Below are 57671 nucleotides of genomic sequence, written 5' to 3' on the forward strand. Positions count from 1 at the left end.
ACCCCCGGAATGCCTGGGCGCAGGCAGCACATGCCACGCACCACCAGGTCGATCTTCACGCCCGACTGGCTGGCCTTGTACAGCGCCTTGATGACCTTCGCGTCGGTCAGCGAGTTGAACTTGGCGATGATATGCGCCGGCTTGCCTTCGAGGGCAAACTGGGTTTCCCGCGCGATCATGTCGAGCATGCCCTTCTTCAGGGTGAACGGCGCGTGCAGCAGCTTCTTCATGCGCAGGGTCTTGCCCATGCCGATCAACTGGCTGAACAGCTTGCCGACGTCCTCGGTGAGGGCGTCGTCGGAGGTCAGCAGGCTGTAGTCGGTATACAGGCGGGCGTTGCCGGCGTGGTAGTTACCGGTGCCCAGGTGCGCATAACGCACGATCTCGCCGTGCTCTCGGCGCAGAATCAGCATCATCTTGGCGTGGGTCTTGAAGCCGACCACGCCGTAGATCACCACCGCACCGGCCGCTTGCAGGCGGCTGGCCATCTGCAGGTTGGACTCTTCGTCGAAGCGCGCCCGCAACTCGATCACCGCAGTGACCTCCTTGCCGTTACGCGCCGCGTCCACCAGCGCATCGACGATTTCCGAGTTGGCCCCGGAACGGTACAGGGTCTGGCGCACGGCAAGCACGTGCGGGTCCTTGGCGGCCTGGCGCAGCAGGTCGATCACCGGGGTGAAGGACTCGAACGGGTGCATCAGCAGGATATCCTGCTTGCCGATCACGCTGAATATGTTGTCGGCGTTCTGCAGCAGCTTGGGGATCGCCGGGGTGAACGGCGTGTACTGCAACTCGGGGTGGCTGTCCAGGCCAGTGATGCTGAACAGGCGGGTAAGGTTGACCGGGCCGTTGACCTGGTAAAGCTCGCTTTCGCTGAGGCTGAACTGCTTGAGCAGGTAGTCCGACAGGTGTTTCGGGCAGGTGTCGGCCACCTCCAGGCGAACGGCGTCACCGTAGCGGCGCGAGAACAGCTCGCCGCGCAGCGCGCGGGCCAAGTCATCGACCTCTTCGGAGTCCAGCGCCAGGTCGGCGTTACGGGTCAGGCGGAACTGGTAGCAGCCCTTCACCTTCATGCCCTGGAACAAGTCGTCGGCGTGCGCGTGGATCATCGACGACAGGAACACATAGTTGGCGCCCGGCCCACCCACCTCTTCCGGCACCCGGATGACCCGCGGTAGCAGGCGCGGGGCCGGGATGATCGCCAGGCCCGAATCGCGGCCGAAGGCGTCGACACCCTCGAGCTCGACGATGAAGTTGAGACTCTTGTTCACCAGCAGCGGGAACGGGTGGGTCGGGTCGAGGCCGATCGGGGTGATGATCGGGGCGATTTCGTCGCGGAAGTAGCGGCGCACCCAGGTCTTGAGCTTGGGCGTCCAGTAACGCCGGCGGATGAAGCGGATATGGTGCTTTTCCAGCTCGGGCAGCAGCACGTCGTTGAGGATCGCGTACTGGCGCTCCACTTCGCTGTGCACCAGGTCGCTGATACGCGCCAGCGCCTGGTGCGGCTGCAGGCCGTCGGCACCGGCCTGTTCACGGGCAAAGTTGATCTGCTTCTTCAGGCCGGCGACGCGGATCTCGAAGAATTCGTCGAGGTTGCTGGAGAAGATCAACAGGAACTTGAGGCGTTCGAGCAGCGGGTAGTTCTCGTCCAGCGCCTGCTCCAGCACACGGATATTGAACTGCAGCTGCGAGAGTTCGCGATGAATGTACAGGCTGCTGTCGTCCAGGCCTGGGATGACGATCGCCGGGGCCGGCGCAGGGGCCGGGGCCGCAGTCTCTGCCACCGGTTCGGCAGGCAGGGGCGCTGGCGGCAGGTCTGGCGGGGTCTGCACCATCTCTTCGGGGAGTTCCTGAGCATCCTTGATCGCGACAGGGGTTAGCACTTCATTATTCATCTGGCGTTCCTGAGGACGTTAACGCCCTATCATCTATTGAGCGGCAAGATAAGCGCCCATTATGACGCCTGTGTTACACGCCAGAGCAAGCCGTGGCGCGTGGCTTCTGGCATTCTCCAAGCAGGAATTGTTCATGTCGAGACACATCTGGACACTTTCACGAACGCGCGCGAAGGGGTAGGCTTCGCGTTCATTTCGCCAGCACCTCAGAAAATGCTTCAACAATTCCTGCAGGATTTCGGCTACTTCGCCCTTTTTCTAGGCACCTTCTTCGAAGGCGAGACCATCCTGGTGCTTGCAGGATTCCTTGCGTTCCGCGGTTACATGGACATCAACCTGGTGTGTCTGGTGGCATTTTTCGGCAGTTATGCCGGCGACCAGCTGTGGTACTTCATGGGCCGCCGCCACGGGCGCAGGATCCTGGCGCGCAAGCCACGCTGGCAGGCGATGGGTGACCGGGCGCTGGACCACATCCGTCGCCACCCCGACATCTGGGTACTGAGTTTCCGCTTCGTCTATGGCTTGCGCACGGTCATGCCGGTGGCCATTGGCCTGTCCGGCTACCCGCCACGCCGCTATTTGCTGCTGAACGGTATCGGCGCGGCCATCTGGGCAGTGGCCCTGGGCGCGGCCGCGTATCACTTCGGCGCCATCCTTGAAGGCCTGCTGGGCAACGTGAAGCGCTACGAGCTATGGGTGCTCGGTGGCCTGTTGGCGCTGGGCGGCCTGTTGTGGCTGCGCCGGCGCTTCCGCACGTTGCGCGCGGAGCGCAAGGCGGCGGGCAAAGCCCAGGCCCCAGAGGCTGAGCAGGCTGTAAGCCACGAGGAACAACCAGGTCGGCGGCACGACCACCGCTAGGCCCAGTGCGCCCGCCAGGTAAAGCGCCGGCGCATTTGCCAGCAACCGTACCAACTCCAGGCGTATGGCCCATGGTCGGTTCTCCAGCAGCGCGCCAAGTACGAACAAGCCAAACGCCATCTGCGCCCAGCCAAGTACCAGGGCGGCGATTGGCACGCGCTCGGCCACCTCCATCAGATAGCTGCCTAGCGCCACGTAACCCACGAATTGCGCCGCCACATAGGCCTGCTGCGCACGGCCCAAGGCAACCTCGAACTTGCGAAACAACGCCAGGTCCTGCTTGGCCTGCGGGTAGCGTGCGGCCACATCGGCCGGGCGCCAGCCGGTGGGCATGAACCAGATGCGCAGCTTGTCCCACAGGCTGTCGGTGCGCCGGGCGTCGTGCCAGAGCTGGGCATAGAACTGCAGGTTGGCCCACAGCGGGTTCCAGCTGGCCAGCGGCGTGGTCACCCCGAACACCACCGGCTCGGCTGGGTCCTCCTCTTTGAAGGTGCCGAACAGACGATCCCAGAGAATGAACACGCCGCCGTAATTGCGATCCAAGTAAGCAGGATTTTGCGCATGGTGGACGCGATGGTTGGATGGCGTGATCAACACCCACTCAAGCCAGCCCAGCTTGGGAATGTGCCGGGTATGCACCCAGAACTGGTACAGCAGGTTGAGCGATGCCACCGTGATGAACACCAGCGGCGGCACACCGAGCAACGCCAGCGGCAGGTAGAACAGCCACGAGAAGATGAACCCACTGCTGGTCTGGCGCAGCGCCGTGGTGAGGTTGTACTCCTCGCTCTGATGATGCACCGAATGCGCAGCCCACAGCACGTTGCGCTCGTGGCCAAGACGATGCAGCCAGTAGTAGCAGAAGTCGTACAGGACAAAGGCCAGCAACCACACCCACCAGGCCTGCGGCGGCAGGCGCAGCAACGCCATGTGTTCGAACGCCAGGGCATAGGTCACCAGCCCCACCCCTTTGGTCAGCAACCCGGTACTGGTCGACAGCGCACCGGTGCTGAGGCTGTTGATCGAGTCGGCCAGGGTGAAGTTGCGCTGGCCGCGCACACGGTCGGCCAGCAGTTCGACGGCGATCAGCACGAAGAAGAACGGCACGGCCAGCAGGATCAGGTCCATGGGTACGACCTCAGACGTTATCCGCCAAGATTAGGCCGCGCTTGCAGGAATCCCTATGGCTACATCTGCCAAACTAGAGGACATTTAGCGCCTCGACACTGGAGTAGAAAGCATGACAAAAAAAGTAGCGGTGATTCTTTCCGGCTGTGGCGTTTATGACGGCGCCGAAATCCACGAAAGCGTGATCACCCTGCTGCGCCTCGACCAGCGTGGTGCGCAGGTGCAGTGCTTCGCGCCGAACATTGCGCAGATGCATGTGATCAACCACCTGACCGGCGAGGAAATGCCCGAATCGCGGAATGTGCTGGTGGAGTCGGCGCGCATTGCCCGCGGCGAGGTCAAGGACATCCGCGAGGCCAAGGCCGAAGACTTCGATGCGCTGATCGTGCCGGGCGGTTTCGGGGCGGCGAAGAACCTGTCCAACTTTGCCGTGGAAGGCGCCAACTGCACCGTTAACCCGGATGTGCTGGCCCTGGCCGAAGCCTTTGCCGACGCCTGCAAGCCGGTCGGCCTGATCTGCATCTCGCCGGCGCTGGCGGCGAAGATCTACGGGCCAGGCGTGGTCTGCACTATCGGTACCGACGCTGGCACTGCGGCGGCCGTGCAGAAGATGGGTGGCACTCATGAAGAATGCGATGTGCACGATATTGTCGAGGACACCCAGCGCAAGCTGGTGACCACCCCGGCGTACATGGAGGCCAAGTCGATCAGTGAAGCGGCTGGCGGGATCTACAAGCTGGTGGATCGGGTGCTGGAGCTGACGCACGAATAGGTTCTTGCTGGCACGCGCGGTGTAGGGGCGGCCTTGTGTCGCGATCGGGCCGCGAAGCGGCCCCGGCAATTTATGCGGCGAAGCTGAAAACCTGGGGCCGCGCTGCGGCCCGATCGCGACACAAGGCCGCTCCTACAGGGACCGCGCCTGCCCTCAGGGTTTGGACAACCGGGCGATGATCCGGTCCAGCGCATTGGCAAACGCCTGCTTCTCGCGCTCGCCATAAGGCGCCTGCCCTCCCCCCACCTGGCCCTGCTCGCGCAACTCGGTAAACAAGTTGCGCGCCGCCAGCCGGTCACCCATGTTGCGTTCGTCGAACTCGCGCCCGCGGGGGTCCAGCGCCGCCACGCCCTTTTTCACCAGGCGGTCGGCCAGCGGCACGTCACTGCAGATCACCAACTCACCAGGCACGGCGTGCTCCACCAGGTAATCGTCGGCTGCGTCCATGCCGCTGGGTACCACGATCAGGCGCACGATAGCGAACGCCGGCTTGGCCACAGCCTGGCCCGCCACCATCACTACCTCGAACTTGCGCTTGAGGGCGAACTTGACGATCAGATCCTTGGCTGCCTTGGGGCAGGCGTCGGCATCGATCCACACACGCATCGGAAAACCTCGCAATCAGCTTGAGGCCCCCATCATGCCTCAAGCGCAACGAAAGCTGCAGCAGCCACCCATGGGCGCTGGAAAAATGGCGCCAATATTTCAATTGCCGCTTATCCGACCTCGCCACTCAGGCTACACTCGCCACAGCCCCGCTGGCCTGCCCGAGTGCGCAATGAACCACCCCCACGAAATCCGCCCCGACCTGGACGAAGGCATCGACCGCAAGGTCCTGGCGACATTGCGTGCGCGCTTCCTGCGGCTCAACCAGGGCCGGCTGCAGCGGGCCCTGGAGGGCCTGTCGACGCGCCAGCAACAGGTGCTGACACTGCTGCCGCTGCTGTTTCATGTGAACCACCCGCTGCTGCCAGGCTATGTTTCCGGGAGCACTCCTGCCGGCGTATCGGGCTACGAGCCAGGCGCCGATCTTGTAGTCGAGGCACAGCGTCTTGCCCGCTCGTTCACCTACAAGGCCCGCCATGGCAACCCACCGCGGCCGATCCACGGCCTGTTCCTGATGGGCAGCCTGGGCTCACTGGCCCAAGCCGAGCAAAGCGACATGGACCTGTGGGTTTGCCACGCCCCGGGCCTGGCCGATGAGCTGCTGGACGAACTGCGCCGCAAATGCCAGCTGCTTGAGGCATGGGCGGAAAGCCTGGGTGCCGAGGCGCACTTCTTCCTGATCGACACGCAAGGTTTCGCCCAAGGCCAGCGCGAAGGCCAGCTCGGCTCCGACGATTGCGGCACCACCCAGCACTATCTGCTGCTGGACGAGTTCTACCGCACCACTATCTGGCTGGCCGGGCGCACGCCACTGTGGTGGCTGGTGCCGGTCTACCAGGAACACGATTACCACACCTATACCCAGACCCTGCTGTCCAAGCGTTTCATCCGCAGCCAGGACGCCCTCGATCTCGGCAACCTGGCGCACATCCCGCCCGGCGAGTTCGTCGGCGCCGGCTTGTGGCAGCTGTTCAAAGGCATCGACTCGCCCTACAAGTCGCTGCTCAAGCTGCTGCTGACCGAGGCCTATGCCAGCGAGCACCCCACCGTTCGCTGCCTGAGCCTGGACTACAAGCAGGCAGTGTTCGCCAACCAGCTAGACCTCGACGAGCTGGACCCCTACGTGATGGTGTACCGGCGCATCGAGCGCTACCTGCTGCAGCGTGGCGAACACGCGCGCCTGGAGCTGGTGCGGCGCAGCCTGTACCTGAAGGTGAACAAGAAACTCAGCGACCCGACCCGGGCCAATGGCTGGCAACGCCGGCTGTTGCAGCGCCTGGCCGACGAATGGGGTTGGGACGAGCGCCAGCTGGCCCTGCTGGACAGTCGCAATCAATGGAAGGTGCAGCAGGTTGCCATCGAGCGCCGTGAACTGGTGGCCGAACTGAACCATAGCTACCGATTTCTCAGCCAGTTCGCTCGCACCCAGAACGCCAGCAGCCGCGCCGACCAACGCGATCTCAATGTGCTGGGCCGGCGCCTTTACGCCGCCTTCGAGCGCCGTGCCGGCAAGGTCGAAGTCATCAACCCCGGTATCGCCCCGGACCTGGCCGAAGGCACCCTGACCCTGGTACAAGCGCCTAATCGCAAGGAGCCCGGCAGCCATCACTGGGAGCTGTACACCGGCAACCTGAGCCCCCATGAGGTGGACCATTTCAGCCCGCTCAAGCGCTGCCGCGAGCTGCTCGAGTTGCTGACCTGGGCTTATCGCAACGGGGTGATCGACAGCAGCACGCGCCTGGCGCTGCACCCGGGTGTCAGCGACCTCAGCGAATTCGAGCTGTTCAACCTGATCGGCTGCCTGCAGCAAAGCATTCCCCTGCCCTTGCCGACCGTCAGCGAGGTGCGCTTGTTGCAGCCGAGCGTTGCCGACGAGGTGCTGTTGCTGGTCAACGTCGCCATCGACCCGCTGCGCCACCACCGCGACCTGAACATCCTGATGACCACCGAGCGCACCGACTCTTTGAGCTACGCAGGCGTGCGCGAAAACCTGGTCCTGACCCTGGACCAGGTCATCCTCAACAGCTGGAACGAAGTACTGGTCCAGCGCTATGACGGCGAGCACGCACTGGTGCGCTGCCTGCGCGACTTCCTCAACAGCCCCGTGCCGCGCGGACACCGGCCGAAGGTGCGGGTGCGTTGCTTCTGCCAGAGCCGCGCCCAGGCCATAGGCCAACGCGTGGAGGAAATATTCGACACCGTACAACTGCTGCTGGACCAGGGCCTGAACCACCGCTACCTGCTGCAGGTGGCCCAGCACACCCATGTGCTGGAGCTGATGCCCGGGCATGTCGGCCTCACCACCTTGGCCGAGCATGAGGCACTGCTGAACCACCTGGGCGAAGAACGCAGCGCCTACAGCCCACTGTACCTGGATGCCAACGCCCTGCAGGACCACGACCTGCACCTGGTGCTGGAGCAAGGCCGGCCTTTCTGCATCCAGGTGTTCTACCGCCTGCAGGGTGGCTGGGCCGAGTTGTACGTGCTGGATGAATACAATGCCCTGTGGCAGCAACGCCTGCCGCTGCACGACGAAGCTCACTTGCTGTTGCCGCTGCAGCGTTTTCTGCGCTCGGTGGTGATGCGCCGTGATGCCCGGCTACCGCTGGACACCCAGCGCGCGGCTTCACTGGACATCCACTACGCGCAACTGTTGCCTTCCGGGCCAGGCAAGGCGCGCAGCATCGAGCCGCGCCAGGCGCCGGCCGAGGGTAGCGACCAGCCTTACTATGAGGTGCAGGCGATCATCCAGGCCGGGGTGGCAGGCGCGGCGCACGTGACGCTGTATTGCGACCAGCAGGAGTTTTCCGAACTGGAGCATGGTGAGCAGTTGTATGCGGTGGTGGCCCGGCAGATCATCGGGCAGCGACGTGGTGCAGGGCAGTACCGCTGTTACATCACGGACCTGGATTTGTCCGAGTTGCTGGATGACCAGCTGGGGTCGACGCAGCTGTACCTGCGCTACAAGCGGGAGCTGGAGCAGGCTTTGAACGAGGGGTTGGAGCAGGTTTTGGCGCAAGAGGCTTGAATTGCCGGGGGCGCGTTGCGCCCCTTTCGCGACACAAGGCCGCTCCTACAGGGAATGCGTAATCCTGTAGGAGCGGCCTTGTGTCGCGATGGGCCGCAAAGCGGCCCCCTAGCCCTTACAGGTCAAAATCGCCCGCCGCTTCCGGCTGGTATTCCACTTCCAGCAGCTTCAGCTTGAGGGTCTTGCCCCCCGGGGCCGGCCAGTCGATCTGTTCGCCCACCGACAACCCCAGCAAGGCGCAACCGATCGGCGCCAGGATCGAGACCTTGCCTTCCGGCCCGGCATCCTTCGGGTATACCAGGGTCAGGTGGTAGTCCTTGCCGCTGGCTTCCTCACGGCAGTGCACACGCGAGTTCATGGTCACCACGCCAGCCGGGACTTCCTCGTGACCGACCACCTGCTCGGCGCGGTCCAGCTCGCCCTGCAGGGCGAGCACACCCGGCGTACTCTCGTCGAGGCTGTCGATCAGACGCTCCAGACGTTGTACGTCCAATCGGGTGAGGATGAGGGAAGGCTTGGTGCTCATGATCCAGTCAGACTCCTTTGAACAGGCGGTTTTCATCGTGCAGATAAAGCAAAACCCCGCCCAAGGGCGGGGTTTGTGAAGGCTTTGGCGTCACCGACGCAGAACCCGACGTTACCACAGCCGGGTAAATACTCAAGCCCCTGCGATCAGTGTGCCTTAGCCTGGTCGCGCAGGGCCTGGGCCTCGCGGCAAATCTGCCGGCGCCGTTCGTCATCGGCCGAACGCCATTCACGGATATGCTCGACATGCCGGTGGCAACCTGTGCACACCCGCTGTTCGTCCAGCCGGCAAACGCTGATGCACGGCGACGGCACGGCGGGGCTGACGTTGCTGTAGAGCGGTTTGGGCGGCCGGGCCTGGGTACTGCTCATGTCAGATCTCGTCGAAGTCCAGCTTCTCGCCGGCCCGCTCCCATACGATGCGCTCGAGCATTTCGCCCAGCAGCTCCTCGCTCTTCTCGCACACCCATTTGCCGCTTTCTTCGTCGTAGTCGAAGTGGAAACCGCCGGAACGGTCGGCCAACCACAGCTGGCGCAGCGGCTCCTGGCGGCTGAAGATCAGCGTGCTGCCATTGTCGAACTTGATGGTCAGGACACCAGCGGAGTTCTCCATGTCCAGATCCAGGCCGCTCTCGTCGAACAGGTCTTCCAGGGCCTGTTGGGTCGCGTCGACCAGATCATGGAAACGCGCTTCACTCAAACTCATTGCAGGAACCTCGAAATTGGCTGCGTTACAGGCAAGCCCGGCAAGATACGGGCGCTTGCCGCCGAATGCAAAGGTTTAGCCGCTACCTTCACTGGCATGAACTCAAAGCCAGCGCAGTACCTGTGGGAGCGGGCATGCCCGCGAATCAGGTGCCGCGGTGTGTGGCACCGGCTTTGCCGGTGTTCGCGGGCACGCCCGCTCCCACAGGTACTGCGAAAGGGCCCTTGCAGGCGGTAAGAATAGCCCGCCCGGCGGGCCGGCCCTTGCATAGGCAAGCCGTCGGTCGCTCGGTATACTCGGGCGCAATACTGCATATTTCTAAGGATTTCACCCATGAAGCGCCTGATTTCCTCCCTCGCGGCGCTGGTCGCTGTTGCCTGCCTCGTTTCGGCCTGCGGCCAGAAAGGCCCGCTGTACCTGCCTGAAGATGGCAAGGACGGCAAAGCCAGCCACAAGTCGCACCAGTACCAGCCAAAAGCCAAGCCGGCCCCGACGCAGGAGCAGCAACCCGAACTGCAGTCCGAGCCCGAGCAGTCGCCAGCGCAGTAAGGAAACCAGATGAACGCTTTCAACTACCGCGACGGCGAGCTGTTCGCGGAAGGCGTGGGCCTGTCGGCCATCGCCGAACGCTACGGCACCCCTACCTACGTGTATTCGCGCGCCCACATCGAGGCCCAGTACCGTAGCTACGCCGATGCACTGCAAGGCACCGAGCACCTGGTATGTTTCGCGGTCAAGGCCAACTCCAACCTTGGCGTGCTGAACGTGCTGGCACGCCTGGGCGCAGGCTTTGACATCGTCTCTGGCGGTGAGCTGGAGCGCGTGCTGGCCGCTGGCGGCCGTGCCGACCGCGTGGTGTTCTCCGGTGTCGGCAAGACCCGCGACGACATGCGCCGTGCCCTGGAAGTCGGGGTGCACTGCTTCAACGTCGAATCCACCGACGAACTGGAGCGCCTGCAAGTGGTGGCCGCCGAGATGGGCAAGGTTGCCCCGGTCTCGCTGCGGGTCAACCCGGACGTCGACGCCGGTACCCACCCGTACATCTCCACCGGCCTGAAAGAGAACAAGTTCGGCATCGCCATCGCCGACGCCGAGGCCATCTACGTGCGGGCCGCGCAGTTGCCGAACCTGGAAGTGGTCGGTGTCGACTGCCACATCGGTTCGCAACTGACCACCGTCGAGCCTTTCCTCGATGCCCTTGACCGCCTGCTGGTGCTGGTCGACCGCCTGGCCGAGTGCGGCATCCATCTGCGCCACCTGGACCTGGGTGGCGGTGTCGGCGTGCGTTACCGCGATGAGGAGCCGCCGCTGGTGGCCGACTACATCAAGGCGATCCGCGAGCGCGTCGGCGACCGCGACCTGGCCCTGGTGTTCGAGCCGGGCCGCTACATCGTGGCCAACGCCGGCGTCCTGCTGACCCGCGTGGAATACCTCAAGCACACCGAACACAAGGACTTCGCCATCATCGATGCGGCGATGAACGACCTGATCCGCCCGGCCCTGTACCAGGCCTGGATGGGTGTCAGCGCGGTCAAGCCACGCGCAGGCGAAGGCCGTGCCTACGACCTGGTCGGCCCGATCTGCGAGACCGGCGACTTCCTCGGCAAGGACCGCGTGCTGAACCTGGCCGAAGGTGACCTGCTGGCCGTACAGTCCGCGGGCGCCTATGGTTTTGTCATGAGCTCCAACTACAACACCCGTGGCCGTTGCGCTGAAATCCTGGTCGACGGCGACCAGGCCTTCGAAGTACGCCGCCGCGAGACCATCGCCGAATTGTACGCTGGCGAAAGCCTGCTGCCGGAGTAAGCCCATGCTGCTGCGTTTTACCAAGATGCATGGGCTGGGCAACGACTTCATGGTCCTCGACCTGGTCAGCCAGCACGCGCACATCCAGCCCAAGCACGCCAAGCAATGGGGTGACCGCCACACCGGCATCGGCTTCGACCAGTTGCTGATCGTCGAGGCGCCGAACAACCCGGAAGTGGACTTCCGCTACCGCATCTTCAATGCCGACGGCTCCGAGGTCGAGCAGTGCGGCAACGGTGCGCGCTGCTTCGCCCGCTTCGTGCTGGACAAGCGCCTGACCGCGAAAAAGCGCATCCGCGTGGAAACCAAGAGCGGCATCATCGAGCTGGACGTGCAGAACGACGGCCAGATCAGTGTCGACATGGGCCCACCGCGCTTCATCCCTGCCGAAATCCCCTTCGTCGCCGACGAGCAGGCGCTGAACTACCCACTGGAAGTCGACGGCCAGGTGCATTCGATTGCCGCCGTGTCCATGGGGAACCCACATGCCGTGCTGCGTGTCGACGACGTGCGTACCGCTCCTGTGCATGAGCTGGGCCCGAAGATCGAAAACCACCCACGCTTCCCGCAGCGGGTAAATGCCGGCTTCCTCCAGGTCATCGACCGCCACCGCGCCAACCTGCGTGTGTGGGAACGTGGTGCGGGCGAAACCCAGGCCTGCGGCACCGGCGCCTGCGCCGCCGCCGTGGCGGCGATCAGCCAGGGCTGGATGGACTCCCCGGTATCCCTCGACCTGCCCGGTGGCCGCCTGCACATCGAATGGGCCGGCCCCGGCAAGCCCGTGCTGATGACTGGCCCAGCCGTACGCGTCTACGAAGGACAGGTTCGTCTCTAAGCGAGTAACCGCCATGACCGATCAGCCCCAGGTTGTACCCCAGCAGTCCGCCGAGCTCGATGCCGAAGCGGTGGTCGCCTACCTGCGCGCCCACCCCACCTTTTTCGCCGAGCACGACGAGTTGCTGATCGAACAGCGCATCCCTCACCAGCGTGGCGACAGCGTGTCGCTGGTGGAGCGCCAGCTCAAGTTGCTGCGCGACCGTAACATCGAGATGCGTCACCGTCTGTCGCAACTGATGGACGTGGCCCGCGACAACGATCGGCTTTTCGACAAGACCCGCCGGCTGATCCTCGACCTGCTCGACGCTGGCAGCCTGGAGGAAGTGGTGATGGCAGTCGAAGACAGCCTGCGCCAGGAATTCCAGGTGCCCTTCGTCAGCCTGATCCTGTTCGGCGAAAACGTCGCGCCGGTCGGGCGCTGGGTGAGCAACGCCGAAGCGCAGCAGGCCATCGGTGCCCTGCTGGGCGGCGGCAAGACGGTCAGCGGCAACCTGCGCGAGCACGAGCTGGCATTCCTGTTCGGTGAAGAACAGCGCCGGGAAGTGGGCTCCAGCGCCGTGGCTGCCCTGGAACACCAAGGCCTGCACGGGGTGCTGGCCATCGGCAGCCGCGACCCGCAACACTACAAGAGCAGCGTCGGTACCTTGTTCCTTGGCTACATTGCCGAGGTGCTTGGCCGCGTTGTGCCACGCGTTACCCAGACCCTGCGCCCGGTACGCTGATGGAACGCCAGCTGGAGGCTTATTGCGCACACCTGCGCAACGAGCGCCAGGTGTCCGAGCACACCTTGCTGGGCTACCGTCGCGACCTGGACAAGGTGGTCGCCTACTGCAAAGAACATGGCATTACCGGTTGGGAGGCGCTGCAGATCCAGCAGCTGCGCCAGCTGATCGCCCGCCAGCACCACCACGGCCAGTCCTCGCGCAGCCTGGCCCGGCTGCTGTCGGCGGTGCGTGGCCTGTACCGCTATCTCAACCGCGAAGGCCTGTGCCAGCACGACCCGGCCAGCGGCCTGAGCCCGCCCAAGGGCGAACGCCGGCTGCCCAAGGTGCTGGACACCGACCGCGCCCTGCAACTGCTGGATGGCGGTGTCGACGATGACTTCATCGCCCGTCGTGACCAGGCCATCCTCGAACTGTTCTATTCGTCGGGCCTGCGCCTGTCCGAGCTGACCAACCTCGACCTCGATCACCTCGACCTCGCAGCCGGCCTGGTGCAGGTGCTGGGCAAAGGCGGCAAGGCCCGCGTGCTGCCGGTCGGCCGCAAGGCCCGCGAGGCATTGCAGGCCTGGTACCGCCTGCGCGGCATCGGCAACCCGCGCGACCGCGCGGTTTTCATCACCCGCCAAGGCAACCGCATCAGCCCACGGGCCGTTCAGCAACGGGTGAAGGCGGCCGGTGAGCGCGAGCTGGGCCAGCACCTGCACCCGCACATGCTTCGCCATTCCTTCGCCAGCCACGTGCTGGAATCGTCCCAGGACCTGCGCGCGGTGCAGGAGATGCTCGGCCACGCCGACATCGGCACCACGCAGATCTACACCCACCTGGACTTCCAGCACCTGGCCGCGGTGTACGACAGCGCCCACCCTCGGGCCAAACGCAGCAAAGGCACAGACTCATGAGCATCAAGCTGATCACCTTCGACCTCGACGACACCCTGTGGGATACCGCGCCGGTGATTGCCAGCGCGGAAGTCGTGCTGCGCGACTGGCTCGAAGCCAACGCCCCGATCCTTGGCGGCGTACCGGTGGAGCACCTGTTCGCCATTCGCGAGCGCCTGGTACAAGCCGAACCCGGCCTGAAGCACCGTATCAGCGCCCTGCGTCGACGGGTGCTGTTTCATGCCCTGGAAGAAGTCGGCTACAGCGAAAAACATGCGCAGGAGCTGGCCAACGAAGGTTTCGAAGTATTCCTGCATGCCCGCCACCAGGTGGAGATTTTCCCGGAGGTGCAGCCGGTGCTGGAGATCCTGCGCCATCACTACACCTTGGGCGTGGTCACCAACGGCAATGCCGACGTAAGCCGGCTGGGGCTGGCGGACTATTTCCGCTTTGCCCTGTGTGCCGAAGACCTCGGCATCGGCAAGCCGGACCCGGCGCCGTTCCTCGAAGCCCTGCGCCGCGGTGACGTGGAGGCCAGCGCAGCGGTGCACATCGGTGACCACCCGGGCGATGACATTGCCGGCGCCCAGCGCGCCGGGCTGCGGGCGGTGTGGTTCAACCCCCAGGGCAAGGCGTGGGTAGGCGAACAGGCGCCTGATGCCGAGATCCAGCGCCTGTCGCAGTTACCCGACATCCTCGCGCGCTGGCGCTGACAGGCGCCGCTTCGCGGCCCATTCGCGGGCACGCCCGCTCCCACAGGTTTACTGCCCTCTCAGCTTCTGCGCGATCCCAGTGGGAGCGGGCGAGCCCGCGAAGAGGCCGGTACAGGCAACACAAAACAGACAGGCACAAAAAAGCCCGCAGCGACGGCGGGCTTTTTTTCGATCAGCCACTCAGATAGGGCGGCTGCCGTACTTGTTGTCCGGCTTCTTGGGCGGATCGGCGACCACGTTGGCCTCGACTTCCTGAACCTTGCCGCCGCGAGCAAGGAACTCTTCCATGGCCTTGGCCAGGGCGTCACGCTCCTTCTGCTTGGCTTCCATGCTCGGCATCTCGTCTACCGAGACCGCGGCCTTGGATTTGCCCTTGGCAGCGGGTGCCGGGCTGCTGTCGTCATCGCCAGCGTCTTCGGCGCCATCATCAGCTGCCGCTTCGAGGCCTTCATCGCCCTCGTCTTCGTCGCCTACTTCGAGGTCATCATTTTCCAGATCGTCGTCGCTCATGTTCTACCTCATGACTTGCGAAAAGCAGGTTAGTTATAGACCAGTGCAGCCGTAGACCGGCAGCCACCAGTGAAAATTCAACTGGCCGTGGGTTAGGCCACTGCCCTAGGGTCGGCGCTCCTGATGGGAGGCGGCACCCAGCAGACCCTGCTCCTGGCAGGACCTGACAAATCCTTTAGCCCCTGCTGGCCACACGCTATTGGCAAGCCTAGCAAAGGCTGGCGAAGCGTGTGGACTACTCGTCAAACACCCTTCGGCGCGCATTCTAGCGCGCCAGCAGAAAAAGCAAAGCACCATGAATGCTCTGCGTTTTGTAAGATTTCCGCCTACGTCGCGAACGTGTCGGATAAACCGTTTGCCGTGCGGGAAATGCTAAAAATCTGGCAAAAAAATGCCCGGCAAGCCGGGCAAGTTTTTACCGCGTCGCAGTTACAGGTTGTAGCCGCGCTCGTTGTGCTGAGCCAGGTCGAGGCCGACCGACTCTTCTTCTTCGCTTGCCCGCAGGCCCATCACCACATCAAGCACCTTGAGAATCACGTAGGTGACGATGGCGGTGTAGACCACGGTGAAGATCACGCCCTTGGCCTGGATCCAGACCTGCATGCCGATGTCGGTGACGGCACCGAAGCCGCCCAGCGCCGGAGCTGCGAACACACCGGTGAGGATGGCGCCGACGATACCGCCGATGCCGTGCACGCCGAAGGCGTCCAGCGAGTCGTCATAGCCCAGCTTGCGCTTGAGGCTGGTGGCGCAGAAGTAGCAGACCACACCCGAGACCAGGCCGATCACCAGGGCACCCATGGGGCCTACGGTACCGGCAGCCGGGGTGATGGCGACCAGGCCGGCGACCACACCCGAAGCAATGCCCAGGGCACTCGGTTTTCCGTGACCGATCCACTCGGCGAACATCCAGCCCAGGGCCGCGGCGGCGGTGGCGATCTGGGTCACCAGCATGGCCATGCCGGCGGTGCCGTTGGCAGCCGCGGCAGAGCCTGCGTTGAAGCCGAACCAGCCGACCCACAGCATGGCCGCGCCCATCAGGGTATAGCCCAGGTTGTGCGGAGCCATCGGGGTGGTCGGGTAGCCCTTGCGCTTGCCCAGCACCAGGCAGCAGACCAGGCCAGCGATACCGGCGTTGATGTGCACCACGGTGCCGCCAGCGAAGTCAAGCACGCCCCAGTCCCACATCAGTGCACCGTCACCGCTCCAGACCATGTGCGCGATCGGCGCGTAGACCAGGGTGAACCAGATGCCCATGAACACCAGCATCGCGGAGAACTTCATGCGCTCGGCGAACGCACCGACGATCAGCGCCGGGGTGATGATGGCGAAGGTCATCTGGAAGGTGATGAATACCGCTTCAGGGAACAGCGCGGCAGCCGAGGTCAGGTTCGAGGGCGTGACGCCGCTGAGGAACGCCTTGGAGAAGCCACCGACGAAGGAATTGAAGTTGAGCACGCCCTTTTCCATACCGGTGGTATCGAAGGCCATGCTGTAGCCATAGACGACCCAGAGAATGCTCATAAGGCCAGTAATTGCAAAGCACTGCATCATTACCGACAGCACGTTCTTGGAACGCACCATGCCGCCATAGAACAGGGCCAGGCCCGGAATGGTCATGAACAGCACCAGCGCCGTTGCGGTGAGCATCCAGGCGGTGTCGCCGGAATTCAGCGCTGGGGCAGCTTCCTCTGCCAGGGCAAGCCCGGGCATTACGAGGGACAATAGGGCTCCTAGCCCTGCGATCTTACGCAGAGTCATGTTGTTTTCTCCTGGGGCGTTGGGTTTGGTGAGGCTTTGTTGCTGCTTAGATCGCGTCGGTATCGGTTTCGCCGGTACGGATACGGATCGCCTGCTCCAGATTCACCACGAAAATCTTGCCGTCACCGATCTTGCCGGTGTTGGCTGCCTTGGTGATGGCTTCGATTACCCGATCAAGGTCCTTGTCATCGATGGCGACATCGATCTTCACCTTGGGCAGGAAATCGACCACATATTCAGCACCGCGATACAGCTCGGTGTGGCCCTTCTGCCGACCGAAGCCTTTGACTTCGGTGACGGTGATGCCCTGCACGCCGATTTCCGACAGCGACTCGCGCACGTCGTCCAGCTTGAACGGCTTGATGATGGCTGTGACTAGCTTCATGAAACTCTCTCCCGATTTGGTGGACTTGCCCCAGGAAAACAAACCCGTCTCAAGTCTAAGCGCAGCGGTTGGCTTTGTAACGCGTCGTCGGCATCCGGCTCCGCGTGCGCACTGCCTGGTCACAAGGAACTGCATCAGTGCATGGCTCGCACTGGTCTTTGCAGAAACCTTGCCAGTTCCGTCAAAACACGGGAAAACAGCGAGTTATGTGAATCAGTCGGGATTGGCCAGTCGCCAGCATGGAAAACATGCACAATTCCGGTGCATCCCGACCTGGCGCATTGCTCGAAAAATGTGCAGTTCCAGAGGAGCGCCGCTCCTACACGAGCCAGCGACGAGGCCGGATGTTCATGCATGCGTGTTACACTGCCGGCCATTTCCCAGTATCAGTGGACAGCCCCATGCTCGCGCCCAAAGCCCTTCTCGATGCCCTGAGCGACCAGGCATCGCGCCTGTTCAGCAGCGATACCGCCCAGCCCCGCGCCGAACTGGAAAGTCAGTTCAAGGTGCTGATGCAAGGTGCCTTCAGCAAGCTGGACCTGGTCAGCCGCGAAGAATTCGACAGCCAGATGGTCGTACTGGCGCGCACCCGCGCACGCCTTGAGGCTTTGGAAAAACAAGTGGCCGAGCTGGAAGCCCGGCTGAACCCGACCCCACAGGATGAGTGAATGCAACCCTCCAGCGCATACCCGGTACTGTTGTTTTCCTACGGCACCTTGCAGGACAAGGCCGTGCAGCTCACCAACTTCGGCCGCGAACTGAGCGGCCAGGCCGACCGCATGCTGGGCTACCGCCAGGACTGGGTCGAGATCACCGACCCGGCCGTGCTGGCAGCCAGCGGCAAGTCCCATCACCCTATCGTCGCTCCCAGCAGCCAGGCAGACGACAGCGTGGCCGGCATGGTCTTCCAGATCAGCGAAGAAGAGCTGGCAGCGGCGGATCGCTATGAAGTCGCAGACTACAAGCGCGTGGCCGTAACGCTCGCATCGGGCCTGACCGCCTGGGTTTATGTACGCGCCTGAGCCCTTCCGGCGCACAGCAGGCACGAACCCGACAGGGTGACAATGCAGGGGAAAACCCTGCCTGAAAAACCAGGACGCACACTTCTTTCGCCGGCCCGGGCCGTGCTCGCTATTCTTGCAAAGCCGCAGGAAGCGGCCCTCTTCAGCGACAACGGAGCGTCCATGTCCCTAGCCCTCGTCCACAGCCGCGCCCAGGTGGGCGTGCAGGCACCGGCGGTCAGCGTCGAAACCCACCTGGCCAACGGCTTGCCCCATCTCACGCTGGTCGGTCTGCCGGAAACCACGGTCAAAGAGAGCAAGGACCGGGTACGCAGCGCCATCGTCAACTCCGGTTTGAACTACCCGCAGCGGCGCATCACCCAGAACCTCGCCCCCGCCGACCTGCCCAAGGATGGCGGGCGCTATGACCTGGCAATTGCCCTGGGTATCCTCGCCGCCGATGGCCAGGTACCAACGGCCACCCTTGCCGAGGTCGAATGCCTGGGCGAACTGGCGCTGTCCGGCAAGTTGCGCCCGGTGCAGGGCGTGTTGCCCGCAGCACTGGCGGCACGCGAAGCAGGCCGGGCGCTGGTGGTGCCGCGGGAGAATGCCGAGGAAGCCAGCCTGGCAGGCGGGCTGGTGGTGTATGCGGTGGGGCACCTGCTGGAACTGGTCGCCCACCTGAACGGCCAGGTGCCATTGCCACCGTATGCCGCCAACGGCCTGATCCTGCAGCAACGTCCGTACCCGGACCTGAGCGAAGTGCAGGGCCAACTGGCGGCCAAGCGTGCGCTGCTGCTAGCGGCGGCCGGGGCGCACAACCTTTTGTTCACCGGGCCTCCCGGTACCGGCAAGACCTTGCTTGCCAGCCGCTTGCCGGGGCTGCTGCCACCACTGGACGAGCACGAAGCACTGGAAGTGGCGGCGATACAGTCGGTCAGCGGCCATACGCCACTGAGCAGCTGGCCGCAGCGGCCCTTCCGCCATCCGCATCACTCCGCCTCCGGCCCGGCACTGGTCGGCGGCAGCAGCCGGCCGCAACCGGGCGAAATCACCCTCGCCCACCATGGCGTGCTGTTTCTGGATGAACTACCTGAGTTCGAGCGTCGCGTGCTGGAAGTGTTGCGCGAACCGCTGGAGTCGGGCGAGATCGTGATTGCCCGGGCCCGCGACAAGGTGCGCTTCCCCGCACGTTTCCAGCTGGTGGCGGCAATGAACCCCTGCCCTTGCGGCTATCTGGGCGACCCCACTGGCCGCTGCCGCTGCAGTACCGAGCAGATCGCGCGGTATCGCAACAAGCTGTCCGGGCCGTTGCTGGACCGTATCGACCTGCACCTGACCGTGGCCCGGGAGAGCACCACGCTGAACAACCAGCCCTGCGGCGAGACCAGTGCCGATGTGGCGGCCAAGGTAGCCGAGGCACGTGAACTGCAACAGCGGCGGCAAGGGTGTGCGAATGCGTTTCTCGACCTTGAGGGGTTGCGCCGCCATTGTGGCTTGGCAGCGGCGGACCAGGCCTGGCTGGAGGGGGCATGTGAACGGCTGACCCTGTCGTTGCGCGCGGCACACCGGTTGCTGAAGGTGGCGCGGACGCTGGCGGATCTGGAAGGTAGCCAGGCAATTGGCCGGGCGCATCTGGCCGAGGCCCTGCAGTACCGGCCGGGGAGCAGTTAGATTGCCGGGGCTGCCTTGCAGCCCATCGCCGGCAAGCCAGCTCCCACCCCGACCGCATCGGCCTCAAGCCATGCGCAGTCCCTGTAGGAGCGATGAGGCCAGTACAGGCAGTGCAAGACAGTTTCTCCCAAACCGAATACATCGGCCCAAAGCCTGCGCAGTACCTGTAGGAGCGGGCAAGCCCGCGAAGGGGCCGGGGCAGGAATACCTCACTGGCTGCCCACCAAAGCATCCTCAACCACCTTCAGCAGCACCTCTTCAGAAAATGGCTTGCCCAGGCAGACCAGCGCCCCAAGCGCCATCGCCGCCCGCACCGCCCCTTCATCCCAGTGCGCCGACATGCAGATCACCGGCAACCGCCACCCCAGCCTGGCCAGCTCGCGCTGCACCACCAGCCCGCTCATTCCGGGCATCCTCAGGTCGAGCAGCACACACCCCGCTTGCCGCGCCAGTGCCGAGGCCAGGAACAGGTCCCCGGCAGCAAAAGACAAGGTCTCGAAACCTGCCGAACGTAGCAGGTTGGCCAGGCTTTTGCGCACCGAAGCATCGTCGTCGACGATGCACACCGTGCTGCTCATGCGCCGCCCAGGCCCTCAGGCTGCGCCCCGATAACGTTGTGCATGGCCACCAGTTCAAGCAGCGAGCGGGACTGCATCTTGTTCATGATGTTTTTCTTGTGCACCTTGGTCGTCACCTCGCTGGTGCCGATCTGCCTGGCGATCTGCTTGTGCGACAGGCCACCGACCACCAGCGAGAACACCTGGCGCTCGCGCTGGGTCAGGCGCTGGTACTTTTCCTCGACCTGCCGCGCATGGTGCCACTTGCGCCCTTCGGCCACGGCACGCGTGCGCACCGCCTGCAACAGTGTCAGCAGCTGGTCTTCGTCGAACGGTTTGGTCAGGAACTCCACGGCCCCGGCACGCATGGCCTGGACGGTCATCGGGATGGTGCCGAAGCCGGTCATGAACACGATCGGCCAGGGCAGCGCAAGTCGGCGCAGCGCATCTTGGACTTCCAGGCCGCTGGTATCGGGCAGGTGCATGTCCAGCAACAGGCAGGCATAGGGGGTTTCCAGGCGGGCCTCGAACAACGCCTCGGCACTGGCGAACAAATGATGCGGAATGTCCTGCGAGCGCAGCAGGCGGCCCAACGCCGTGCGCACCGACGGGTCGTCATCCACCACCAGCACCGGCACGTTCAAGTGCTCATCGAACAACTCGACAGTTTCGGCCGCGGCGCACAGCGGCGATTTGCCCGCCGCCTTGCCAGGCAACTCGAGGCTGATCTCGGCGGCCAGGCGGTAGCCCCGGCGTGGCACGGTCTGGATCAGGCCACGGTCGCCAAAGGCCTTGCGCAGCAAGGACACCTGCACCTGCAGGTTGTTGTCCTCGACTACCGTGCCGGCCCACACCTGGCTGAACAGCTCGTCCTTGTCGACCACCCGCCCCTTGGCCTTGATCAGCGTCGCCAGCACTTCGAATGCCCGCCCCCCAACAGGACAGGCTTACCGTCAACAAAGGCTTCGCGCCGCTCCAGCGACACCTGGGCATTACCTATTCGGATCATGGCTTCCTCGCGCGGGCACGGGCGTTTCCCAGCCCAGGGCAGCCTAGGCCAGGGTACGCCTTCAGACAATTATCCCGAGGGATAGGTTGGCCTGAGGACTATACAAAAGCCCGCCAGCCCCCAGGGGACGATAACGGACAACAGCGTACCCTTTCCTGCCAAGCAGCCTGCAGCCCGCATCCCTGCTGGGTCCGCTGCGTATACTCGTGCGTCAGGATGTCGCTAGCAGGGGTGCCTTATGCTCGATGAACGCCTTGCCCACAGGCCCATCGATTACGACCAGTCCGTCGACGAGGGGTGGCTGAACCGGTGCGACATCAACGCGCTGGGCCAGGAAGGTGAACTCAGTTACTTCCGCCTTCGCGATCCAGCCACCGACCAGGCATGGATCGCCGTGCGCGCCCCGCGCGAGGTCCCCGCCGCCTGCCAGCGCCTGGAACGTGACTACCGCCTGCAACTCGACCCGCAATGGGCGGTGATCCCCTCGGCGTTCGTGCGCTCGGCCGAAGGCCCCCTGCTGGTGTACCCGGCCGGCCGCTCCATCGCCGACCTTATCGCAGAGGGCCCTGCCGCCCTGACGCCGTTTCTCGAGATTGCGGTAAACGCGGCCACTGCCTTGGCCCAGGCCCACGAACGCAATGTGCTGCACGGCGCGCTGCAGCCCGAACATGTGTGCCTGCACACCAACCAGCGAGTGCGGCTTGGCTGCTTTCGCGCCGACCCGGCGGAGCTGATCAGCGAACAGGGCACCGCGCTCGGCAACTGGGCGTACCTGGCACCGGAACAGGTCTGCCCGCACGGCAGCAGCAGCGACCGACGCACCGACATCTATGCCCTGGGCGCGATCCTTTACCAGCTACTGCTGGGCGAATTGCCTCTGGCCGGGCGCGACACCCAGCACTGGCGCCAGCTGCATGCCGGCGTGCAGCCACGAGCGGCCTGCGAAGTGGACAGCAATGTGCCGCAACCTCTCAGCCGGATCCTGGCCAAGGCCTTGGCCAAAGAGCCGGACGCCCGCTACCAGAGTGCTCGCGCCCTGGCGGTGGACTTGGCCTATTGCCAGCGACAGTGGGCCGCCAGCAAGTCCATGGAGGCCTTCGAACCAGGCTGTGCCGACCCGATGACGCCCGACCGCGCACGCCTATATGGCCGCAGTGCCGAACAGAAGGCCATCGCCCTGCTGCTCAAGGCACAGCGCCGTAACAGCAAGCCACAAGCCCTGTTCATCAATGGGGCTACGGGCATGGGCAAGTCGAGCCTGGTCGAGGCAGCGCTCAGGGCCAACGCCCAGGGTTACTGGGCCACCGGCAAGTGCAACGGCGTTGCCCAGGCCGTGCCCTACGCGCCCTGGGTCGAAATTCTCGGCGCGCTGACCACCCAGTTGCTGGCCAAGAACAGCCGGGACCTCGACGCCTTGCGCTGCGAGATTCTGCGCCGTATCAAAGGCCACGGCCGGCTGCTCGGCAAGCTGGCACCAGACCTGCAACTGATCCTCGGCCCCTTGCCCGAGTTGCCGGCCAAGCCCACGCGTCTGGCGCTGCAGAAGGAGCTGCGGGCGATCGTCGAATTCCTGCAGGTATTCAGCCGCCCCGACCAGCCGCTGGTGCTGTTCTTCGATGACATGCATTGGGTCGACGACTCCAGCCAGCAACTGCTGGCGCAACTTCTGGCTCACTCGCCCGGCAACCTGTTGCTGATCTTCGCCCGGCGCAGTGATGCGCCAGCCAGCAGTACACCCCTTGCCCTGCCCGCAGCGTTGCGCAGCACCACGCTGAACCTGCGGCCCCTGGCGGTGAGCGCGGTGACCGAGTTGATCGGCGAGCGCTACCACGTCGGCCCCGAGGACGCATTGCAGGTGGCCGAACTGGTACACGACAAGACTGCGGGCAATCCGTTCTTCATCAATCAGATCCTCCGGGCCATGGTCGAGGACCAGCTGTTCACCTTCGATACCCAGGCCATGCGCTGGTCATGGTGCCTGCAGGCCGTGGCCCGCCACCGCTATTCCGACAATGTCGCCGACCTGATGATCCACCGCCTGGTGCGCCTGCCCGAGCCGCAGCGCGACCTGCTGCGGGTGGTCAGTGCGGCTGGCAGCCGCTGTGATGAACGCCTGCTTCACCAGGTACTCTCTCAAGCGCCCGGCGAGCCGTTGAAAGCCTTGATTGGCGCGGGTTTCCTGCAACCGGGCCAGAACGGCCTGGGCTTCGCCCATGAACGGGTGATGGAAGCTGCGTACGCTCTCACGCCAGCGCGCGCACGTGCCCAACTGCATGCACGTATTGCCCAGGCCATGCGCCAGGCCTGGCCGGGGCGCCTGCACGAGGTACTGTTCGAGCTTGCCAACCAGCTGCAACGCGCCAGCCCATGCGGGTTTGCAGCGGATGACTGCGAAGCTTTTCTGCAGCTTTTACGCGAGGCAGCAGCACGCGCACGCGATGGCGGCGCGTTCGAACAATCGGCTGGCTACCTGCACACGGCCGAGCAGTTGCTGCAACGCGGCGCAACGCTGGAAAGCCGCGCCACGCATGGCTTTGCCATCGCCTGCATGGCCACCGAGTGCGACATGCAACTGTCGCGAATGGTCGCGGCCGAGGCCCGCATCACTGAATGCCGCCTGCGCGCGCGCTCGGCGTTGGACCAGGCGCGGGTATGCCGCCTGCAGGCGCTGCTGTACACCTTGCGCGGCGACTATCAGGCGGCCATCGACAGCGCCATTTCCGGCCTGGACTTGCTGGGTATGAGCCCGGTGCGAGGTGTCGACTGGCAACAGGTCGAAGCCAGTCATGCCCATGTACAGACCTTGGTCGAACAGAAAGGCCGACACTGCCTGGAATCGCTGCAGCGCACCGATTCGGAGGAAGTGACAGTTGCCATCAGCCTGCTGGCCACCCTGTCGTCATCGTTTTTCGTGAAGGACGACATCTGCTTCCTGCACCTGGCCAAGCTCATGGAGCTGTCACTGCTGCACGGCGTCGCCCCGGGCAGCACCTACGGCATGGCCTGGTACGGGGTGATGATTGCCGAGCGCTTCGGCGCCTACCATGATGGCCACGCTTGCTGCCTGGCTGCGCTCAAGCTGATAGAGCGGCACGGTTTCGACGCTGACTTGACCAGCGCGCTGCTGGCCCTGGACCAGGTCAGCGCCTGGACCTCGCCCATGGAGTTCGCCCGCCGTACCGCACTGGATGCGGTCGACTCGGGGCGCCTGAGCGGCGACCTGGCGATGAGCTGCTATGCCTGCAACCACCTGGTTTCCGATTCGCTGTTCATGGGCCGCTACCTGCCGGACGTGGTGGAGGAACTGGCGCAAGGCCTGGCCACCGTGCGTCGCTACGGTTACCGCGACATCGAGCAGATCCTGCAGGCCCAGCAAGCGTTCGTCGCCAAATTGAGCGGCACGCCCTGCCCGGCCTCGGCCACAGCCTCGAAATCGCCTACCACGCGGTTCTTCCAGTACCTGATGGCCGGCATGTGCGACTTCTACCTGGGCAATATCCCGCAGGCCATGCGTAACCTGGCACTGGCCGGCGACAACACCTGGGCGGTACCGGCGCACATCAACCTGGCCGACTATCACCTGTTCCACGGCCTGGCCCTGGGCAGCCCCGAGGCCATTGGCAGCCTTGCCGACAAGCTGCGCGAGCTGCAGGCCCTGCGGGAGCGCTTCGGCCGCTGGGCCGGCTTCAACCCGGCCACCTTCCGCAACAAGCTGTTGCTGATCGAAGGCGTGATCGCCAAGCTCGAAGGCGACGGCCTGGCCGCCATCCGCTGCTTCGACCAGGCACAGATCGCCGCCACCGCAGCCGGTTTCATCCACGAGCAGGCGCTGGCCCACGAGCAGTTGGCCGAAGTATGTATCCCCAGCGGCCTGATCTCTGGCGCCAACCTGCACCTGCGCATCGCCCGCGACTGTTTCCATATCTGGGGCGCGACCGGCAAGGTGCACCAGCTGGAGGCGTTGCACCCGTTCCTGCGCACCCAGCCAATCCAGGAAAGCCAACGCGCAACCAACCAGGCCAAGCTCGACCTGGAAGCCGGCATCGAGGCAGCACGGGCGCTGTCCGAGGAAGTACTGCTCGAAGGCCTTATCGAAACCCTGATGGGCCACCTGACCCAGCATTCCGGGGCCGACCACGGTGCGCTGCTGATCGTCAGCGGTGCCGAATTCCAGATGGCTGCCCTCGCCTACATCGACGACGCCGGGCTGCACGTGAGCATGGACGACTGCCAGAAGTTCTTGACCCAGGCACCGCTGTCGATCATCAACGCCACCATGCGCACCAAGAAGCCCCTGGTGCTCAACGATGCCCAGAGCGATTGCCCCGAGGCCTTCCGCCAGCAGTTGCAGGCGCGCAAGGCCCGTTCGGTACTGTGCCTGCCGCTGGTGATCCAGGGCGTGCTGATCGGCCTGGTGTACCTGGAAAACCGCCTGGTACCGAACCTGTTCGGCAGCCAGCGCCTGGCCATGCTGGAAATCCTCGCCTCGCAGGCAGCGGTGTCGCTGCAAACCGCCAAGTTCTACACACGCCTGGCCGAAGACAACCAGACCCGCGCCCAGATGGAGGCCGAGTTGCGCCGCTCCCGCGCGGAGTTGGCGCGCACGGCGCACCTGCAGGTGATGAACGAGCTGTCCGCGTCCATCGCCCACGAGATCAGCCAGCCGCTGCTGGGCATAGCCTCCAACGCCGCTGCCAGCCTGCGCTGGTTGAAACGCGCCAAGCCCGACCTGGAAGAGGCGATTGCCGGCCTGGAAGATATACGCAACGACAGCGAACGGGCCGCCAACATCGTGCGTGCACTGCGCTCGCTGGCCAAGCAGTCGCCGATGCAGCTCAAGGTAGTAAAGCTGGACGAACTGATCCGCGAAGTGGTGCGCCTGACCTCGGCCGATGCCGCCAAGGGCACGGTGGATGTGCAGATGCGCTTGCAGGCGGGGGTGAGCGTGATGGCCGACCCGGTGCAGTTGCAGCAGTTGGTGTTCAACCTGATTACCAATGGCCTGGAGGCGCTGGCGGGGTATCGCAGCGATGGGGTGCTGCGGATTGCGTCGGCGGTGGTCGGGGATGGGGTGGAAATCTGCGTGGACGACAACGGGCCGGGGATTGCAGCGGATGAGCGCGAGCGAGTGTTCGATGCGTTTCATACCACCAAGATCGGTGGCATGGGGATGGGCTTGGCGATCTGCAACTCGGTGGTGCAGGCCCATGGTGGGCAGTTGCAGGCGCTGGTGTCAGAGCTGGGGGGGTGCCGGATTCGCCTCACTCTGCCTGTGAATCATTCTTAGCCTGCTCCGGCCTCTTCGCGGGCACGCCCGCGAAGGGGCCGGTACAGGTTTACATCAACGGGCGCTCAGGGCCGCATAGCTGTTCATCAGGTTGCGGTAGTTGGGAATGCGCTGCGACAGCAGGTTACCCAGCCCTTCGATGTCGTTGCGCCAGTCGCGGTGCAGCTCACAGGCCACCGAGAACCAGTTCATCATCTGTGCACCCGCCTGGGTCATGCGCACCCAGGCCGCCTGCTGCACGGTTTCGTTGAAGGTGCCCGAAGCATCGGTCACCACGAACACTTCAAAACCTTCCGCCAGCGCCGACAGGGTCGGGAACGCCACGCACACATCGGTCACCACGCCTGCGATGATCAGCTGCTTGCGGCCAGTGGCCTTGATCGCCTTGACGAAGTCTTCGTTGTCCCAGGCGTTGATCTGGCCAGGGCGGGCAATGTACGGCGCATCCGGGAACATCTCTTTCAGCTCGGGCACCAGCGGGCCGTTCGGGCCTTGCTCGAAGCTGGTGGTGAGGATGGTCGGCAGGCCGAAGAACTTGGCCAGGTCGCCCAGGGCCAGCACGTTGTTCTTGAACTCGTTGGGCGAGAAGTCCTGCACCAGCGAAATCAGGCCGGTCTGGTGGTCGACCAGCAGCACCACGGCGTCGTCTTTGTTCAGGCGCTTGTAATCGGGTTGGCTCATCGGGGTGACTCCTTGGGTTGGGAAAACAGGCCGGCACTGTCCACAAGGGGCTATACCGGCGGATAGGTTCGGCTTAAGGATGGGCCTGCGCCTGGCGCCAGGCCTTGGGTGGCTGGCCGACCAGGCGGCTGAAGGCGCGGGTGAAATGGGCCTGGTCGCAGAAGCCGCATTCCAGGCTCACGTGGGTGATCGGCGCCTCGGTGGCGAGCAGGCGCTTGGCCTTTTCCATGCGTGCCAGCAGGCGCCACGCCTGGGGCGAGAGGCCGGTGTTGACCTTGAACGCACGCGAGAAGTGGCTGCGGGTGAGGTTGCATAACCCGGCGATTTCGATGATCGACAACGAGCTGTGCAACATCAGTTCCTTGGCCCGGCGCAAGCGCGCCGGCGTCAGTGCGCCGGGGGTTTGCAGCGGCGCTTGGGGCGTCCCGGGGTGCATGGCGGCTCTCCTGTTCAATGCAGAAAGTCTCGCCTCCGGCACATGACAAAGTCCTGAGCCAAACCTGAATTGTTGTTAATTGCGCGCTGCTGGCCCTGACGGTTTTGCCGATACCTTAAGATGCGTTTCGTATTCAGCTTCGGGCCGCTGGTGGCGGCCGGCATTCAAGGCAAAAGAGCGATGCAGGAAAAACCCGCCCACCGCACCGTGGCCATGGTGTTGTTCAATGATGTGTTGTTGCTGGACGTGACCGGGCCCATGGACGCGTTTGCCATTGCTAACCGCTTCCTTCCTGCCGAGCGGAAGTACCGGCTGCTGACCCTGGCCGAAGGGCAGGCAGCGGTGCGCGGCTCCTGCGGGTTGAAAGTGGTAGCCGACCTGCGTCTGGAGGATTTGCCGGAAGCCGTCGACCTGTTGCTGGTGCCAGGCGGCCCGGGCGCCTATGACATCGCCCTGCCGGGCATCGAGCGCTGGCTGCCCCAGGCCGTGCGCCGGGCCAAACGCTTTGGTGCAATATGCACCGGAATATTCCTGCTGGGCCGGGCCGGGCTGCTGGACGGCTATCGCTGCACCACCCACTGGAACTACGTGGAGCGCCTGGCACAAGCGTTCCCCGAGGCGAAGGTCGAGACCGAGCAGATCTACGTGATCGACCGTTGCCTGATTACCTCGGGCGGCATCACCGCAGGCATCGACCTGGCACTGGCAGTGGTGGCCGAGGACCACGGCAAGGCGCTGGCCCTGGAAGTGGCCAAGGTGCTGCTGGTCGCCCGCCATCGCCAGGGTGGGCAAACGCCTTACGGGCCACTGCTGGCGGCTGTGCCGCGGGATGATTCGCCGATTGCACGGGTGCAGGCGTATATCGTCGACCATATCGAGCAAGCCTTCACTGTGCAGAAGATGGCCGACCTGGTGGCCATGAGCGGGCGCAACTTCGCCCGCACCTTTCAACGCGAGGTGGGCATCACGCCGCTGCAATACTTGCAGAACGCACGCATCGACCGCGCGCGCAAGCTGCTGGAAAGCAGCGACCTGCCATTGAAAGTGGTGGCGACGCAGTGCGGTTTTGGCAGTGACCGGCATTTGCGCAAGGTTTTCTGCGAGCGGATTGGCATGACGCCGGCGCAGTATCGGGCGCAGTTTGGTGGCAGTTGAGTATGCAGATTTCCTGTGCCGGCCTCTTCGCGGGTGAACCCGCTCCCACAGGTGTTGCGCAGGCTTGAAGACACCGCTGTACCTGTGGGAGCGGGTTCACCCGCGAAGAGGCCAGCACGACTGTCACCTGATTCAGGACAATGTGTCTTCCTCACAGCAGATTGTCTGGCACTCCCACATTCCCCAGAATTGTCCGCCAAACTGATCTAACGCTGCCCCAGCAGCTCATGGAGTACGAGCCAATGCCACACGAAGGCAGCCTTCTGCAAACCGCGGTGATCTTTCTGCTTGCCGCTGTCCTCGCCGTCCCGCTGGCCAAGCGACTGAAACTGGGGGCCGTGCTCGGCTACCTGCTCGCCGGCGTGATCATCGGCCCGCAGGCGCTGGGCCTGATCCGCGATACCGAAAGCGTGGCGCACATTTCCGAGCTGGGCGTGGTCCTGCTGTTGTTCATCATCGGCCTCGAGCTGTCGCCCAAGCGCCTGTGGCTGATGCGCAAGTCCGTATTCGGCGTCGGCACCGCCCAGGTGCTGCTGACCGGTGCGCTGATCGGCGCCATCGCCCTGTTCGGCTTCAGCCAGACGCTACCGGCGGCCATCGTGCTCGGTCTGGGCCTGGCGCTGTCGTCCACCGCCCTTGGCCTGCAGAGCCTGGCCGAGAGCAAGCAGCTCAACGCCCCGCACGGCCGCCTGGCGTTCGCCATCCTGCTGTTCCAGGACATCGCCGCCATCCCACTGATCGCATTGGTTCCGCTGCTGGCCGCCAGTGGCCCGGACACCAGCCACGGCGACAGCCTGGAGCATGGCCTGAAGGTGTTCGCCAGCATCGCAGTGGTCATCGTCGGTGGCCGCTACCTGCTGCGCCCGGTGTTCCGCACCGTGGCCCGCACCGGCCTGCCGGAAGTGTCCACCGCCACCGCGCTGCTGGTTGTGATCGGCACGGCCTGGCTGATGGAAGAAGCCGGCATTTCCATGGCCCTGGGTGCCTTCCTCGCCGGCCTGCTGCTGGCCGACTCGGAATATCGCCACGAGCTGGAATCGCAGATCGAACCGTTCAAAGGCCTGCTGCTGGGGCTGTTCTTCATCAGCGTCGGCATGGGTGCCAACCTGCGCCTGCTGCTTGAAATGCCTTTGGTGGTGCTGGGCCTGACCCTGCTGCTGGTGGCCGTGAAGCTGGTACTGCTGATCGGCGTCGGGCGCCTGGCCGGTGGCCTGAACAGCGCCAGCGCCCTGCGCCTGGGCATGGTGCTGGCTGCCGGTGGCGAATTTGCCTTCGTGGTGTTCAAGCTGGGCAAGGACCAAGGCTTGTTCGACACCCAGACCTACGACCTGCTGCTGATGACCATCACCCTGTCGATGGCCATTACCCCGCTGCTGATGATTGGCTGCGCCCACGCCCTCAAGCGCCCGCAAACGGCGCGTGAAGTGCCGGAGCATTACAAGCAGATCCAGGCTGACACGCCACGGGTGGTGATCGTTGGCATGGGCCGCATGGGCCAGATCGTCGCGCGCATCCTGCGGGCACAGAAGATTCCGTTCATTGCCCTGGAAACCTCGGTGGACACCATCGAGATGACCCGTATGTTCGAACAGGTACCCGTGTTCTACGGCGACCCTCTGCGCCCCGAGGTGCTGCATGCCGCCAAGGTGGGCGAGGCGGAATACTTCATCATCACCATCGATGACCCGGAAGCTGCCATTCACACAGCGGAACGGGTGAAACGCCTGTACCCGCACCTGAAAGTGCTGGCCCGCGCGCGTAACCGCCAGCATATGCACAAGTTGGCGGATGTCGGCGCCGAGCCGATTCGCGAGACGTTCTACTCCAGCCTGGAGATGACCCGCCGGGCATTGGTGGGGTTGGGGTTGAGCGAGGCGCAGGCGGCGGACCGGATTGCGCGGTTTACCCAGCATGACGAAGAGGTGCTGGTGGCCCAGGGGCAGGTGCGTGATGACCGGGCCAAGGTGATGCAGACGGCCAAGGAGGCCCGGGCGGAGTTGGAGCGGTTGTTTGATTCGGATGCGGATTGAGGATCTCGAGCGCATGACTGTAGAGATGCAGCGCCCTTGCGATCGAGCGCCGCCCGCGCGGCGCTTCGCGGGACAAGCCCGCTCCCACATTTGTTTCGGGCCAATTATTCCTGTGCCAGGTGGGTTGCAGCCTTGGTGTATGGCTGAAGATGAATGAAGAGCAATTGCGCCCCCTTCGATATCGAATGGAACAAACAAGGCGGACAGAGGTGACTTCACAGGAGTGACTGGCCCGAAACAGATGTGGGAGCGGGCTTGTCCCGCGAAGCGCCGCGCGGGCGGCGCTCGGTCTCATAGGCGCCAGAAATCTATCGTCAGGCACCTGGAGGCCATTCTGCAACCTCCCGACGGTCACCTCCCTGCCATTACGCGGATACCAAAAAACCATCAAAAAATCGTCCGTCTCAGCAAGGTCCTACCTCCTAGCGAACCATTTCCTACGTTAATGCTGACCCTGACGAATTATCCTACGCACCGTGTCGACGCCCGTCTGATTGTCCGGGGAAAGCCTGCTCTCTAGGCTTGCCGGGTCGCTGTCGGTTCAGCGATCGGGTGTGGAAACCCGTCTCGGTTTGAGGTTCTGTCGTCAATGGCAGTTGTGCGCGGGAGGCCGTATGGCCTACCGGGTTGCCTCTCACCGGTTTTCCACCCCGCGTACAACTGCCACCCTTCGCGTGGAAACGGATGGTTGCAGTACAACCTAGAGAGCTTACTGCAATGAAAAAGATTGTTCCCAATCCACCTCTTCCCGACACCAAAGAGCGCGCTTTCAGCCGCTGCGATGCCGGCCATCCACCTTTGTTCACAGTAAACCCGGGCGTCTCTGCCCACGACGCCCTGGTGCATGTCGCCCAGTACCTGCGCGGCGCCTACGACTGTGGCTACAAAGCCCTGGAACACCTGGATGAAACCGGCAAGAGCCTGTTCTGGAGCAACCTGAATGCGCTCGAAATGGCAGAAGGATTGGTTGAGGCATTGCTGGATGGGATTGAGTCGCAGCCCATGAATTGATGTTGTCCTTGCTGGCCTCTTCGCGGGTGAACCCGCTCCCACAAGGATCACCACAGGCGCTGAAACTGTGCAGTACCTGTGGGAGCGGGTTTACCCGCGAAAGGGCCAGCGCAGCAAACAAAAAAAGCCAGCTCCCTACAGAGGGAGCCGGCCTTTTTGCATTCAACTAACGGGCTGTTACTTACCCGCAGTCAGCGCGTTGTAGCTGGTAATCAGGTTGCGATAATCCGGAATGTGGTTGGAGCACAGCGCCGCCAGCCCTTCGATGTCGTTGCGCCAGTCGCGGTGCAGCTCACAGGCCACGCCGAACCAGGTCATCATTTGCGCGCCTGCGCGGCTCATGCGGTCATGGGCAGCATCGCGGGTCATTTCGTTGAAGGTGCCAGAAGCATCGGTCACCACGAAAACTTCGAACTCCTCTTCCAGGGCCGACAGCGCCGGGAACGCTACACAGACCTCAGTCACCACGCCAGCAATGATCAGCTGCTTCTTGCCGGTGGCCTTCACCGCCTTGACGAAGTCCTCGTTGTCCCAGGCGTTGATCTGGCCTGGGCGGGCGATGTACGGGGCGTCCGGGAACAGGGCTTTCAGCTCTGGTACCAGCGGGCCGTTGGGGCCTTGTTCGAAGCTGGTGGTGAGGATGGTCGGCAGGTTGAAGAACTTGGCCAGGTCGGCCAGGGCCAGCACGTTGTTCTTGAACTTGTCCGGCTCGATGTCACGGACCAGGGACAGCAGGCCAGCCTGGTGGTCGACCAGCAGGACAGCGGCATCGTCTTTGTTCAGGCGGTTGTAGGTGAATTTGCTCATGGTCTGTGCTCCTGAGGGTTATGAATTTTTCAGCATTCGGGGGTGTTTCGCGTTGATGGGCACAGATTAAAATCATCACCTTTGTGGCGGTAGATAGCAGAATTTGGCTTTAGCGTTCCGTTTTATGAACGATAGATTTGCAGGGGCTGTGCCGGCCTCTTCGCGGCTAAAGCCGCTCCCACAGGGATGGCGCCGGGCTTGAGCCCTGTGCAGTACCTGTGGGAGCGGCTTTAGCCGCGAAAGGGCCGGCACAGGCAACCAAGTACCTGGAGACCGATCATTGGAAGACCTCAACTCCCTCTACTACTTCACCCAGGTAGTCGAGCACGGTGGCTTCGCCCCGGCTGGCCGGGCGCTGGACATGCCCAAATCGAAGCTCAGCCGGCGCATCGCCGACCTCGAAGACCGCCTGGGCGTGCGTCTGCTGCATCGCACCAGTCGTCACTGCTCGCTCACCGAGATCGGCCAGGCCTACTACAACCGCTGCCTGGCCATGCGCGTGGAAGCCGAGGGTGCGGCAGAGATCATCGAGCGCAACCGCAGCGAGCCGCGCGGCCTGGTGCGTATCAGTTGCCCGACCACCCTGCTCAATTCCTGGGTCGGGCCGATGCTGACCCGCTACATGCTCAAGTACCCGCAGGTGGAGCTGTTCATCGAGAGCACCAACCGCCGCGTCGACCTGCTGCACGAGGGCTTCGACATCGCCCTGCGGGTGCGCTTTCCACCGCTGGAGAACACCGACATGGTGATGAAGGTATTGAGCAACAGTACCCAGTGCCTGGTCGGCCAGCCGCAGTACCTGGAGCAGTTGCCCAAGGGCTTCGACCCGCAGTTGCTCGGCACGCTGCCGAGCCTGCATTGGGGCAGCGCCCAGCGTGAGTACCAGTGGGAGCTGTTCCAGGGCGAAGACAGCAGCCGCAGCATCGTCATCCCGCACACACCGCGTATGGTGACGGACGACCTGTTCGCCCTGCGCCATTTCGTGGTGGCCGGGGTGGGTATTGCGCACCTGCCGCGGGTGGCGGTGCGTGAAGACCTGGCGGCGGGGCGGCTGGTGGAGTTGTTGCCGGAATGGCACCCGCGTTGCGGCATCGTGCATGCGATCTTCCCGTCACGGCGGGGGTTGCTGCCATCGGTGCGGGCGCTGATCGATCATCTGGCCGAAGAATTCGCCATCAGCGACATGGCTTGAGCCGGTTGCCGCCTGTGCCGGCCTCTTCGCGGGTAAACCCGCTCCCATAGGGTCACTACTAGCCTCAAGGTTTGTGCAGTATGTGTAGGAGCGGGTTCACCCGCGAAGAGGCCGGCACAGGCAAGACCAGCCAGAGCACACGCATACAAGACCCCTGGCCTATCCTTCCTCCACAGTCTCGGATCATCCCTCCCGGAGCCCCCATGATCCGCGCCACCCACGGACCAGGCCGCGCCCTGCTCGCCACCCTCGCCCTGTGCCCGGCGCTCAGCCAGGCCGAAGAGCCCGGCTGGTCGCTGCTCAGCCGCAACTACTTCCTGCACAGCGACTTCCGCTCGCCCTCCGGCAGTAGCCAGAACTACCGCCAGGAATGGGCCCAGGGCTTCATTGGCGAAATCCGCTCCGGCTTCACCGAGGGCACACTCGGCGTCGGCATCGATGCCCATGGTTTTCTCGGCCTCAAGCTGGACGGCGGCCGCGGCCATGCCGGCACCGGCCTGCTGCCACGCGACAGCGATGGCCGCGCCGAGTCCGACTACTCCAGCGCCGGCGCCGCACTCAAGCTGCGCCTGGGCAACACCCAACTGCGCTACGGCGAAATGACCGTGGAAACCCCGGTGTTCGACACCAGCGACAAACGCCTGCACCCGGAGTACGCCACCGGCTGGTTCCTGGACAACACCGACATGCCCGACTGGCGCCTGCAGGCCGGGCACTTCACCGCCTTCAAAAACCAGGACAACAGCTCCAGCCATGATGACTTCAGCGGCTACGGCGCTACCACTGACAACCGCGCCATCAGCCTGGCCGGTGCCGCGTTCGCACCCGACGGGCCATTCGGCGGCGCACTGTACGCAGGCCAGTTGGAGGACACCTGGCGCCAGGCCTACCTCAACCTGAACCTGGCCGAGGGCAACTGGCGCCTGGACGGCAACCTGTACAAGACCCACGACACCGGCAATGCCAGTGCCGGGGCAATCGACACCCTCGCCTACAGCCTGCTGGCCAGGTACAGCTTCGGCGCCCAGGCGCTGAGCCTGGCCTACCAGAAGGTCGAGGGCGATACACCGTTCGACTTCGTCGGCGGCGACTCCATCTACCTGGCCAACTCGATCAAGTACGCCGACTTCAACGGCCCCGGCGAGCGCTCGTGGCAACTGCGCTACGACCTCGACTTCGCCACCCTCGGCGCCCCCGGCCTGAGCCTGATGGGCCGCTACGTCAGCGGCCGTGGCATCGACGGTAGCCATGCCCCGGCAGGCGGCGCCTATGTGGGCCAGTACGGCGACGGCGGCAAGCACTGGGAGCGCGACATCGACCTGAAATACGTGGTGCAGTCGGGCGCCGCCAAGGACCTGAGCCTGTCGTTTTCCCACGTCAGCCACCGCGCCAACCAGGCCCAGGCCGGCGATGACATCGACCGGATCTACCTGATCATCGAATACCCACTCAAAGGCAGCTTCTGACATGAGCACGACCCCTTCAGGCGCCTGGAGCCCATTGCGCAACGCCACCTTCCGCATGCTGTGGATCGCCACCATCGCTTCCAACATCGGCACCTGGATGCATGAGGTGGGCGCCGGCTGGCTGATGACCACGCTGTCGGCCAGCCCGTTGCATGTGGCCCTGATCCAGGTAGCCGGCTCGCTACCAATGTTCTTCCTCGCCCTGCCGGCCGGCGCGGCGGCTGATATCGTCGACAAGCGCCGCTACCTGTTGCTGGTGCAACTGTGGATGTCTTCGGTGGCCGTGGTGCTGGCGGCCCTGACCCTGCTCGGGCTGATGAACGTCACCCTGCTGCTGGTGCTTACCCTGGCGTTGGGCATCGGCACGGCACTGATGATGCCGGCCTGGAGCGCGCTGACACCGGAGCTGGTAGGCAAGGACGACCTGGCCAACGCGGTGGCGCTTTCCAGTGTCGGTATCAACGTGTCGCGCGCCATCGGCCCGGCTTTGGCGGGCGTGGTGGTGAGCATGGTCGGCCCGTGGTTGACCTTCGCCTTGAATGCCATCTCGTTCGCCGGGGTGATCCTGGTGCTGTTCCTGTGGAAGCGCGAGGTGAAGGAGCCGCTGCTGCCGGCCGAGCGCTTCGTCGGCGCCATGCGCACCGGGCTGCGTTTCGCGCGCAGTGCCAAACCCTTGCAGGCGGTGATATTGCGCGCCTTGGCATTCTTTTTCTGCGCCAGCGCGGGCACCTCGCTGCTGCCGTTGATCGTGCGTGGCGAGATGCATGGCACCGCCGCCGATTTCGGCCTGCTGCTGGCGGCCATCGGCATCGGCGCGGTGGCCGGCGCCACCTTGCTGCCACGCCTGCGCGAACGCATCAGCCGCGACCGCCTGGTGCTGCTGGCCAGCCTGCTGTATGCCCTGTTCCTGCTCGCCCTGGCGCTGGTGCGCAACTTCTATGTGCTGCTGCCGGCAATGCTGCTCAGCGGCGCGGCGTGGATTGCCGTGCTGTCCAACCTGCAGGTGGCGGCGCAGACCTCGGTGCCGGCCTGGGTACGGGCGCGGGCGCTGTCGGTGTACATCCTGATCTTCTTTGGTGCCATGGCCAGTGGCGGGTTGCTGTGGGGCACGCTGGCCAGCCATGCAACGATCACCTTGAGCCTGCTGCTGGCCGCAGGAGGCCTGGCACTGGGCACGCTGCTGACCTGCAAGGTGACGCTGCCGGAAACCGCAGCCGAGGAGCTGACGCCGTCACTGCATTGGCCGGTGCCGCTGCTGAGCGACGACATGGACAAGGAAAGCGGGCCGGTGATGGTCACCGTGGAATACCACATCGACCCGGCCAAGGCCGAGGCGTTCCAGCAGGCAGCGCGGGAGCTGGAGGCGATGCGCAAGCGCAATGGCGCGTTGTCGTGGGGGTTGATGCGCGACAGCGCGGACCCGGCGGTGTGGCTGGAGTTCTTCTTCGAGGAATCGTGGCTGGAGCATTTGAGGCATCACCACCGGGTAACCCGGGGTGAGCTGAAGATCGAGGCCAGGGTGCGGATGCTGCAGACCGATGGGGTGGAAGTGCAGATTCGGCATCTGTTGGCTGGAGCTGAGCACAAGGCTCACCATTGATGTTGGCCTTTCCGGCCCTATCGCCGGCAAGCCAGCTCCCACAAGGTCTCCACAGGTTCTGAGGGCTGTGCAGTACCTGTGGGAGCTGGCTTGCCGGCGATAGGGCCAGCACTGAAGGAACAAAAAAGGGGGGCCAATAACTGGCCCCCCTTTTTCACATCAGCTCAGCTTAGAAAGCAAAGCACGAACAACCCAGCGCCCCCCAGAAGCCCTGGAAGTCATTCACCGGCACACTCGAATGCCGTGCCTTCTCATGGCTGTGCGCATGCACCCCGCAAGGCCCGACACACTGGTGCGCCACCGCTGCCAGCGACGGCGTGCCCACGCGCCAGTGGCCCGGCACCTTGGTCACCGGAGACCACTCCGGCAGCACCGGCACCTGGGGCGGGCCGAGCTTGTCGAATTCCGCCGCGCCATACACCACCTTGCCATCGACCACGGTCAGCACCGACTCGATGCCTTTGATCGCCTCTTCATCGACACTGAAGAAGTCCAGCGACAGCGCCGCCAGGTCAGCCAGCTGGCCCACCTTGATCTGGCCTTTCTTGCCCTGCTCGCTGGAGAACCAGGCGCTGCCCTGGGTGAACAGCTGCAGCGCGGTGTCACGGCTGAGGCCTTCCGGGTATAGCTCCATGCCACCGACGGTCTTGCCGCTGACCAGCCAGTACAGCGAGGTCCACGGGTTGTAGCTGGACACGCGGGTGGCGTCGGTACCGGCGCCCACCGGCACGCCCATGTCGAGCATGCGCTTGATCGGCGGGGTCTGCTCGGCAGCCTTGGCACCGTAGCGGTCGACGAAATACTCACCCTGGAAGGCCATGCGGTCCTGGATCGCGATACCGCCGCCCAGCGCACGCACACGCTCGATGTTCTGCGGGGTGATGGTTTCGGCGTGGTCGAAGAACCACGGCAGGCCATTGAACGGGATGTCGCGGTTGACCTTCTCGAACACGTCGAGCATGCGCGTGATCGATTCGTTGTAGGTGGCATGCAGGCGGAACGGCCAGCGCTGCTCGACCAGGTGGCGCACCACCGGCTCCAGCTCTTGCTCCATGGTTTGCGGCAGATCCGGGCGCGGTTCGAGGAAGTCCTCGAAGTCGGCGGCGGAAAACACCAGCATCTCGCCGGCGCCATTGTGGCGCAGGAAGTCGGTACCGCTGTGCAGCTTCACGCTGGAGGTCCACTTGCGGAAGTCGTCCAGCTCTTCCTTGGGCTTCTGGGTGAACAGGTTGTAGGCAATGCGCACGGTCAGCTGGTTGTTGTCGGCCAGCTCCTGGATCACCTGATAGTCGTCCGGGTAGTTCTGGTAGCCACCACCGGCATCGATGGCACTGGTCAGGCCCAGGCGGTTGAGCTCGCGCATGAACTGGCGGGTGGAGTTGACCTGGTATTCCAGCGGCAGCTTCGGCCCCTTGGCCAGGGTGGCGTAGAGGATCATCGCGTTGGGGCGGGCGATGAGCATGCCGGTCGGGTTGCCGAACTTGTCACGCTGGATCTCGCCGCCCGGCGGGTTGGGCGTGTCCTTGGTGTAGCCGACTGCCTTGAGCGCAGCGCGGTTGAGCAGTGCGCGGTCATACAGGTGCAGCAGGAATACCGGGGTGTCAGGTGCGGCCTGGTTGATTTCCTCCAGGGTGGGCATGCGTTTTTCGGCGAACTGGAACTCGTTCCAGCCGCCGACCACACGCACCCACTGCGGGGTCGGCGTGCGCGCGGCCTGGTCCTTGAGCATGCGCAGGGCATCGGCCACCGAAGGCACGCCTTCCCAGCGCAGCTCCAGGTTGTAGTTCAGGCCACCACGGATCAGGTGCAGGTGCGAGTCGTTCAGGCCAGGGATGACCGTACGCTGCTTGAGGTCGATGATCTGCGTGGTGGCGCCCTTGTGGGCCATGGCTTCGGCGTCGTTGCCCACGGCGATGAAACGGCCATCCTTGATGGCGACGGCGGTCGCGGTGGGCTTTTCACGATCAACGGTGTGCAGTTTGCCGTTGAACAGAATCAGATCGGCGGTCATGGAACCTCCTTGGGTGGATGCGTGAGCGGAACCGGCGGAACCGGTAAAGGGCAATGCGGACCAGAGCGCGCCGGCGGCACCGAGCACGGTACTGGTGGCGAGGAACTGGCGACGGGTCTTGTCGTTACGGTCCTGGGACATGGGGTTCTCCGTCTGGGTGCGGCAGCGGGCAGGCGCAACTGCGGAGCATGCCGGTTGGTGTAGGGGCAAGGCTTGGATGGATGTGCGGTGGGTGGTTGAAGGTTAGCCCTGTTCAGCATTTGTGCTGCCTGGGCAGGCCTCTTCGCGGGCACGCCCGCTCCCACAGGAGGTACCACCGTCTTCAAGGCCGGCGGTGTCCCTGTGGGAGCGGGCGTGCCCGCGAATGCCTCCCACAATTACTGCTGAAGGAACGCCAGCAGGTCCTCGTTCAGTTGCTGTGCATGAGTCACCGCAAACCCGTGCGGCGCCCCCGCATACACCTTCAGCTCAGCCCCACGAATCAGCTCCGCCGCCCGCTTGCCGGTGCTCTCGAACGGCACGATCTGGTCGTCGTCACCGTGGATCACCAGGGTCGGCACATCGATCTTGGCCATATCCGGGCGGAAGTCGGTTTCGGAGAACGCGGTCACGCAATCCAGGGTGCCCTTGATCGATGCCATCAGCGCAATGTTCAAGGTCTGGGTCTGCACACCCTGGGACACCTGCTGCCCATGGTTGATGCCATAGAACGGCGTGGCGAAATCGGCGATGAACTGCGCCCGGTCGGCACGCAGGCCGGCGCAGATACCCTCGAACACCGATAGGTCGACACCTTCAGGGTTGTCGTCACGCTTGCCGAACACCGGCGTCACCGCGCCCAGCAGCACCAGCCCGGCCACACGCTCGCTGCCGTGGCGGGCGATGTAGCGGCTGACGTCACCGCCACCCATCGAGAAGCCCACCAAGGTCACATCGCGCAGGTCGAGGTGTTCGATCAGCTGGGCGATGTCATCGGCGAAGGTGTCGTAGTCGTAGCCGCTCCACGGCTGGCTCGAACGGCCGAAACCACGGCGGTCGAAGGCGATGGCGCGGTAGCCGCGACTGGCCAGGAACTCCATCTGCGAATCCCACATGTCGGCATCCAGTGGCCAACCGTGGCTGAACAGCACAGGCTTGCCGCTGCCCCAGTCCTTGAAGTAGATCGAAGTACCATCGCGGGTAACGAACGTGCTCATGTCGGTATCTCCTTGAAAATGTCGAGGTAAAGGCCTGGCTCAGCCACGTAGCCAGTTGGCGCAGCGGCGGGTTACCCAAGGCATGATGTAGAACACCACGGGCAGGATGACGAACAGGTTGACGATCAGGTTGCCGGTGATCGCGCCCCCCAACTGCGGAAAGCGTGCGAACAACGGTGCCAGCAGTTGTGGAATGATCATGGTCATCGGGCAGATCACCAGGTAGGTCAGCAGGGCCTGCTTCCAGCGCGGCGGTTGCGCCGGCGTGGTGCCCGTCGAACTGGCGATTACCTTGTGTTGCAGGCATACGGTCACTACGTCGCGGTTGTCTTGGGGTGCGGTGTTCATCGGCGTTCCTTGGGATGAGCTTGCCCGCATCCACTGTGCAACGGCGGACGGGCGCTGGATTGGACAGGTGTGCTGCTTTGGCGGGCACCGGCTGGCGGTGCCCGCGCATCTGGCTTACTTGCTGGCGTTGAAAGCGTTGTAGCTGGTCATCAGGTTGCGGTAGTCCGGGATGTGGTTGGAGCACAGCGCGGCCAGGCCTTCGATGTCGTTACGCCAGTCGCGGTGCAGCTCACAGGCCACGCCGAACCAGGTCATCAGTTGTGCGCCGGCCTGGCTCATGCGGTCGTGGGCGGCGTCGCGGGTCATGGCGTTGAAGGTGCCGGAGGCATCGGTGACCACGAACACTTCGAACTCTTCCTCCAGGGCTGACAGCGCCGGGAAGGCTACGCACACTTCGGTCACCACGCCGGCGATGATCAGCTGCTTCTTGCCGGTGGCCTTCACCGCCTTGACGAAGTCCTCGTTGTCCCAGGCGTTGATCTGGCCTGGGCGGGCGATGTAGGGGGCGTCCGGGAACAGGGCTTTCAGCTCTGGTACCAGCGGGCCGTTGGGGCCTTGTTCGAAGCTGGTGGTGAGGATGGTCGGCAGGTTGAAGAACTTGGCCAGGTCGGCCAGGGCCAATACGTTGTTCTTGAACGCGTCCGGCTCAATGTCGCGGACCAGGGACAGCAGGCCAGCCTGGTGGTCGACCAGCAGGACAGCGGCGTCGTCTTTGTTCAGGCGGTTGTATTTGAAGTTGGTCATGGTCGTTGCTCCTAAGGTTTTGATCTTTTCAGTAAGTTGGGTGTTTCGCGTTGATGGGAGAAGATTAAAACCATGACCTTTTGGGCGGTAGATAGCAGTTTTTGGCTCTAGCGTTCTGTTTTGTGAACGATGGATTGATGCTGGATTTGCCGGCCTCTTCGCGGGCTTGCCCGCTCCCACAGGGATCGCGCATCCATCAACTCATGCACAACATCTGTGGGAGCGGGCAAGCCCGCGAAGAGGTCGGCACAGGCTGTCATTGCCTGCCCGGCCAACCTGCTCTATTACTACCCACAGCCCTCCCCTCACCCGAGACCACCATGCTGGCGTTCATCCAGTCGTACCCGCTGTTGCTCGGCACCGCCCTGATCCTGCTCGACCTCGCGCTCTGGCAGCTGATTCCTCTCCAGCAACGCGCCTGGCGTATCGGCACGCGGTTGGTGCTGTTCCTGCTGTTCAGCTCGGTACTGGTGGCTGCCGGCATGAGCCCGATGCAACCACCACCCTGGCCCGATGATGTCTCGCGCAACCTGATCGCCACAGTACTGGCGATCGGCTGGTGGCTGTTCGGCGCACGCACGGTGACGGTGGTGTTCGGCCTGTTGCTGGGTGCCCGTGGCAGCCATGGCGGGCGTTTGCTGCAGGATGTGCTGGGGGCGCTGATCTTCCTGGCTGCGGTAGTCGCCGCCGCAGGTTATGTGTTGCAGTTGCCGGTGAAGGGCCTGCTGGCTACATCGGGGGTAATGGCCATCGTCATCGGCCTGGCGCTGCAGAGCACATTGGCCGACGTGTTCAGTGGCATCATCCTGAACACCACGCGGCCGTATCAGATTGGCGACTCGATCTCCATCGATAGCACCGAAGGCAAGGTGCTGGAAATCGACTGGCGTGCCACCCGCCTGCTCACCAGCACCGGCAGCCTGGCGGTGATCCCCAACTCGGTGGCGGCCAAGGCCCGGCTGCTCAACCACAGCCGCCCGGCCGATGTGCACGGGGTGTCGGTCAGCGTGGTGGTACCGGCCAAGGTGCGGCCCAAACGGGTGTTCGATGCTCTGGAAAAAGCCTTGCAAGGCGTCAGTGCCATCCTGGCTACACCAAGACCAAAGGTGACGGTGAAAGCCTCGACGCTGGAATCAGTGGAGTACGAAGCCAGCGGCTTCGTGGCCGACGCGGGCGCCAAGGGCGACGCGCGCAATCAGCTGTTCGACCTGGCCCACCGGCACCTGGAGGCCAGCGGGGTAATGTGGAACACCGACCTGGCCATGCCACCACGCAGCCGCCAGCGCGAGGTGCTGGATGAGGTGCGGGTGTTCCGCTCGCTGAGCGCTGAAGAGCGCGATACGTTGAGCCAGCGCATGACGGCGGTGGAATACCTGGCCGACCAGGTAATCCTGGGCGTGGGCGAGCATTCCGATCATTTGCTGGTTATTGGCAGCGGGGTGGTTTCGGCGTCGATCCGCGATGGCGACAAGCTGGTCGAAGCAGGGCGCATGGGACCGGGCGAGGTGCTGGGAATCGAAGGAATCATCGACGAAGAGGACTCGCTGGCCGAGTTCCGCACGCTGACCGGTTGCGTGCTGTATCGGATCGACAAGGAACAGGTGAAGAGCTGCCTGGTGCAACGCGGCGATGTGCAAACGGCGTTGAGCAAGTTGCAGCGGTTTCGGCGGCAGAGCCGGGAGTCGTTGTTGCTGCAGAAGCCGGTTTCGATCAAGAAGGGCGGTTTTCTCAGCTGGTTGCACAAGTAAGCCTGTGCCGGCCCTATCGCCGGCGAGCCGGCTCCCACTGCACAGGCTTTAAGAGCAATGCGATCAATGTGGGAGCTGGCTTGCCGGCGATAGGGCCGGTGCTTACAACACAACCCTTAGGCATTGCCCCGCGTGGTACAGCGAGAACCCGGACTCATAGAACGCAGTCCGCAGCGAGGGCGCACTCACGCCCTTCATCGGCGAGAACGGAATCGGCAGGCTGCCCGCCTCCCCCTTCAGCAGGAACTCGGCAAACGCCCGGCCAATCACGGTCCCGGTGGTATTGCCCCGCCCGTTGTACCCGGTTACCGCCACCAGCCCCGGCGCCGGTTCGAACAGGCGCATCAGGTGGTCTGGGGTGAAGTCGATGCAGCCGGTCCAGTGCATTTCCCACTCGACCTTGCCCAGCTCCGGGTAATAGTGGCTCTGGATGCGGTCGGCCCAGCTGCGCACGAACCACGCCGGCTTGTTGTCGACCCGGCCCAGGCTGCCTAGCAGCAGGCGGCCCTGGTCGTCGCGACGGATGCTGCTGAGCACGGTGCGGGTGTCCCACGAGCCTTGGCCATGTGGCAGCACCTTGTCGGCTGCAGCGCCCTGCAACGGCTTGGATGCCACCTGGTAGTAGTAGCCACGGAAAAACTGCTTCTGCAGGTTGCTCCAGTCGCCTTCGGTGTAGGCGCCGGTGGAAATCACCACCTTGTCGGCGCGCACCGAACCACGTGCGGTCTTCACCCGCCAGGCATCGCCGTCACGCTCCAGGCCTTCGACCGAAGACTGCTGGAACAGCTTGCCACCCAGGCGTGCCACCGCTGCGGCCAGGCCCTGGGTGTAGCCCATGGGGTTGATGGTGCCGGCGCGGCGGTCGAGCAGCGCGGCGGAAATCTTGTCGGTGCCGCAGTATTCCTGGCATTGGGCGCCGGTCAGCAGCTCCACATCGGCACCACGGCGGCGCCATTGTTCGTGGCGGGCCTCGAGGTCGGCGATACCGGTGGCGTTGTGCGCCATGTGCAGCGTGCCTTTGTGCTGGGCCTGGCAGTCGATGCCAAGGCGTTCGATCATGGCGAACACTTCGGCCGGGGCTTCGCCGAGCACCTTGTTCAGGCGGCTGCCCTGCTGCAGGCCGAGGGTGGCCTCGACATCGTCGGGGCGGATCCAGGTGCCGGCGTTGACCAGGCCGACGTTGCGCCCGGAGCCGCCGTGACCGATCTTCCAGGCCTCCAGCAGGATCACCGACTTGCCCTGTTCGAGCAGGTGGATGGCCGCCGACAGGCCGGTAATGCCGCCACCGATCACACAGACATCGGCCTTGTGCTCACCGGCCAGGGCCTGGGCGGCGACGGTCGGTTTGCTGACGAATTCCCACAAGCATTCTTGACGCAGTTCGGACATGGCCCGGCTCCAGCAATTTGTTCTTGTTGGGGCTGCATTGCAGCCCATCGCCGGCAAGCCAGCTCCCACAGTGTGGGAGCTGGCTTGCCGGCGAAACGGGGGCAAAGCCCCCGCCTGCGGACATCAGTCGAACACGATACCCTGCGCCAGCGGCAGTTCGCGCGAGTAGTTCACGGTGTTGGTCTGGCGACGCATGTAGCCTTTCCAGGCGTCCGAACCGGACTCACGGCCACCGCCAGTCTCCTTCTCGCCACCGAACGCACCGCCGATCTCGGCGCCGCTGGTGCCGATGTTGACGTTGGCGATGCCGCAGTCGCTGCCCGAGGCGCTCTGGAAGCGTTCGGCCTCACGGATGTCGGTGGTGAAGATGCACGACGACAGGCCTTGTGGCACTTCGTTGTTCAGGCGCAGGGCCTCTTCGAAGTCGTCGTAGGCCAGCACGTACAGTATCGGGGCGAAGGTTTCGTGGCGCACCACGTCGCTCTGCGCCGGCATTTCGGCGATGGCAGGCGATACGTAGTAAGCGTTCGGGTACTGATCGGCCAGCTGACGCTCGCCACCAAATACCTGGCCACCTTCGTCGCGGGCCTTGGCCAGCGCGCCCTGCATGGCGTCGAACGACTGCTTGTCGATCAGCGGGCCCACCAGGTTGTCCTTGCGTGGGTCACCGATGCGCACCTTGCCGTAGGCGGCTTTGACACGGGCAACCACTTCGTCCTTGATCGAACGGTGCACGATCAGGCGGCGCAGGGTGGTGCAACGCTGGCCGGCGGTGCCGACTGCGGAGAACAGGATGCCACGCACGGCCAGGTCGAGGTCGGCGCTCGGGGCCAGGATCATGGCGTTGTTGCCGCCCAGTTCGAGGATGCTGCGGCCGAAGCGGGCAGCCACACGCGGGCCGACTTCGCGCCCCATGCGGGTGCTGCCGGTGGCGCTGACCAGCGGTACGCGCGGGTCGTCGACCATGGCTTCGCCGGCTTCACGGCCGCCGATCACCAGTTGTGCCAGGCCAGCCGGGGCATCACCAAAGGCTTTCAGGGCTTTTTCGAACAGCGCCTGGCAGGCCAGGGCGGTCAGCGGGGTCTTCTCGGACGGTTTCCATACCACCGAGTTACCGGCGACCAGGGCCAGGGCAGTGTTCCAGGCCCAGACTGCGACCGGGAAGTTGAAGGCGCTGATCACGCCGACCACGCCAAGCGGGTGCCAGGTTTCACGCATGTGGTGGCCAGGGCGCTCAGAAGCGATGGTCAGGCCGTACAGCTGGCGCGAAAGGCCAACGGCGAAGTCGCAGATGTCGATCATTTCCTGCACTTCGCCCAGGCCTTCCTGGGTGATCTTGCCGGCTTCGATCGAAACCAGCTCGCCGAGGTCGGCCTTGTGCTCACGCAGCACTTCGCCGAACAGGCGCACCAGCTCGCCACGGCGCGGGGCCGGCACGCTGCGCCAGGCTTCGAAGGCGCTCTGGGCCTGATCGATGCGGGCGATGGTCTCGGCCTTGCCGAGCAGTTTCACCGAGGCGATCTGGCTGCCGTCGATCGGCGTGTGAACAGGGTAGTCGCCCTGGGTGTAAGCCTCGGCAGCAACGCCAAGGCGCTCGAGCAGTCCAGCAACCATTTGTGCATCTCCTACATCGGGTGATGGGGTGGAAAAATGATGTGGATCAGTATTAATCCGATCACACCGGTGCAACAAACGACCTTTATTCCGCATATCATTCCGTCAGGTAATGATTTGAGCCGCAGAGACCGCTATGTCCAAACGCCTGGTGCCCTCCATGACCGCCCTGCAGTGCTTCGAAGCTGCAGCCCGCCATTTGAGCTTTACCCGTGCCGCCGAAGAGCTGCACCTGACCCAGAGCGCAGTCAGCAAGCAGGTGGCGCAGCTTGAAGACATGCTGCGCCACCACCTGTTCCTGCGTATCCGCCGCCGTCTGCAGCTGACGCCGGCGGGTAGCCTGTACCTGGCCGAGGTCAACAAGATCCTCACCCAGGTGGATATGTCCAGCCGCTACGTGCTCACCTACGGCGAGCAGACCGAGATATTGAAGGTAGCCACTCAGCCGAGTTTTGGCGTGCGCTGGTTGATCCCGCACCTCAAGGGTTTTGGCAAGCGCCACAACAACATCCACCTGGACATCCGCAACGAGATGGAGCCTTTCGCCCTGCTGCAAGGATCGGCGGACGTGGTGTTCTTCTATGGCCAGGGTACTTGGCCGGGGGCCACCTGCGTGGAGCTGTTCGGTGAAGAGGTGGTGCCGGTATGTGCGCCGGAGTTGCTGGCCGGGCGTGAACTGAACGATGCCGGGGAGCTGGCCGACCTGGTGCTGCTGCAGAGCACCTCGCGGCCAGAGGCCTGGCACGAGTGGTTCCTGGAGTTGGGCTTGCAGAGCGTCAGTGCCTACCACGGGCCGCGCTTCGATACCTTCTACATGGCCTTGAGCGCGGCGCAGGCCGGGTGCGGGGTGGCGTTGGTGCCGCGCTACCTGGCGGCGAAGGAGCTGGCCGAGGGGAGTTTGGTGGTGCCGTGGAACCATGCGATGCGCAGTGCCGGGGCGCATTACCTGGCGTATGCCGAGCATGCGGCGGAGGTGCCCAAGGTAAGGGCGTTGGTGGAATGGATTCGCGAGCAGCTTCAGGCTTGAGATTGCCGGGGCCGCTTTGCGGCCCATCGCCGGCAAGCCAGCTCCCACAGGGAGCTCCACAATTGCTGAATCCTGTGTCCAACCTGTGGGAGCTAGCTTGCCGGCGATAGGGCCCTTGAGGTCGATCAAAAAAGGAATGACACACTCACTTTTTTTCGCTTGTGAGCAAAGTGCATTCCCAGCTTTCATGTAAGCGTCCGAACCCAACCAGGAAGCTAGCGATGCCCGCCCACGATTTCGTCAGCCCCGACAGCATCCGCGCGCAGTTCTCTGCCGCCATGTCGCTCATGTACAAACAGGAAGTGCCCCTGTACGGCACGCTGCTGGAGCTGGTGAGCGAAATCAACCAGCAGGTCATGGCCCAGCAACCCGAGGTTGCCGAGGCCCTGCGCTGGACCGGCGAAATCGAGCGCCTGGATCAGGAGCGCCACGGCGCCATCCGTGTCGGCACCGCCGCAGAGCTGGCCACCATCGCCCGGTTGTTCGCGGTCATGGGCATGCAGCCAGTCGGCTACTACGACCTTAGTTCCGCCGGCGTGCCGGTGCATTCCACCGCCTTCCGCGCGGTGCACGAGCAGTCGCTGCACGTCAGCCCGTTCCGCGTATTCACTTCGCTGCTGCGCCTGGAGCTGATCGACAACCCGCAACTGCGCGAGCTGGCAGAGAGCATCCTGGCCAAGCGCCAGATCTTCACCGCCCGCGCCCTAGAGCTGATCGACCAATGCGAGCGCGATGGTGGCCTGAATGCCGCCGATGCCGAGGTGTTCGTGCAAGAAGCGCTGCACACCTTCCGCTGGCACCATGACGCCACAGTCACTGCCGAGCAGTACCAGCAGTTGCACGACCAGCACCGCCTGATCGCCGATGTGGTGGCCTTCAAGGGCCCGCACATCAACCACCTGACCCCGCGCACCCTTGACATCAATGCAATCCAGCTCGGCATGCCGGCCAAGGGCATCCCGCCAAAGGCCGTGGTCGAGGGCCCGCCCACCCGCCGCCATCCGATCCTGCTGCGCCAGACCAGCTTCAAGGCCCTGCAGGAAAAGGTTGCGTTCAGCGACCAGCAGGGCAGCCACACCGCGCGCTTCGGCGAAATCGAGCAACGCGGCGCGGCGCTGACGCCGAAAGGCCGCCAGCTGTACGACAAGCTGCTAGACGCCACCCGCGCCGCCCTGGGTGGCGCCCCGGCCGAGGCCAATGCCGAACGCTACATGGCGTTGTTGAAGGACACCTTTGCCGAGTTCCCGGACGACCTGGCGCAGATGCGTGAACAAGGGCTGGCCTACTTCCGCTACTTCGCCACCGAGAAAGGCCTGGCTGCGCGCGACCAGGACGACCGCCCGACCACACTGGATGGGCTGATCGAGGCTGGCCATGTGCATTTCGAGGCGCTGGTGTACGAGGACTTCCTGCCGGTGAGCGCGGCGGGGATCTTCCAGTCCAACCTGGGTGACGATGCGCAGGCCGAGTACGGCAGCAACGCCAACCGCGATGCGTTCGAAGCAGCGCTGGGGCTGCAGGTGCAGGATGAGCTGGCGCTGTATGCGCAGAGCGAGCGTCGGTCGCTGCAGGCGTGTGCACAGGCGTTGAACCTGGGCTCGATGTAAGGCTGTAGATCGCAGGGGCCGCTTCGCGGCCCTATCGCCGGCAAGCCAGCTCCCACAGGATGGCATCGAGCCTGAGGCAAATGCAGTCCCTGTGGGAGCTGGCTTGCCGGCGATGAGGCCAGGGCAGGCAACACAGACAGTTGCCCCCAAACCTGTGGGAGCGGGCAAGCCCGCGAAGAGGCCGGCACAGGCGATCAAAGGGGCGGCAGGATCTGCACATCCGGCAAATCCATCGCCGCCACCTCCTCTTCCAGAAACGCGCTCAAACGCCGCAACCGCTCGCCCCCTGGCCGAGTGCGCGGCCACACCAGGTAATAATCCATCCCGCTGGGCACGGCCGTCGGCCAAGGCAGGCTCAAGCGCCCCTGCGCCACATCTTCGGCCACCATCAGCAAATCACCCATGGAAATGCCATAGCCACGCGCAGCGGCAATCATGCCCAGCTCCAGGGTGTCGAACACCTGCCCGCCCTTGAGCGAAACCTTGTCACTCAACCCCATGCGCTCCAGCCATTCCCGCCAGTCGCGCTTGTCCACCGTGGGGTGCAGCAGCTCTATGCAGGCCAGCCGACGCTCGTCCCAGGGTTCCTCGTCGAGCAGGTCTGGCGCACCCACGGGGATCAGCAGTTCCGGGAACAACCTGCGCACTTCCCATTCCGGCGGGAACACCCCGTCGCTGAGCAACACCGCGCAATCGAACGGCTCCTGGTTGAAGTCCACATGGTCGACATCCATCCAGGCGCTGGTCAGCTGCACTTCGTTGCCAGGCTGCAAGTGGCGAAAGCGGCTAAGGCGCGCCAGCAACCAGCGCATGGTCAGGGTCGAGGGAGCCTTCATGCGCAGGATGTCATCCTCACCGCGCAAGGTATCGCAAGCCCGTTCCAGCGCGGCAAAGCCTTCACGCACACCGGGCAGCAGCACCCGCGCCGCTTCGGTCAGTTGCAGGCTGCGGCCGCTGCGCACGAACAGGCGGCAGGCAAAGTGCTCCTCCAGCGTGCGGATATGCCGGCTGACCGCGCTCTGGGTAATCGACAGCTCTTCGCCGGCACGGGTGAAGGAGCTTAGCCGCGCGGCGGCTTCGAATGCGCGCAGGGCATACAGCGGGGGGAGCTGACGGGACATGAGGCACCTGCCATACGGGGCTGTGAAATGAATCACCGGGAAGCATATATACATGAGTCAGACTCATGCCAATGATCGCTTTTATCCTTTTGTGCAAAGTTGACCAAAGCCTCAGAATCGCCCTTCGTTGATCACCCCAGGAAAAGGACTGCCCCCATGCATGTCGCGCCCACCACAGAACTCAAGGCTTTGCTGCGCCTGGCCGGGCCGCTGATCGCCTCGCAGTTGGCGCACATGCTGATGGTGCTGACCGATACCCTGATGATGGCCCGCATCAGCCCGCAAGCCCTGGCTGGCGGCGGCCTGGGTGCGGCGAGCTACTCGTTCGTGTCGATCTTCTGCCTTGGCGTGATCGCTGCGGTCGGCACCCTGGTGGCCATTCGCAAGGGCGCCAACGACATCGAGGGCGCCACCCGCCTAGCGCAGGGTGGCCTGTGGCTGGCCTGGAGCCTGGCGCTGTTCGCTGCGCTGGTGTTGTGGAACCTTGAACCGGTACTGCTGCTGTTCGGGCAAAAGCCCGAAAACGTTGCATCGGCCGCCGAATTCCTCACCCTGCTGCCACTGGCGCTGCCCGGCTACCTGACCTTCATGGCGTTGCGCGGCTTCACCAGCGCGCTGGGCCGGTCTACGCCGGTGATGGTCATCAGCCTGGTCGGCACGGTGCTCAACTACCTGTTCAACGTGGCGCTGATCGAAGGCATGTTCGGCCTGCCCAAGCTGGGCCTGATGGGCATCGGCCTGGTCACCGCGGTGGTGTCGATGGGCATGGCCATTGCCTTGGCGCTGTATATCCGTTGGCACCCGGCCTATGCCGCCTACCCATTGCGCAAGGGCCTGTCGCGCCCTTCGCTGCCGGCCCTGCGCGAGCTGTGGCGGCTGGGCTTGCCGATTGGTGGCACCTACATGGTGGAAGTCGGCCTGTTCGCCTTCGCCGCGCTGTGCATGGGCGTGCTGGGCAGCACCGAGCTGGCAGCGCACCAGATCGCCCTGCAGATCGTCTCCACAGCGTTCATGGTGCCGACCGGGTTGTCGTATGCGGTGACCATGCGCGTGGGGCTGTACTACGGCGCCGGCAACCTGCTGGCGGCGCGCAGTGCCGGGCGGGTGGGCATAGGCTTCGGGGCGATGATCATGTTTGCCTTCGCCGCGCTGTTCTGGCTGCTGCCCGATACGCTGGTGGGGCTGTTCATCGACAGTGACGACCCGGCATTTGCGGCGATCTTCCAGCTGGCGGTGCAGTTGCTGATGGTGGCTGCGTGGTTCGAGCTGTTCGATGGCATGCAGACGATCGCGATGGGCTCGATCCGTGGGCTGAAGGATGCCAAGACGACCTTCCTGATCGGGCTGGTGTGCTACTGGCTGGTAGGGGCGCCGAGCGCCTGGCTGTTCACCTTTACCCTGGGCGGTGGCGCAGTCGGGGTGTGGTGGGGGCTGGCGTTGGGGCTGGCGTGTGCGGCGGTGGCACTGACCTTTGGCTTTGAGTGGCGCATGAAGCGGCTTTTGGGCAAGGCAGGTCTGGCTGACGGGTCGGCAGTGTCTGTGTGATTGCCGGGGCTGCTTTGCAGCCCTTTCGCGACGCAAGGCCGCTCCCACATGGGAATGCGTTCGCCGATCAATGTGGGAGCGGCCTTGTGTCGCGAAAGGAGGGCGAAGCCCTCCCCTGCGATGTCACAGGCTAACCAGCTTCGGCTTGCTGTAATCCAGCAAGAACTCCATCAACTCCCCCACCGGCAGCGGCTTGCTGACCAGGAAGCCCTGCACCTGGTCACAGCCAAACCCGCGCAGCAACGCCATCTGCTCTTCACTCTCCACACCTTCGGCCACTACTTCGAGGTTGAGGTTGTGCGCCAGGTTGATCATGGCGTGCACCAGCTTGCGGTTCTCCTCGCGCATTTCCATTTCCGCGACAAAGCTGCGGTCCACCTTGAGCAAGGTGATCGGCAGGCTGTTGAGGTGCACGAACGAAGAGAACCCGGTACCGAAATCATCGAGCGAGAAGCGCACGCCCAGGCGCCCCAGGGCGTCCATGGTCTGGCGCACCAGTTCGTTGCGGCGCATCACTGCCGTTTCGGTCAATTCGAACTCCAGCCAGCGGGCATCCACGCCATGTTCGAGAATCAGGCGGCTCAAGGTCGCCAGCAACTGGCTGTCCTGGAACTGGCGGAAGCTCAGGTTGACCGCCATGTGCAGCGGCTCCAGGCCGCGCTCGCACAGCGCCTGCATGTCGCGCAGGGCTCGGGAAATCACCCAATAGCCCAGCGGCACGATCAGGCCGCTCTGCTCGGCCAGCGGCACGAACTCGCTGGGCGGCAACAGGCCACGCTCGGCATGCCGCCAGCGCACCAGCGCCTCGAGGCCGACGATACGCCCGTCGGCCAGGTTCAACCGCGGCTGGTAATGCAGCTCCAGCTCGTCCCGGCGCAGGGCGCGGCGCAGTTCGCTTTCCAGGTCGGCAAGGCTGCGGGCGTTGCGGTTGATGCGTTCGTTGAACACATGGAAAGTGCAACCCTGGCTGCCTTTGGCCTGGCGCATGGCGATGTGCGCGTGCCACATCAGCGGGTCGGCACCACCCTGGGCGCGGGCATGGGCCAGGCCCAGGCTGCAGCCCAGCAGCAGGCTTTCGCCGTCGATCCAGTAGGGTTCGGCCAACGCCTCGACAATCCGCTCGGCAATCCACTCGGCACGGTTGGGGTCGCGTCGGGTGTCGATCAGCAGGGCGAACTCGTCGCTGCCCAGGCGCGCCAGTTGGTCGCCCGCCTCCAGTTGCTGTTTCAGCCGCGCCACCACCTGCAGGATCAGGCGGTCGCCGCTCTGGTGGCCAAGGGCGTCGTTGACGTGGCGGAAGTTGTCCAGGTCCAGGTGGCCGAGGGCAAGGCCACGGCCGTCGTTCTCGGCCAGGCGCGCGGTCAGCAAGGCCTGGAAGCCTTGGCGGTTGGCGATGCCGGTCAGCGGATCCTGCTCGGCCAGGCGCTGCAAAGTGGCCACCAGCACGCCGCGCTCGCGCACATGGCGCAGCGAGCGACGCAAGGTGTCGGCATTGAGCTGGTCACGCACCAGCCAGTCACTGACGGCGCTGGGCGCTAACTGAGGCTCGTGGTCGAGCAGCAGGATGGTCGGCAGCTCGCAGCGCCCAGGCGCGGGCTGCAGGGCCGGGGTTGCCAGCACGACAGCCTGGCGGTCCTGGTTGAACAGGTTGTCGACCGACTCCCAGTTCGGCGCCGTCAGCAGCACGGCGCTGCCACCCTGGGCAGGCATGCACTCGCGTAGCAGCGCGCCCCATTCCGGCTCATCGGCCAACAGCAGCAAACGCAATGGTTCGACAGGCGTGGACAAGCGGGCTCCTTAGGCTTCACGGTGCAACGGAAACTGCCAGGTATGCTACTGCATTAATGAAAATGATTTTCAATTTAATACATGTTTTTACGGGTGTAGCATCCCGACGTATTTTGTCGTGCATCCTGCGCGAAACTGCGCCAGCCGGCAAATCCCGTTTACATATTTGACTCAGACGTCAGACGGTCGCGCCACAAACGCCCCATGCCTGTTAGAATGCGCGGCTATTTTCTGGCGACCCCCGGTTTCTAGCATGTCCCGACTCAATCCCCGGCAGCAGGAAGCCCGTGACTATGTCGGCGGCCCTCTTTTGGTGCTCGCCGGTGCAGGCTCGGGCAAGACCAGCGTGATCACGCGCAAGATTGCCCACCTCATCCAGAACTGCGGCATCCGTGCCCAGTACATCGTGGCGATGACCTTCACCAACAAGGCCGCGCGCGAGATGAAGGAACGGGTCGCCACCCTGCTGCGCCCGGGGGAAGGCCGCGGCCTGACTGTGTGCACATTCCACAACCTGGGCCTGAACATCATCCGCAGGGAGCACGAGCGCCTGGGCTACAAGCCGGGTTTCTCGATCTTCGACGAGTCCGACATCAAGGCGTTGCTGTCGGACATCATGCAGAAGGAATACTCCGGCGACGACGGCATCGACGAGATCAAGAACATGATCGGTGCCTGGAAGAACGACCTGATCCTGCCCGCCGAGGCCCTGGAGAAGGCGCGCAACCCGCGCGAGCAGACTGCCGCCATCGTCTACACCCACTACCAGCGCACGCTCAAGGCGTTCAACGCGGTGGACTTCGACGACCTGATCCTGCTGCCGGTCAAGCTGTTCCAGGAGCACCCCGATGTGCTGGAGCGCTGGCAGAACCGCGTGCGCTACCTGCTGGTGGACGAATACCAGGACACCAACGCCAGCCAGTACCTGCTGGTGAAGATGCTGATCGGCATGCGCAACCAGTTCACCGTGGTAGGCGACGACGACCAGTCGATCTACGCCTGGCGTGGCGCCCGGCCGGAAAACCTGATGCTGCTCAAGGAGGACTACCCCTCCCTGAAGGTGGTGATGCTGGAGCAGAACTACCGCTCCACCAGCCGCATCCTGCGCTGCGCCAACGTGCTGATTGCCAACAACCCGCACGCGTTCGAGAAGCAGCTGTGGAGCGAGATGGGCGTGGGCGACGAGATCCGCGTCATCCGCTGCAAGAACGAGGAAGCCGAGGCCGAACGCGTGGCTATGGAAATCCTCACCCTGCACCTGCGCACCAACCGTCCGTACAGCGACTTTGCCATCCTCTACCGCGGCAACTACCAGGCCAAGCTGATCGAACTGAAGCTGCAGCACCACCAGGTGCCATATCGCCTGTCGGGCGGCAACAGCTTCTTCGGCCGCCAGGAGGTCAAGGACCTGATGGCCTACCTGCGTCTGCTGGTGAACCCGGACGATGACAACGCCTACCTGCGGGTGATCAACGTACCCCGCCGCGAAATCGGCTCCACCACCCTGGAAAAACTCGGCAACTACGCCACCGAGCGCGGTATTTCGATGTACGCCGCCAGCGAGGAGCTTGGCCTGGGCGAGCATCTGGACGCCCGCTACACCGAGCGTTTGCAGCGCTTCAAGCATTGGCTGGACGGGGTGCGCCACAAGGTTGCCCTGGAAGACCCGATTGCCGCGCTGCACGAGATGATCCGCGATATCGACTACGAGAACTGGATCCGCCAGCAGACCGCCAGCGACAAGGCTGCCGAGTTCCGCATCAGCAACGTCTGGTTCCTGGTCGAAGCGCTGAAGAACACCCTCGAGAAGGACGAAGAGGGTGACATGACCATCGAGGACGCCATCGGCAAGCTGGTGCTGCGCGACATGCTCGAGCGCCAGCAGGAAGAGGAAGAGAACGCCGAAGGTGTGCAGATGATGACTCTGCATGCCTCCAAGGGCCTGGAATTCCCATACGTGTTCATCATGGGCATGGAAGAGGAAATCCTCCCGCACCGCTCCAGCATCGAGGCCGACACCATCGAAGAGGAACGACGCCTGGCCTACGTGGGCATCACCCGCGCGCGCCAGACCCTGGCCTTCACCTTCGCCGCCAAGCGCAAGCAGTACGGTGAAATCATCGACTGCACGCCCAGCCGGTTCCTCGACGAACTGCCACCGGACGACCTGGCCTGGGAGGGCCTTGACGATGCGCCGGTCGAGGTAAAGGCCGCACGGGGCAACAATGCCTTGGCCGATATCCGGGCAATGCTCAAACGCTGATCAACCATTACTCTTTAACTTTGCCGCTATTTGCGGCGACCTTTGTTACATCGAGGAATACCACAGTGGAAGCACTGCATCAGAAGATTCGCGAAGAAGGCATCGTGCTTTCCGATCAGGTTCTCAAAGTCGATGCGTTTCTCAACCACCAGATCGACCCTGCGCTGATGCAGCTGATCGGTGACGAGTTCGCCCGCCTGTTCGCCGACGCGGGCGTGACCAAGATCGTCACCATCGAAGCCTCGGGCATTGCCCCGGCGGTGATGACTGGCCTGAAGCTGGGCGTGCCGGTGATCTTCGCCCGCAAGCACCAGTCGCTGACCCTGACCGAGAACCTGCTGACCGCCTCGGTGTATTCCTTCACCAAGCAGACCGAGAACACCGTGGCCATCTCGCCGCGTCACCTCAACAGCAGCGACCGCGTGCTGGTGATCGACGACTTCCTGGCCAACGGCAAGGCGTCGCAGGCCCTGATCTCGATCATCAAGCAGGCCGGCGCCACCGTGGCCGGCCTGGGTATCGTGATCGAGAAGTCGTTCCAGGGCGGCCGTGCCGAGCTGGACAGCCAGGGCTATCGCGTCGAGTCGCTGGCCCGGGTGAAGTCGCTGGAAGGTGGTGTGGTTACCTTCATCGAGTAATCGCGGCGCCTGCTTCGCGGGCACGCCCGCTCCCACAGGTAAACCACAGGTTTTGAATGCTGTGGTGTACCTGTGGGAGCGGGCGTGCCCGCGAATGGCCTCAATCCTCTCTATCTGGCAGCCGCCAACCCCGCCAGCAGCAACCGCTGGTAAAGCTCTTCCTTCAGCCCCTGCGGCTGATCCAGCTGCATCCGCACAAGATGCCTCGCATAGCCCTCCGGCCCCGGCGCATCCAGCGCTGCCTTGCCCAGCTCCAGCACCTCGCTCAGCTTGAACTTGCTCTTCAACCAGTTCAGCGCCCGCAGCAAATCCCGCTCTTCAGCCGTAAAGTCCGTACCCAGCGGATACTCCGGGAACAACCGCGAATGCCGCGCCCTGATCGCCTCCAGCCGCTGCGGCGTATTGTCGGTAAAGCACGCCTCCAGTTGAAAATCCTTGGCCAGCTTGCCGGCATCCTTTGCCTGCTCGATCAGCCCCTGCTGGAACCGCGAATCACATACCGCCAGCAACCGCGCAATCACCTCGCTGTCGGTCTGCCCACGCAGGTCGGCAATGCCGTACTCGGTCACCACGATATCGCGCAGGTGTCGGGGGATGGTGCAATGGCCATAGTTCCAGAACAGGTTCGAGGTCACCTCCCCGCCCGCCTCACGCCAGCTGCGCAGCAGCAGGATCGAACGCCCGCCCTCCAGCGCATGGCCCTGGGCGACGAAGTTGTACTGCCCGCCCACGCCACTGAGTACTCGGCCATCCTCCAGCTGGTCAGCCACCCCAGCGCCAAGCAGGGTCATGCCGAATACGCTGTTGATGAAGCGCGCATCGCGGCGTTGCCGGCGCTTGAGTTCCTCCTGCCCGTACAGCTCGTTGATGAAGCTGATACGAGTCATGGCAAACCGTGCGCGCTGTTCCAGCGGCATGTCGCGCAAGCGCTGGTAGAACGCCTGGGGGCCGAGGAAGAAACCGCCATGCAGCACTGCCGCCACCTGCTCGTCCGCCGGGCGCCGCAACAGGCCCGCTTCGGCCAGCGCCAGCAAGCCGTTGACGAACATCTCGCTGCAGCCGTACAGGCCTTGGGCGAAGGTATTCAGGCCCCCTTCCCGTTCGATCAGCGCTTGCCACGAGCCAGCACCCAGCGCGTCGAGCACGGCACGATAACCGGCGTTGTCACCCTGACGCGCCAGCAATGCGGCAGCTACCGCATCGCCCATGGCACCAATGCCGATCTGTAGCGTGCCGCCGTCGCGAACCAGGCTGCTGGCGTGCAGGCCGATGCAGTGGTCCTGGGTGTTGACCGGCATGTTCGGCGTGGAGAACAGGCGGCGTTGCTCGGCTGTATCGATCAGCAGGTCGAACGTGTCGATGGGTAGCTCGGCGTCACCCGGCATGTAAGGCAGCTCGGCATGCACCTGGCCGAGCATGAGGATGGTCTCGCCGGCAGCGCGGCGCGTGGCGATCATCGGCAGCAGGTCGAGGGTGATGTCGGGGTTGCAAGCCAGGCTCAGGTGCACCGGCCTCTCGGGCGTGGCGGCCACCAGCTGCGCGATCAGGTTCAGGCCCTTGGCGTTGATGTCACGTGCTGCGTGGCTGTAGTTGCTG

At 64.2% G+C, this 57671-nt stretch carries 46 protein-coding genes and 2 pseudogenes (2 of these 48 cut by a window edge); 25 read left to right on the forward strand and 23 right to left on the reverse strand.

All coding sequences use genetic code 11. From position 1 onward, the window contains the following. A protein-coding gene (gene ppk1, locus GEV38_RS26415) for a polyphosphate kinase 1 (RefSeq protein ID WP_013974735.1) crosses the window boundary here: on the reverse strand, positions 1-1895 show its 5' portion. 346 nt of this gene lie to the left of the window's left edge; the window shows 1895 of its 2241 coding nt (coding positions 1-1895); it begins with the start codon at positions 1893-1895; its stop codon lies off the left edge, out of view. A gap of 213 nt (positions 1896-2108) precedes the next feature. Between ppk1 and GEV38_RS26420 the strand changes: the two genes are divergently transcribed. Then, a complete protein-coding gene (locus GEV38_RS26420; RefSeq protein WP_015272245.1) occupies positions 2109-2753 on the forward strand; it encodes a DedA family protein in 645 nt (214 codons plus the stop codon). Positions 2754-3254: 501 nt separating this feature from the next. On the opposite strand, the pseudogene GEV38_RS27870 reads toward GEV38_RS26420, so the two are convergent. After that, a pseudogene (locus tag GEV38_RS27870) lies at positions 3255-3881 on the reverse strand (sterol desaturase family protein); the annotation flags it as partial. Positions 3882-3993: 112 nt separating this feature from the next. On the opposite strand from GEV38_RS27870, the gene elbB reads away from it, so the two are divergent. Next, positions 3994-4653: an isoprenoid biosynthesis glyoxalase ElbB gene (gene elbB, locus GEV38_RS26430; RefSeq protein WP_004375530.1), complete on the forward strand. Its 660-nt coding sequence runs from the start codon at positions 3994-3996 to the stop codon at positions 4651-4653. A 153-nt stretch (positions 4654-4806) separates the two neighbouring features. Here elbB and GEV38_RS26435 read toward each other — a convergent pair whose 3' ends face one another. Continuing rightward, positions 4807-5259, reverse strand: coding sequence for a YaiI/YqxD family protein (locus GEV38_RS26435; RefSeq protein WP_013974739.1), 453 nt, complete (start codon positions 5257-5259; stop codon positions 4807-4809). Positions 5260-5431: 172 nt separating this feature from the next. On the opposite strand from GEV38_RS26435, the gene GEV38_RS26440 reads away from it, so the two are divergent. Beyond that, a complete protein-coding gene (locus tag GEV38_RS26440) occupies positions 5432-8287 on the forward strand; it encodes a class I adenylate cyclase (protein ID WP_054573425.1) in 2856 nt (951 codons plus the stop codon). Positions 8288-8402: 115 nt separating this feature from the next. Here the strand turns inward: GEV38_RS26440 and rnk are convergent, their stop codons facing one another. The 3 genes from rnk to cyaY form a co-directional block, all read right to left on the reverse strand. Beyond that, positions 8403-8813, reverse strand: a complete 411-nt coding sequence (rnk, locus tag GEV38_RS26445; RefSeq protein ID WP_023661830.1) for a nucleoside diphosphate kinase regulator — start codon at positions 8811-8813, stop codon at positions 8403-8405. 146 nt (positions 8814-8959) lie between these two features. Continuing rightward, the gene (locus GEV38_RS26450; protein WP_013974742.1) at positions 8960-9184 is read right to left on the reverse strand and encodes a DUF1289 domain-containing protein; all 225 of its coding nucleotides are present in this window, start codon (positions 9182-9184) and stop codon (positions 8960-8962) included. A gap of 1 nt (position 9185) precedes the next feature. Further along, positions 9186-9518, reverse strand: a complete 333-nt coding sequence (cyaY, locus tag GEV38_RS26455) for an iron donor protein CyaY (protein WP_004375540.1) — start codon at positions 9516-9518, stop codon at positions 9186-9188. Positions 9519-9851: 333 nt separating this feature from the next. Between cyaY and GEV38_RS26460 the strand changes: the two genes are divergently transcribed. The 6 genes from GEV38_RS26460 to GEV38_RS26485 are packed head-to-tail and all read left to right on the forward strand — an operon-like array spanning position 9852 to position 14474. Next, the gene (locus tag GEV38_RS26460; protein ID WP_004375542.1) at positions 9852-10067 is read left to right on the forward strand and encodes a lipoprotein; all 216 of its coding nucleotides are present in this window, start codon (positions 9852-9854) and stop codon (positions 10065-10067) included. 9 nt (positions 10068-10076) lie between these two features. Further along, positions 10077-11324: a diaminopimelate decarboxylase gene (gene lysA, locus GEV38_RS26465; protein WP_013974743.1), complete on the forward strand. Its 1248-nt coding sequence runs from the start codon at positions 10077-10079 to the stop codon at positions 11322-11324. A 4-nt stretch (positions 11325-11328) separates the two neighbouring features. Next, on the forward strand, positions 11329-12159 hold the full coding sequence (dapF, locus tag GEV38_RS26470) for a diaminopimelate epimerase (protein ID WP_013974744.1): 831 nt from the start codon (positions 11329-11331) through the stop codon (positions 12157-12159). Between the two features lie 13 nt (positions 12160-12172). Further along, the gene (locus GEV38_RS26475) at positions 12173-12883 is read left to right on the forward strand and encodes a DUF484 family protein (protein ID WP_054573426.1); all 711 of its coding nucleotides are present in this window, start codon (positions 12173-12175) and stop codon (positions 12881-12883) included. After that, entirely contained in the window at positions 12883-13782 is a 900-nt protein-coding gene (gene xerC, locus GEV38_RS26480) for a tyrosine recombinase XerC (RefSeq protein ID WP_015272253.1), read from the forward strand. Before GEV38_RS26475 ends, xerC begins: the two co-directional genes overlap by 1 nt. Continuing rightward, positions 13779-14474 (forward strand): HAD family hydrolase, encoded by a 696-nt coding sequence (locus tag GEV38_RS26485; RefSeq protein ID WP_013974747.1) that lies wholly within the window; start codon positions 13779-13781, stop codon positions 14472-14474. The genes xerC and GEV38_RS26485 overlap by 4 nt, the downstream gene beginning before the upstream one ends. Before the next feature lie 180 nt (positions 14475-14654). On the opposite strand, the gene sutA is transcribed toward GEV38_RS26485, so the two are convergent. The 3 genes from sutA to glnK all read right to left on the reverse strand — a co-directional run bounded on the left by sutA (position 14655) and on the right by glnK (position 17130). Then, positions 14655-14984: a transcriptional regulator SutA gene (gene sutA / locus GEV38_RS26490; protein WP_013974748.1), complete on the reverse strand. Its 330-nt coding sequence runs from the start codon at positions 14982-14984 to the stop codon at positions 14655-14657. Between the two features lie 429 nt (positions 14985-15413). Continuing rightward, positions 15414-16745 carry an ammonium transporter gene (locus GEV38_RS26495; RefSeq protein WP_015272254.1) on the reverse strand — a complete coding sequence of 444 codons (1332 nt, stop codon included), beginning with the start codon at positions 16743-16745 and terminating at the stop codon, positions 15414-15416. 46 nt (positions 16746-16791) lie between these two features. Then, positions 16792-17130, reverse strand: a complete 339-nt coding sequence (glnK, locus tag GEV38_RS26500; RefSeq protein ID WP_002555808.1) for a P-II family nitrogen regulator — start codon at positions 17128-17130, stop codon at positions 16792-16794. A 401-nt stretch (positions 17131-17531) separates the two neighbouring features. Between glnK and GEV38_RS26505 the strand changes: the two genes are divergently transcribed. From GEV38_RS26505 to GEV38_RS26515, 3 genes are all read left to right on the forward strand, one after another. Beyond that, entirely contained in the window at positions 17532-17798 is a 267-nt protein-coding gene (locus GEV38_RS26505; RefSeq protein WP_015272255.1) for an accessory factor UbiK family protein, read from the forward strand. Continuing rightward, on the forward strand, positions 17799-18152 hold the full coding sequence (locus tag GEV38_RS26510) for a gamma-glutamylcyclotransferase family protein (RefSeq protein WP_015272256.1): 354 nt from the start codon (positions 17799-17801) through the stop codon (positions 18150-18152). Between the two features lie 162 nt (positions 18153-18314). Then, positions 18315-19805, forward strand: a complete 1491-nt coding sequence (locus tag GEV38_RS26515; RefSeq protein WP_085592358.1) for a YifB family Mg chelatase-like AAA ATPase — start codon at positions 18315-18317, stop codon at positions 19803-19805. Between the two features lie 209 nt (positions 19806-20014). Here the strand turns inward: GEV38_RS26515 and GEV38_RS26520 are convergent, their stop codons facing one another. Continuing rightward, entirely contained in the window at positions 20015-20383 is a 369-nt protein-coding gene (locus GEV38_RS26520; RefSeq protein WP_015272300.1) for a response regulator transcription factor, read from the reverse strand. Continuing rightward, a pseudogene (locus GEV38_RS26525) lies at positions 20380-21371 on the reverse strand (response regulator). Before GEV38_RS26525 ends, GEV38_RS26520 begins: the two are co-directional and overlap by 4 nt. 238 nt (positions 21372-21609) lie before the next feature. Between GEV38_RS26525 and GEV38_RS26530 the strand changes: the two are divergent. Then, positions 21610-26658 (forward strand): ATP-binding sensor histidine kinase, encoded by a 5049-nt coding sequence (locus GEV38_RS26530; RefSeq protein ID WP_015272302.1) that lies wholly within the window; start codon positions 21610-21612, stop codon positions 26656-26658. Between the two features lie 54 nt (positions 26659-26712). Here GEV38_RS26530 and ycaC (GEV38_RS26535) read toward each other — a convergent pair whose 3' ends face one another. Both ycaC (GEV38_RS26535) and GEV38_RS26540 read right to left on the reverse strand, forming a co-directional pair. Then, positions 26713-27339, reverse strand: coding sequence for an isochorismate family cysteine hydrolase YcaC (gene ycaC / locus GEV38_RS26535; RefSeq protein WP_004375560.1), 627 nt, complete (start codon positions 27337-27339; stop codon positions 26713-26715). Between the two features lie 73 nt (positions 27340-27412). Then, the gene (locus GEV38_RS26540; protein ID WP_015272303.1) at positions 27413-27775 is read right to left on the reverse strand and encodes an AraC family transcriptional regulator; all 363 of its coding nucleotides are present in this window, start codon (positions 27773-27775) and stop codon (positions 27413-27415) included. A gap of 180 nt (positions 27776-27955) precedes the next feature. Here GEV38_RS26540 and GEV38_RS26545 point away from each other — a divergent pair, with 180 nt between their 5' ends. From GEV38_RS26545 to GEV38_RS26555, 3 genes are all read left to right on the forward strand, one after another. Then, a complete protein-coding gene (locus GEV38_RS26545; RefSeq protein ID WP_043936302.1) occupies positions 27956-28930 on the forward strand; it encodes a GlxA family transcriptional regulator in 975 nt (324 codons plus the stop codon). A 242-nt stretch (positions 28931-29172) separates the two neighbouring features. Next, positions 29173-30960, forward strand: a complete 1788-nt coding sequence (locus GEV38_RS26550) for a monovalent cation:proton antiporter-2 (CPA2) family protein (protein WP_054573431.1) — start codon at positions 29173-29175, stop codon at positions 30958-30960. A 717-nt stretch (positions 30961-31677) separates the two neighbouring features. Beyond that, on the forward strand, positions 31678-31971 hold the full coding sequence (locus tag GEV38_RS26555) for a hypothetical protein (protein WP_015272306.1): 294 nt from the start codon (positions 31678-31680) through the stop codon (positions 31969-31971). 177 nt (positions 31972-32148) lie between these two features. Here GEV38_RS26555 and ycaC (GEV38_RS26560) read toward each other — a convergent pair whose 3' ends face one another. Further along, positions 32149-32778 (reverse strand): isochorismate family cysteine hydrolase YcaC, encoded by a 630-nt coding sequence (gene ycaC / locus GEV38_RS26560; RefSeq protein WP_013974760.1) that lies wholly within the window; start codon positions 32776-32778, stop codon positions 32149-32151. 280 nt (positions 32779-33058) lie between these two features. Here ycaC (GEV38_RS26560) and GEV38_RS26565 point away from each other — a divergent pair, with 280 nt between their 5' ends. From GEV38_RS26565 to GEV38_RS26575, 3 genes are all read left to right on the forward strand, one after another. Then, a complete protein-coding gene (locus GEV38_RS26565) occupies positions 33059-33970 on the forward strand; it encodes a LysR substrate-binding domain-containing protein (protein WP_075046740.1) in 912 nt (303 codons plus the stop codon). A gap of 203 nt (positions 33971-34173) precedes the next feature. Beyond that, positions 34174-35436: an OprD family porin gene (locus GEV38_RS26570; protein WP_054572014.1), complete on the forward strand. Its 1263-nt coding sequence runs from the start codon at positions 34174-34176 to the stop codon at positions 35434-35436. Between the two features lies 1 nt (position 35437). Further along, positions 35438-37036 carry an MFS transporter gene (locus tag GEV38_RS26575; RefSeq protein ID WP_054572015.1) on the forward strand — a complete coding sequence of 533 codons (1599 nt, stop codon included), beginning with the start codon at positions 35438-35440 and terminating at the stop codon, positions 37034-37036. A gap of 169 nt (positions 37037-37205) precedes the next feature. Here the strand turns inward: GEV38_RS26575 and GEV38_RS26580 are convergent, their stop codons facing one another. The 4 genes from GEV38_RS26580 to ycaC (GEV38_RS26595) form a co-directional block, all read right to left on the reverse strand. Next, entirely contained in the window at positions 37206-39047 is a 1842-nt protein-coding gene (locus GEV38_RS26580) for an amidohydrolase (RefSeq protein ID WP_015272310.1), read from the reverse strand. A 377-nt stretch (positions 39048-39424) separates the two neighbouring features. Then, on the reverse strand, positions 39425-40243 hold the full coding sequence (locus tag GEV38_RS26585; protein ID WP_054572016.1) for an alpha/beta fold hydrolase: 819 nt from the start codon (positions 40241-40243) through the stop codon (positions 39425-39427). Positions 40244-40282: 39 nt separating this feature from the next. After that, on the reverse strand, positions 40283-40591 hold the full coding sequence (locus tag GEV38_RS26590; RefSeq protein ID WP_015272312.1) for a hypothetical protein: 309 nt from the start codon (positions 40589-40591) through the stop codon (positions 40283-40285). Positions 40592-40705: 114 nt separating this feature from the next. Further along, the gene (gene ycaC / locus GEV38_RS26595; RefSeq protein WP_054572017.1) at positions 40706-41335 is read right to left on the reverse strand and encodes an isochorismate family cysteine hydrolase YcaC; all 630 of its coding nucleotides are present in this window, start codon (positions 41333-41335) and stop codon (positions 40706-40708) included. A gap of 320 nt (positions 41336-41655) precedes the next feature. Between ycaC (GEV38_RS26595) and GEV38_RS26600 the strand changes: the two genes are divergently transcribed. Next, positions 41656-43083: a mechanosensitive ion channel family protein gene (locus GEV38_RS26600; RefSeq protein WP_054572018.1), complete on the forward strand. Its 1428-nt coding sequence runs from the start codon at positions 41656-41658 to the stop codon at positions 43081-43083. A 102-nt stretch (positions 43084-43185) separates the two neighbouring features. Here the strand turns inward: GEV38_RS26600 and GEV38_RS26605 are convergent, their stop codons facing one another. Both GEV38_RS26605 and GEV38_RS26610 read right to left on the reverse strand, forming a co-directional pair. Further along, positions 43186-44472, reverse strand: a complete 1287-nt coding sequence (locus tag GEV38_RS26605) for an FAD-binding oxidoreductase (RefSeq protein WP_013974769.1) — start codon at positions 44470-44472, stop codon at positions 43186-43188. 123 nt (positions 44473-44595) lie between these two features. Further along, a complete protein-coding gene (locus GEV38_RS26610; protein WP_003253547.1) occupies positions 44596-46086 on the reverse strand; it encodes an aldehyde dehydrogenase family protein in 1491 nt (496 codons plus the stop codon). A gap of 136 nt (positions 46087-46222) precedes the next feature. Here GEV38_RS26610 and GEV38_RS26615 point away from each other — a divergent pair, with 136 nt between their 5' ends. Together GEV38_RS26615 and GEV38_RS26620 are read left to right on the forward strand one after the other, a co-directional pair. Further along, entirely contained in the window at positions 46223-47113 is an 891-nt protein-coding gene (locus GEV38_RS26615) for a LysR family transcriptional regulator (protein WP_015272315.1), read from the forward strand. Between the two features lie 221 nt (positions 47114-47334). Continuing rightward, positions 47335-48720 (forward strand): VOC family protein, encoded by a 1386-nt coding sequence (locus GEV38_RS26620; RefSeq protein WP_054572019.1) that lies wholly within the window; start codon positions 47335-47337, stop codon positions 48718-48720. 194 nt (positions 48721-48914) lie between these two features. Here the strand turns inward: GEV38_RS26620 and GEV38_RS26625 are convergent, their stop codons facing one another. Then, entirely contained in the window at positions 48915-49841 is a 927-nt protein-coding gene (locus tag GEV38_RS26625; RefSeq protein WP_015272317.1) for a LysR substrate-binding domain-containing protein, read from the reverse strand. A gap of 156 nt (positions 49842-49997) precedes the next feature. Between GEV38_RS26625 and GEV38_RS26630 the strand changes: the two genes are divergently transcribed. Next, positions 49998-51386: a NorM family multidrug efflux MATE transporter gene (locus tag GEV38_RS26630; RefSeq protein WP_015272318.1), complete on the forward strand. Its 1389-nt coding sequence runs from the start codon at positions 49998-50000 to the stop codon at positions 51384-51386. Positions 51387-51509: 123 nt separating this feature from the next. On the opposite strand, the gene GEV38_RS26635 is transcribed toward GEV38_RS26630, so the two are convergent. Continuing rightward, positions 51510-53174 (reverse strand): bifunctional diguanylate cyclase/phosphodiesterase, encoded by a 1665-nt coding sequence (locus tag GEV38_RS26635; RefSeq protein ID WP_054572020.1) that lies wholly within the window; start codon positions 53172-53174, stop codon positions 51510-51512. Positions 53175-53427: 253 nt separating this feature from the next. On the opposite strand from GEV38_RS26635, the gene rep reads away from it, so the two are divergent. Both rep and GEV38_RS26645 read left to right on the forward strand, forming a co-directional pair. Beyond that, positions 53428-55437: a DNA helicase Rep gene (gene rep, locus GEV38_RS26640; protein ID WP_015272320.1), complete on the forward strand. Its 2010-nt coding sequence runs from the start codon at positions 53428-53430 to the stop codon at positions 55435-55437. Positions 55438-55502: 65 nt separating this feature from the next. Continuing rightward, complete coding sequence (locus tag GEV38_RS26645; protein ID WP_009683322.1) at positions 55503-56075, forward strand: xanthine phosphoribosyltransferase; 573 nt, start codon at positions 55503-55505, stop codon at positions 56073-56075. A gap of 110 nt (positions 56076-56185) precedes the next feature. Here GEV38_RS26645 and GEV38_RS26650 read toward each other — a convergent pair whose 3' ends face one another. Continuing rightward, positions 56186-57671, reverse strand: the 3' portion of a protein-coding gene (locus GEV38_RS26650; RefSeq protein WP_054572021.1) for an acetyl-CoA hydrolase/transferase C-terminal domain-containing protein. It continues 377 nt past the right edge of the window; only the last 1486 of its 1863 coding nucleotides appear in the window; its start codon lies off the right edge, out of view — the gene reads right to left on this strand; its stop codon occupies positions 56186-56188.

It is taken from the genome of Pseudomonas sp. 13159349 (assembly GCF_013305685.1).
In the GTDB taxonomy this organism is placed as follows: domain Bacteria; phylum Pseudomonadota; class Gammaproteobacteria; order Pseudomonadales; family Pseudomonadaceae; genus Aquipseudomonas; species Aquipseudomonas asiatica.

Coding starts and splice junctions, on each gene's coding strand:
- GEV38_RS26420 (WP_015272245.1), top strand. CDS start 2,109: ATGCTTCAACAATTCCTGCAGGATTTCGGCTACTTCGCCCTTTTTCTA.
- elbB (WP_004375530.1), top strand. CDS start 3,994: ATGACAAAAAAAGTAGCGGTGATTCTTTCCGGCTGTGGCGTTTATGAC.
- GEV38_RS26435 (WP_013974739.1), bottom strand. CDS start 5,259: ATGCGTGTGTGGATCGATGCCGACGCCTGCCCCAAGGCAGCCAAGGAT.
- GEV38_RS26440 (WP_054573425.1), top strand. CDS start 5,432: ATGAACCACCCCCACGAAATCCGCCCCGACCTGGACGAAGGCATCGAC.
- rnk (WP_023661830.1), bottom strand. CDS start 8,813: ATGAGCACCAAGCCTTCCCTCATCCTCACCCGATTGGACGTACAACGT.
- GEV38_RS26450 (WP_013974742.1), bottom strand. CDS start 9,184: ATGAGCAGTACCCAGGCCCGGCCGCCCAAACCGCTCTACAGCAACGTC.
- cyaY (WP_004375540.1), bottom strand. CDS start 9,518: ATGAGTTTGAGTGAAGCGCGTTTCCATGATCTGGTCGACGCGACCCAA.
- GEV38_RS26460 (WP_004375542.1), top strand. CDS start 9,852: ATGAAGCGCCTGATTTCCTCCCTCGCGGCGCTGGTCGCTGTTGCCTGC.
- lysA (WP_013974743.1), top strand. CDS start 10,077: ATGAACGCTTTCAACTACCGCGACGGCGAGCTGTTCGCGGAAGGCGTG.
- dapF (WP_013974744.1), top strand. CDS start 11,329: ATGCTGCTGCGTTTTACCAAGATGCATGGGCTGGGCAACGACTTCATG.
- GEV38_RS26475 (WP_054573426.1), top strand. CDS start 12,173: ATGACCGATCAGCCCCAGGTTGTACCCCAGCAGTCCGCCGAGCTCGAT.
- xerC (WP_015272253.1), top strand. CDS start 12,883: ATGGAACGCCAGCTGGAGGCTTATTGCGCACACCTGCGCAACGAGCGC.
- GEV38_RS26485 (WP_013974747.1), top strand. CDS start 13,779: ATGAGCATCAAGCTGATCACCTTCGACCTCGACGACACCCTGTGGGAT.
- sutA (WP_013974748.1), bottom strand. CDS start 14,984: ATGAGCGACGACGATCTGGAAAATGATGACCTCGAAGTAGGCGACGAA.
- GEV38_RS26495 (WP_015272254.1), bottom strand. CDS start 16,745: ATGACTCTGCGTAAGATCGCAGGGCTAGGAGCCCTATTGTCCCTCGTA.
- glnK (WP_002555808.1), bottom strand. CDS start 17,130: ATGAAGCTAGTCACAGCCATCATCAAGCCGTTCAAGCTGGACGACGTG.
- GEV38_RS26505 (WP_015272255.1), top strand. CDS start 17,532: ATGCTCGCGCCCAAAGCCCTTCTCGATGCCCTGAGCGACCAGGCATCG.
- GEV38_RS26510 (WP_015272256.1), top strand. CDS start 17,799: ATGCAACCCTCCAGCGCATACCCGGTACTGTTGTTTTCCTACGGCACC.
- GEV38_RS26515 (WP_085592358.1), top strand. CDS start 18,315: ATGTCCCTAGCCCTCGTCCACAGCCGCGCCCAGGTGGGCGTGCAGGCA.
- GEV38_RS26520 (WP_015272300.1), bottom strand. CDS start 20,383: ATGAGCAGCACGGTGTGCATCGTCGACGACGATGCTTCGGTGCGCAAA.
- GEV38_RS26530 (WP_015272302.1), top strand. CDS start 21,610: ATGCTCGATGAACGCCTTGCCCACAGGCCCATCGATTACGACCAGTCC.
- ycaC (WP_004375560.1), bottom strand. CDS start 27,339: ATGAGCCAACCCGATTACAAGCGCCTGAACAAAGACGACGCCGTGGTG.
- GEV38_RS26540 (WP_015272303.1), bottom strand. CDS start 27,775: ATGCACCCCGGGACGCCCCAAGCGCCGCTGCAAACCCCCGGCGCACTG.
- GEV38_RS26545 (WP_043936302.1), top strand. CDS start 27,956: ATGCAGGAAAAACCCGCCCACCGCACCGTGGCCATGGTGTTGTTCAAT.
- GEV38_RS26550 (WP_054573431.1), top strand. CDS start 29,173: ATGCCACACGAAGGCAGCCTTCTGCAAACCGCGGTGATCTTTCTGCTT.
- GEV38_RS26555 (WP_015272306.1), top strand. CDS start 31,678: ATGAAAAAGATTGTTCCCAATCCACCTCTTCCCGACACCAAAGAGCGC.
- ycaC (WP_013974760.1), bottom strand. CDS start 32,778: ATGAGCAAATTCACCTACAACCGCCTGAACAAAGACGATGCCGCTGTC.
- GEV38_RS26570 (WP_054572014.1), top strand. CDS start 34,174: ATGATCCGCGCCACCCACGGACCAGGCCGCGCCCTGCTCGCCACCCTC.
- GEV38_RS26575 (WP_054572015.1), top strand. CDS start 35,438: ATGAGCACGACCCCTTCAGGCGCCTGGAGCCCATTGCGCAACGCCACC.
- GEV38_RS26580 (WP_015272310.1), bottom strand. CDS start 39,047: ATGACCGCCGATCTGATTCTGTTCAACGGCAAACTGCACACCGTTGAT.
- GEV38_RS26585 (WP_054572016.1), bottom strand. CDS start 40,243: ATGAGCACGTTCGTTACCCGCGATGGTACTTCGATCTACTTCAAGGAC.
- GEV38_RS26590 (WP_015272312.1), bottom strand. CDS start 40,591: ATGAACACCGCACCCCAAGACAACCGCGACGTAGTGACCGTATGCCTG.
- ycaC (WP_054572017.1), bottom strand. CDS start 41,335: ATGACCAACTTCAAATACAACCGCCTGAACAAAGACGACGCCGCTGTC.
- GEV38_RS26600 (WP_054572018.1), top strand. CDS start 41,656: ATGCTGGCGTTCATCCAGTCGTACCCGCTGTTGCTCGGCACCGCCCTG.
- GEV38_RS26605 (WP_013974769.1), bottom strand. CDS start 44,472: ATGTCCGAACTGCGTCAAGAATGCTTGTGGGAATTCGTCAGCAAACCG.
- GEV38_RS26610 (WP_003253547.1), bottom strand. CDS start 46,086: ATGGTTGCTGGACTGCTCGAGCGCCTTGGCGTTGCTGCCGAGGCTTAC.
- GEV38_RS26615 (WP_015272315.1), top strand. CDS start 46,223: ATGTCCAAACGCCTGGTGCCCTCCATGACCGCCCTGCAGTGCTTCGAA.
- GEV38_RS26620 (WP_054572019.1), top strand. CDS start 47,335: ATGCCCGCCCACGATTTCGTCAGCCCCGACAGCATCCGCGCGCAGTTC.
- GEV38_RS26625 (WP_015272317.1), bottom strand. CDS start 49,841: ATGTCCCGTCAGCTCCCCCCGCTGTATGCCCTGCGCGCATTCGAAGCC.
- GEV38_RS26630 (WP_015272318.1), top strand. CDS start 49,998: ATGCATGTCGCGCCCACCACAGAACTCAAGGCTTTGCTGCGCCTGGCC.
- rep (WP_015272320.1), top strand. CDS start 53,428: ATGTCCCGACTCAATCCCCGGCAGCAGGAAGCCCGTGACTATGTCGGC.